The organism is Wolbachia endosymbiont (group A) of Machimus atricapillus (assembly GCF_964027095.1).
Classification (GTDB): Bacteria; Pseudomonadota; Alphaproteobacteria; order Rickettsiales; family Anaplasmataceae; genus Wolbachia.
Genome location: NZ_OZ034727.1, coordinates 1 through 57671, shown reverse-complemented (window position 1 = coordinate 57671; position 57671 = coordinate 1). Strand labels below are relative to the sequence as shown.

Sequence of the window (57671 nt, the reverse complement as noted above, 5' to 3'; positions counted from 1 at the left end):
AGCACAATTGAGTGTATTGAAAATATGCCACTATTGCAAAATATCGGCCAAGGTGTAGAAAATATAGATTTGGAAGGAATGATTTATCTTCATAATCTTAACGGGCTAAACCAATTAAAGAATATGAAAGAAGCTGAAAAACCACATGTTTTAGTAGATAGTTTAGGTAATATTTTAGGACAATTCGTAATTACCAAGTTAGAAGAAAAGCAGATGTATTTTTTACCTAATGGACTACCGAGAAAAGTTGAATTTAGTTTGAGTTTGAAAAGCTATAGATGACTATATATTACTTAACTAAAGAAGGAGAAATGCTAGATCTGATTTGCTGGAAACATTACGGGTTTACGGATGGAGTAGTGGAATTAGTACTAGCAGAGAACTTAGGTTTGGCAGAATACGGAAGCTTTTTGCCTGCTGGATTAAAGATAAAACTTCCTACTATTAAGAAAACAGTACAAAAGTCAAAATTAAAGGTCTGGGAATAAATGCAGCCAGATTTTATAATAGATAAATGTGAATCAATTAAAGATAGAGTTATCTCATTGCGCCTTACAGATGAATCTGGGACAATAGACGATGTAGTTGAAGTGTGTGTTGATTACAGAGATGAAAACATAGATGTTCCGAATGAATTAAGTATCGCTCTAGGTTACAAGGAAACTGGAGTAGTACCTATGGGTATATATACGGTTAATGAAATTACAGTGCAGAGTCCACCTAAAACCTTACTAATAAAGGCTCATGCAACAAATTTAAGACTCTCATTAAAAGAGAAAGTATCTAAAGAATGGCATCAAATTACTTTAGGTAACTTGGTTAAGGAAATAGCAGAAAAACACGGATATGGGTGCAGAGTTGCAGAAGAATTTGAAAATGTGTTGATTCCACATATTAACCAAACAGAAGAAAGTGATATAAGTTTACTAACAAAAATAGCAATAGAACGCGAGGCAATGGCAAAGTTAGCTGGCGGATATATACTCTTTATTCCAAAAGGCAAAGCAAAGTCGGCAACTGGAAAAGCTTTAGGAACAACAGCGATTAGACCTAAAGACGCGATAAATTGGAAAGCGCACTTTACCGTGAGCAGGTACAACTCAGTGATTGCAAAATGGCATAGTTATGAAAGAGGTGAAACTATATCAGAAACAGTTGGCTCTGGTAGTCCAAGTTATATCATACAAACAATTTACTCGAATGCAGAGTTAGCATTAAGTTCGGCAAATGCTAAATTAAAACAACTAAAACGAAATAATGCAGTGTTGGATATCACTATGCCTGGTAATCCAGAGCTATTTGCAGAGGCAAAACTTAGCCTGTTAGGGTTTCATCAAGATATAGACGGTGAATGGATAATTGACAGAGCAGAACATGTGTTAGATAGTTCAGGTTATCGCACTGCATTGTCAGCATCTATCAGTAAACGTTAAAGGAAAATCAGTAAAACCAATGTTTAATGTTGAAAAAGTATTGAATATGAATAGAGACTCAAGAAATAAGCTACATTTTTGGTGGTGCATAACAATGATAATATGTGTTGTTATTACCTATTGCTATATGAAAGCAAAAGCTACAGATAATTATAAAACAATATTACGCGTTGCTTCTCAAAATTGTAACTTAGAAGTTGTAAAATTTTCAGCAAATAATCTATTAGATATTAATACACAGATTCCCGAATTAACAGCATTACATTATGCATCTGGTGCAGGATGTTTGGAGATTGTTAAATTTTTAATAGAAAAAGGAGTTGATATAAACACAGAAAAATATGAAAGATGGACAGCATTACATGCAGCTTCATACAAAGGTAACCTAGAGATAATTAAATTTTTGTTAGAAAAAGGCGCAAACCCTAACATTAGAGACACAGATGGAAAAAACCCAAGAGATGTAGCTGTACTAAGATCGCGGCATAATAAAGATAAACCATACGATGAAATTATACACTTGCTCTATAATGCTGAAAAGAAACACGAGTCTGATCGGTAATATTTCGTAACTGGAAACGAGAAGTAGTTGAAAGTTTTTTATTACACAGTTAGGAGAAACATGCAGAATCAAAAGATTCCAATCACAGTAATAGTAACGATGGTAATACAGACCATAGCAACAATTTGGTGGCTTGCCAAGCTGGATTTACGGGTTCACATTCATGATAAATTTATAGAGCAGAACAACGGATTGACCGTTACGGTATATCGTCTGGAAGAACGGGTAAAAAATCTTTCTGAGGAACTTGATGAGTTTAAATTACAAGTCTTAAGCGGGAAAATTAAATATTAACATCTTTATCTAAATTTTCATTTCACAATGACTAAATATATTTTATCCGTTGACGGCGGAGGCATAAGAGGAATAATACCAGCCATAATACTAGCAGAAATAGAAAAAAGATCAAGAAAAAAGGTAGCAGAAATCTTTGATCTTATGGCAGGGACCTCAACCGGTGGAATTGTTGTAGCAGGATTATGTAAAAAAGATAAACAAGGAAACCCTCAATATTCAGCCAATGATTTAGTTGAGCTTTACCAAAAGTATGGACCATATATTTTCAAGTCTTCATTTTTTAGGCGATCAATATTATCTTGGTTTAACTGTGCACAATACCCATATAAAAATATTGAATTTGTATTGGACAAATATTTTGGTGATGATACTCTACAAAACACTTTAAATAATGTACTGCTTACCAGTTACGACATTCAGAATAATTGCCCATTTTTCTTTAAAAGCTGGAAAGAAGGTACTATTAAGCTGAAAGATGCACTCAGAGCTGCAACGGCTGCACCTACTTATTTCATACCAAAACATCTAAAAATTGACCAGATAGATAGAGTATTAGTGGATGGCGGGGTGTTTGCCAATAATCCTGCGGCTTGTGCATATGCAAGTGGTAAGAAATTGTTTCCAAATGATGAGATTATACTGTTATCACTAGGTACTGGTAGAACAGATAGAAGCATAGCTAATTCAAGGAGATTTGGAAAAATAGGATGGATCAAGCCACTACTGAATGTGATGTTTTCTTCAAGTTTAGATGCAGTAAACTATCAACTTAATCAAGTTATAGCTGATAAATATATACGCATACAATCGCAACTAAAAATAGCATCACCTGACATGGATAATATTACATCAAAAAATATCAAATCTCTTCAGCAGGAGGCAAATGCAATGATAGAAGGTAATCAAAAAGTAATCGATAAATTTTGCGATATCGTATCTTAATTTACATAAAAATGCCAAGCAAACTAAAAAAATTATACCACAAAGCAAAGAAAGGTTTAAAAAACATAGTTTCGTCCGAAAAACATACTAAGGGCCAAGAAGCTAAAACTTCAAACGATAAGCCAAAACCGCTACATGAGCAACCTCTAAAGTTGATGGAGAAGACCTCTAAAGTAAAAAAAGATAAAAAAGGAATAAAAGAAAAAATAAAAAGCTTTAAAATAAAACCCGTAGAAAAAGAGCTGAAAAAGGGTAACATATTCAAAAAAGGCTTCAAAAAGCTAAAAGGGAAAATAAAAAGCCTAAACCCCATAAAGTCCAAGAAAAACAAGATAATCGGGAGCAAAAGACTAGCATTTTTACTAACATCTGCTACAATCGTGGCAATTTTACCAACATTCAGTTTAGCTCCCTTGCCAGCATTAGCGGTAACTTCTGCATGTGTTTTCAGTATTAATTTTATAGCTGTGAAGACGTTAAAGAAAGTTATCAAACAACGCAAATTAGCAGTAAGATCCGAAGATGAGCCAGAAAAACTAGAAGAGGTATCTGTTGAACAAGCGAAATCTAAGCAAATTTTCAGAGATGGTAAATAGATTTATTAAATAAACAATTACTTTTGCTTATATCTTAATATATTATTTCTGAGTACCTCTGTTTTTAATCCAGAATTCAAGTTGTTACTTCATCACTCACTCAACTCATCAACAGTTAGACCACTTGCTCGCACAATAATCTCAATCGCAATACCTGCCTTAACTAGATCTTTTGCAATCTTGATTTTCTCTGCTTTTTTAACTTTTTCCTTGCCGCTTTTCATATCTTCAGATAGAGATTTGACTAATGCATCTAATGATTCTTGTTCTCTGTACTCATCCATTAAACTCAATAGCTTTTTGCTTTCTCTTGTTTTAGGCAGTAGAACTTTAATATTCACTGATAATGCTCTTGCTATTTCATATAATTTATCAAATGAGATGGCAGTATATCCTTTTTCATATTCGTGTATTTCCTTGAGCGTTAAATCAATTTTATCCGCCAAATCTTTTTGAGTATATCTTCTTATCAATCTCCATTCTCTTATTCTTTGCCCTATTCTGTAATATATAGAATCAGTGTAAATTTCTTGTTCTGTATCATTATACTCGTAAATAGATAAGCCGGTTGCTTGGGAAATTATGTCAACTGAAACTCCTTCTTTTACTAGATTTTTTGCTATTTCCAACTTTGCTTCTTCTTGATTAATTTTTTCGCTAATATGAACAAACCTGACTAATGAAGGTACTATTTTGCCTAACTTTTGACTCTCGTATATTTTTGTTAGATAGAGTATTTCTTCGTCTTCATCTTCATGCTCTCTTACTGTTATTGGTTTAGGTAATAGATCTACAGCATCAACTGATAATACTCTTGCTATTATATATAGTACTTCAATTGGAATAACGATATATCCCTGTTCATAGCTGTTTACTTCTTGATATGCTAGCCCGATCTTACTTGCCAACTCTGCTTGAGTACACCTTTGCATTAATCTATACTCTTCTATTTTTTGCCCTATTTTGTAGCTTATAGGACTAACATTACTTGCAGAAATAAACATATATACCTCCATTTAAGAAAAAACTTTATTGCTATAATTTTTTTACGAGCTATCCATCTAAAACCATATCAATAGATAAACCTACCGCTTGCAAAATAATATCAATAGAAATTCCCCCTTTTACTAGATCCTTTGCAACTTTAATCCTTTCTATCTCTCTCACTTTCTCCTCACAAATACGTATTCCCTCAAACAGAGATTTTATTAGTGCATTACGTAGTTCTTGGCTCTCAATTTCTTTGTATTCTTTAATCAAATCAAGCAGCTCATTTTCCACTGTACTACCTTCATCTTTCTCTATTAGTAGATCTGTAATATTAATCGATAACGCTTCTGCCATTTCATATAATTTATCAAGTGGAACAGCAGTCCTTCCTTGTTCATAGTTGCTTATTTCATGACGTGTTGTATTCATTTTCTCTGCTAAATCTTTTTGAGTATACTCTCTCACTAGCCTCCATTCTTTTATCTTCTTTCCTATTTTGTAGTAGATAGAACCTGTTTTTTCTTCAATACATTCATCAGCAGAGAGGCCAATTGCTTGTGAAACAATATCAACAGAAATTCCTGCTTTAACCAGACCATTTGCAATTTTTATTTTTTCCGATTTTCTACTACTTTTCTCACTAACTTGAACAAATTTGGTTAATAAACAAAACATCCTACGTAACTCTTGGTCATTAATTTTTTTATATTCTCTTACTAGATTTAATATTTCTTCTCCCTCATCTTCAAGACAACTTTTTGATACAGGAATAAGATCCGTAATACTGATTGATAGTGCCTCAGCTATAGCATATAACCTTTCAATTGAAATTCTACGGTTCCCTTTCTCATATTGCAGTATTACCCAGTATTTTACACCAATTTTCCTCGCTAAATCCTTCTGAGTATACCCTCGCTCTAACCTCCAATTTTTTACTTTTTTCCCTACTTCATAGTCTAGACTTTTTTCCACGCAAAGAACCATACATATAATATTTTCTACTATAGCTCAAAGGCTCCAGTAAACTCTGGAACCTCAAAGTTAGCCATAATTAAAGTTTCCTACAAGTTTCTTTACTATTTTCACGTACTTTATCTACCCATGAAGACAGCTTTTCACCTGGGCTATCAACCTCCTTCATAAGCTGCTTGCTATTCCATATGCCACATCTCATAAAACTTCCCTTTTCTACTGCTTCTTTAAGTTTTACTCCAGCAAAAAGACAATTTTTTCCAATTTCTTCTCCTCTTTTTTGTAATTCAGCCCACATTTCCTTATCCGCTACTTTTACTTGTACCTGACTGCAGTTTTTTACGTCCTGGTACAATACAATATTTAGCTTACCAATGCTCGTAGGAAATTCTAATACAATAGAGCTTCCATCTGACATATCAGTATAGTTTCTTATACCTCCCTTCTCACTTTTAACCTCAACTGCATCATTACCAATTTTTAAAATATTACTTCCTAACTTTCTGTTTGCTTCCAGTATTTTGGCAACCTCTACTTTACTGTCCTCAGAAAATTCTATATATAATGTTGCATTGTCTATCTCGATATCTATTAATTCTCCTTCTTGAACAGCACTTTCGCCAGCCTTCTCTAGTTCTTCTAGCTGCCTATCTATCTGTGGCTGAACTTCTGGCTGTAGCTCATTATAGATTTCACCTATCAGTTTATTCTGCAATAAAGTATCATGAAACTCTGCACCGCTTAGCATTAATTTACGTATTAGCTTTTTTCTATCACTTTTTTCTAATCTGTGAAAATGTGTACCTAATACTACATATTCTGCAAAGCTCCATTCTCCATCATTACATGCATTTATTCTTGCTCCAGAGGCTAGTACTTGGTCTATAGTTTTGTGCAATTCATTTACGTTTTTTACCTCTACTACCGCACTCTTAAACCAGCTCAACTTTTCACTTTCGCTTGCACTTGGCTTTATTTTTTGCAAAGCTGAAGTAAATGGATTAAAATCTTCTGCTTGATCATTTAAAGGTTTTGTGCCATATATGTAGTCAAGTCCTTTCCCATAGTTGATTTGGTTTTCGCGAACTTCTCTACCAGGGAAAGGTGCTATTTCTTCAGGCTTTTTAGCCTTATTAATTTTGCTTACAAAAGTAGATTGCTTTATATCAATGCCTTTAAGAGCATCAAATATTTTCTTGTGATTAACATTAGTCTTTTTATCCCGATCTTTACTAGTCATATAACCCCCATATTAAAAATACTTTTTAAGTATACAAACCTTGGTTTATATATTCTATTACTTATTATAAATTAATGTGAGTAGATTTGCAAATACTTTCTGCTATAACAATCCGTTTTCTCGAAAGCTGAAATAGCCTCCACTTGTGATGATAATATGATCAAATAATCTAACGCTTACAGTACTACACGCTGCTGCTAAGCTCTTCGTTACTGCTTGATCTTCTTCTGATGGTTCTAAGCGTCCCCCAGGATGGTTATGTGACATTATTACTAATGTTGCATTCTTTATTAATGCTTTTCTTATAATTTCCTTTATATATACCGGTGCTTTTTCCATTTCACCAATATAGGATTCTTCTCCGATTAGTTGGCGCCTTTTATTCAAGTACAGTATTTTTATACACTCCCTTTCTGAGTGGCCTATACTTACGTTCAAATATTCTACTAGCCCTTGTAAGTCCATTATTGGTTCACTCTTAAGCTTTTCTCTCAGTACCCTTTCTAGCGTTTCCTTAACACACATAATCATTGCTACTGCAGAATCAGTCACTCCTTCTATAACTTTCAGGTCATCCATTTCTCTACCTAAAATCCTTCCTACTCCTGTATAAGTATTCACCAGATTTTTAGCAATTTCTTGAGCTTGCGGCCTTTCATGTACTGCACTTAGAAACGTTTCCATTATTTCACGATCAAGTAGTGCTTTTCCTTTGCTTTCTAATATTCTGAATTCGATTTCTTCTTTACTTTTATTCATATAATTTACCTTTCACTAACAACAAACTTTTTTTAGATATTTACTGCTGTTTTTTTATCAGCATTGGCATAAAGCCATAGCTTTCGAGTGAAGTCAAATCAATTTCTCAATCTTTTTTACTTATTTTTTCATCAAAAAGTGAAGATATTAATATATGATGATTTTTTTATTTTAAACTTGTTGAATTTCGTCTAAAGAGATGCCTATCGTTTGCAAAATAATGTTGATTGGAATTCCTCCTTTCACTAAATCCTTTGCAATTTTCATCTTTTCTGCTCTTTTCACTTTCTCTTCGCAAATTTGTATGCTTTCAAACAGAGATTTTATTAGCGCATAGCGTAATTCTTGACTCTCAATTTTTTTGTATTCTTTTATTAAATCAGGTAATTCATTTTCCACTTTATCATCTGCATCTTCTGTTAGCTCAAGTAGGTCCATAATATTAATCGACAATGCCTTTGCTATCTCATATAATTTATCAAGTGGAACAGCAACCCTTCCTTGCTCATAGTTACTTATTTCGTCACGTGTTGTAACCATTTTCTCAGCCAAATCCTTTTGAGTGTACTCTCTCACTAGCCTCCACTCTTTTATCTTTTTGCCTATTTGATAGTAGATAGAACCAACCTTTTCTTCAACACATTCATCAGCAGAGAGGCCAATTGCTTGTGAAACAATATCAACAGAAACTCCTGCTTTAACCAGACCTTTTGCAATTTTCACTTTCTCTGCTTTTTTACTACTTTTCTCACTAACTTGAACAAATTTGGTTAATAAACAAAACATCCTACGTAACTCTTGATCATTAATCTTTTTATATTTCCTTACTAAATCTAATATTTCCTCTCCCTCATCTTCAAAACAGATTTTTTCATTTGATACAGGAATTAGGTCTACAATACCAATCGACAATATCTCTGCTATAGCATACAACTTTTCAATCGAAATTTTACGTGTTCCTTTTTCATATTGTAGTACTACTTGATACGTTACACTGACTTTCTTCGCTAAATCTTTTTGAGTATATCCTCGCTTTAACCTCCAGTTCCTTACTTTTTGTGCTATCTGATACCTTATTGAGATGTTTGCCATAAATATTATACATGTTAATACTACCAAACAAAGATATACAAAAACTTCTATGTTTGCATTTTAGTTGAATATTTCTTCACAATTGTGTATAATTATTAATGCTTTTTAAGTCGATTCCCTATGGCTCTTTCAAAATTTTTAGATCCTAAGCTTGATTTAACATTTAAGAAAATATTCGGTACTGAAAAAAATAAGAATATCCTTATTCACTTTTTGAATGATATTTTGGGGTTTACTGAAATAAATACTATACAAGAAGTTGAATTCCTTAGCACCATTATGGACCCTGAAATTGCCTCTGATAAGCAGAGTATTGTTGATGTTCTGTGCAGAGATTCCACTGGGGCCAGATACGTGATTGAGATGCAACTCGCTCGTGATAAAGGCTTCGAAAAACGGGCTCAATTATATGCTGCTAAGGCTTACTCAAGGCAGGCTGATAAAGGTGGTAAGTACATTGATTTAAAGAAGGTTTTCTTTATTGCTATCTCTAATTGTAATTTATTTCCTGATAAGCTTGATTATATATCTAGCCATACCATAAGAGATGAAAAAACTAATGAGCATGACTTAAAAGATTTTCAATTTATCTTCATTGAGTTACCAAAGTTTCCCAAAAGTAGAGAAGAGCAGCTAGAAAATGTAGTAGATCGTTGGCTATTTTTCTTTAAATATGCAGAAGAAACAACTGATGAAGATTTAAGAAAAATAGCAGAAAAATCACCAATAATAAAGCTAGCATATGATGAATTAGATAAGTTACATTGGAATGAGAAGGACCTATTAGCTTATGAAGAAAGGGTAATGGATTTACAGAAAGAAGCTGCTATCTTGGAACAAAAACTTGATGATGCTACTCAAAAAGGTAGACTAGAAGGTATCCAAATTGGCCATGAAAAAGGTAAAGTGGAAGGCAGAAAAGAAAGGGATATTGAAGTAGCAAAAAACTCACTCAAGGCCGGTGTCTCTATAGATGTTATAGCTCAAATTACCGGTCTCTCTCATTCTGAAATTTTACAACTCAAGGAAAAAACATAATATTCCTACTTATTCACTTCAACATTTATGAAAACCTTCTCTAAGTTAGACATATCCCCTAATTAAGAATATAGTGAACTGTCTAAAATGGCTATAAAGATTGCACATAGAATTATATAAATTACTATCATAACGTTACCCAAAGTTCTATATCAAAGCTACGCGCTGTAAGTTCAATATGGAAAACACATTAACCACTTAGCATTTGATGTCTACTTCATCCATTTTAGTATTAGGACCATCAAACTTGGTCTGGTATCCCTAATTATTTTGGCTAATTTTGCTACCTTCACTTTAAATTTTCCACTACTTGGCATATTATAGCTCCACCTCTTATATTATAACCTACCTATTGAGATTATTTCCAAGCTTGGTTAATCCTACATCAGAAAGACAAGTTGATACTTTTGAATGGCTGTGAACTGAAGCATTACTTAAATAACTTTGAGGCTCTAAACTCATTTGCTTTGCATCATCAACTTCTAATCTACCATCTCTGTTGTGTAATATCTGCTCTATTGATTGATTTAGCAGACCCTTATTAAATTGAGCTATAAACTTTTCAAATTTCTTCGGACTTAATTTACCAGCTTCTTCACCAGGACATGCTTTCTCTACATACGATTTTAAAATCCCTGAAATTTCATTAAATTTACCACTCATGACTTTTCTAGTAATCTCTTTCTGCATTCCCATATAATCAGTATTTAATCGATGCATTGATAAACCACTTTTTAATCCAGCTTGCTCTACTACTTTCTCAAATCCCTTTGTAATATTGAGTGCATAGCCCTGTGCTTCTAGTGGAGATATAGATTGACCTACTGTAGAAATATACTTTTGACCTGTAACCTTTCTAACGAGCACGTCAATGAACATTATTGTACCATTTACATCGATTGGTGCACTAATTTGTGAGATTGAACTTTGAGTGAATGTTTTCTCAGGTAAAGCAGCTCTAGAACCTAATAACCCACCTATAGAGCTCTTTACCCAACCAAACAAATCATTTATCCATGAAGATGGTCTTGTACTACCACTTACTGCTATCTCAGGTTGATTACTTGAATCTATAGCAAGAAGTTTTCTTGACATATGATGACGAGCATAATCTCCATGGTGATGACGGCGTTTGCGTTGTCTTACACTATCATCAGCTGGGATAACATGATAAATCAACGCTGAAGATGGAATTGCAGACTTGCTCCTTAAATATTCCTTAATTTCTCTATAATTCTGATTGATAGCCAAATCATAGGGTGTTCTACCGTCAGCAGTTAAGGCATTAACATCAGCACCTCTTTCAACAAGACGCTTAACGACGTCTAATGAACCCAACTGCACAGCCCAATGAATAGGTGTCCAACCTTCATCATCTTTGACCTTAATATCAGCATTGTTATCTAAAAGAAGTTCAACTATATTAAAATTGTTCTTTTGAATGGCCCAGAACACAGGAGTCCAACCCTGCCTACCCTGAACATTAACGTTAGCACCTTGTCTGATACCGTCTCTAACTTTTTCAAGATCTCCTTTTTCTGTAGAAATTAATAATTCTTTATCTAGATCCAATTGTTTTTGTTTCAAAACTTCTACTATATCTTCGTAACCCTTTTGAATAGCTAGGTCTAAAGATGTCTTGCCGTACATGTCTGTAGCCTTTAAATTAGCACCCCTGTCAAGAAGTAGATTTACTACATTCAACCTGTTTGCGTCAACAGCAATATGCAAAGGTTTCCTATTGTATGCATCTTGAGCCTCAATATTAGCACCTTTATCAAGAAGAAATTGAACCATATTTGAATTACCTTCTTGAGCCGCAAAGTGCAAGGGTGTTCCTTGATATGTGATCTCATTATTAAACTTGGCACCCTGAGCTATAAGGAACTTGACCGCATCCCATTTACTTCCCTGAGCGGCATAGATTATAGGTGTCCAACCATTATTACTATCTTGAGTATCTAAGCTAGCACCTCGAACTACAAAATCCTTAACTTCATTAAGATTACCACCTTGTACTGCAGTTAACAACTGCCTATCTAGATCTAATTGTGTTTGTTGTAAGTATTCTACAACATTATTATGTCCTTTATCTCTAGCAAGATTTAGCGGTGTTTTACCATTCCTATCTTTAGTATTGATATTGGCTCCCTTACCCACGAGGTATTCTATTATATTAAGATGGCCATTCCAAGAAGCCCAGTGCAGAGGCATCCAGCCGTCTTTGTCAACCTCATTAACACTTACTCCTTTATTAAGAAGAAATTCTATAATATTTTTATTATCGTGCTCAGCAGCAATGTGTATAGGCTCTCTGCCATAAACGTTTTGAGGATTAATATTAGCCCCTTTGTCAACGAGAAACTTTGCAACTTCTAAACAGCCTTTCGACGCTGTATAATGTAGCGGTGCCCAACCATAGTTACTGGTATCATCAACGCTTACCCCCTTACCGAGAAGGAACTCTATAATATCTTTGTAATTTTTTTCAGCAGCAATGTGTATAGGTTTCCTACCAAAAATGCCCACATCTATAACATTAACATTAGCACCCTGACCAACAAATTTTTTGACTTCAGAGAGATCTCCATTTTCTGTAGCAGTCAATAATTTTTTGTCTAATTCTGTTTGTTTTAAAAATCCTACTATATCTGTATAATTCCCTTGAATAGCCAAGTCTAAAGGTGTTTTTCCATCGCTAGTTTTAGCTTCAATATTAGCCCCTCGACTTGAAAGTACTCTAACTATATCAAGCCTGTCTTTGAAAATTGCATGATGTAAAGGTGTCCAGTCATTTTTCGTTTTAGCTTCAATATTAACACCTTTATTAAGAAGAAACTCAATTATTTTAGGTGTAGTATTATTATGCTGAATAGCCACATGCAAAGGCGTTAAACCATCATTAGTTTTAGCTTCAAGGCTAGCCCCTTTATCTACAAGAAGCTCAATTATTTTCAATTGACCATAAGCATTTGCTATATGTAAAGGTGTTTCCCCAATGTTAGTTCTAGCCTCAATATCAGCATTTCGATTTAAAATTGCCCTAGATATATCAAGCTTATTATCATTGTCAGCAGCACAGTGCAAAGGCGCCCAACTACGTTTATCTCTAATATTAACATCTGCACCCATACTGAGAAGATTCTCAACTTCACTAAGATTATTTCGTCTCACAGCATCAAACAGTTGCTCTGTCGATAGAATTGCTTTTTCCTTATTAAATTCCACTATAACATCTTCTGAGTTACAAATAGAAGCTATACACTTTGAGTTAGAAACTATTGCATCATTAAAAGCAAACATCATTTCTCTTGCCGGTTGATAAGTATTCCAGTTCTCTACTTTTACAAGAGTGTTATTTTTATGTGATAGCAATAAGGTATCATTTATAACTCTCATATTGAAATCTAATATAGACTTATCTTTCAAATCAACTAAACCAATATCATTCTTGTTAACAGGTTGATTATGATAAATCTGTAACCCTTGCTCATCTGGCTTATAATATCTGAAAGAACTAAATTCATCAGCTCTTTCTCCAAATTCTTCTGGTTCCATAATTTTGTCGCTCAACTCTATGGATAAATCCCAGTTTTTATGAACAGAAGAATAGTAATCCGATATTGATAATGCTCCTCTATCTGATAACAATAGCAAATCATTATTTAGCTTCAAAAAAAGAACTTTTTCTGAGTCAAATGTGAAACAATTATGATGATTTAAAAGGTTAGTACCATTAACACTAAATCTTCCATCTACTTTTAAGCTATGAGAGCAATAATCTCGCTCTAATTCTCCATTCTGAAGTTTGTAATATTCTTCCCCATTAAATGTAACTGTAACATCTTTATAATTTGATAGCAGGGTTATATTTAGGCCATTTTTGTTAATCTTTATTTCTCCTTTATTATCTTCTATAAATGGCATATCATTTAACGTACTATTTAGTAGACTAAAATCTAATATACCATTTGCTTGAGCAATCATAATATTAGCGTTTCTGTTATCGAAAAGATAAAGATGGCTTATATTACTTGGAGCTTTCCAGTAAAAATTATGGTGATCCTCATCAGGGTAAAAAATATGATTACTAGAACTACCTACAACACCATGATAATTGGTGTTTAATAATTGCTTTGTAATATTAAAGTTTGAATTGTCCATTTTTTGCAGATTATCCAACTTATTATCTAATTTTGTTATGTGCACATTTGTTACTTTATCAGTATTAATGTCTACTTTTGTTGGAGTTACAAACAAACCATCTGCTGTTTTTACTGATGTTTGTTTATCTACACTTATAAAAGCTCCACTTTTATTGTAGATATTTGTTATATTATTAGCATGAGTCATACTACCTATATCACTAAAATTTATCGGCAATAATACTAAGCCTTTCCCATAAATAGAATCACCAAAATAACCCTTTATTGCAGTAAAGTTTTTTGCTGTTATTACATCATTGCCACCCTTACCATCAACGTAACCTGCATGAGAAACTTCTATATGATTAGCTTTATCACTGCCAATAATAGAATGTATATTCTCTGAATCTGTAAAATTACCTTGCGTTACAACTATGTTCTTTTGTCCTTCTATTCCTAAATTACATACAAAATTATCCTTTGCTATGTAGAAGAAATTTGTTCCTTGTTTATGAATATCACAATTACTTAACTGATTTGTAAAATAATACCTATTCTGTACACTAGACCCTTGATTATTGATTCCATAACTATTAAGTAATATATTTTTACCATTGAAAATCACATCAACGGTATAATTAGAAGTCACATTTATAAAAGCATTGTTATTAGACATATAAAATAACATCTTTACAGACCCAGAAGGATTATTTCTGTTATATGAAACTGCATTATAGCAATCGGTCATATGTTCTTGTAGAAACCACCTTTCTACTGTTCTACTTAATTTCATATTATTGTACTTCGATGCACTACTGCATGATGCGCCACTTGGTAGACTCGCCAAGGTTTCTTTGCTTACAATTTGTACTGCAATATTGTCGTCATGTGGTCCACAAACAACATTATAGTTTCCAACAGCACTAGGAATTATTCTAGAATTGTGAGCAATGCTACTAGTATAAAATGGGTGTGTAATATTTGTTCTTGATTCAAAATCAAATGTATCATCAACTATCCTTGTTTTAGCACGGCACTCATTCGATACACCATGCAAAGCTTGACCAAATGCTAGACCGTATCCTTCCCATTGTCTTTTATCTCGAGAACGAGCGCTAGTAGCATATTCTTCTTTTGTAACCAGTATAGAAGGCAGTGAAATAGCTATTGTATCATAGTTATTCTTAAATTGATCTAAGATCTTTGATATATACTGTTTATATATTTCTTCTGCTTCCATATCATGTTCTATATAATCTGGTACTTTTTTACCAAGAAAGAAATCCCAATAAAGATCATGTTTTTCCTGATCTGTAAGGTTCATTTGTTCTTCTAATTTTTCTACCTCAAGCCCTGCTTCTACAAACTGTGATATGACAATAACAGCAACTGAGACAGCAGCACCAACTGGACCAGCAAATTCTCCTACTACTCCAGTTTCTAAGCCTGCTACTGACATTGTTTCAGTAACAACCGCAGGGACATCTGCGGCGATAAAGATAGAATTAGTTGCGATGTTTAGGTCAGCAATCTTTATATCTGCAGGATCTGTCGCACTTTGCCTTGCTTTTATTGACTCCGCTAACCCTAAAAATGCCGCAAAATTACCTATAGCACGTCCCATAACTGGAGCAAATCCCTTTAGCATCTGAGAATCAAGCTTTGTTCCTAACTCTAACATTTTTCCAGAGATTTTTTCACCAATCTTTGGCATTACCCAAAGATTTAATGCATCATAACCTAGCCCTTCTACATCTCCATTTGCTATATGTTTACCAACTAAAAATACCGTAAAGGCAAGACCTGCACCTTCTGCTACTTTCCCTATTTTTTCTGCTACTCCAGACCTTCTCAGGATATTTTTCATTTCTTCTTTATTTTCTATGTTGTCCTTCATCTCCTTCACAATATCCCTAATCTCTGGATCTATTGAACTTAGATCTATATTTTTAACTTTTGCGATAAATGCTTCTTCAACATTTTGGTCTATAGTTTCACCTCTAGATATTCGCTCAGAAACCTTGAAAAGCTGATCATAAAACTCAATATTCTTTACTCTTTCTGCTACCTTGTCAGCATTAAACAACTCTTTGATACGTTGTTCTTTTTCCTCTTCTGTAATCTCTTCTTCATCAAACGAATCCTTGCAGGCCATATTTACACTTCTTTCTCTTCTTGGTTTTTTACTTGGTGGATACTCTGGTGATGAAGGTTCTCTTTTTTCTCCTTTAGAACACTGCCCTACAGTAGGTAACATATGAACTGAACTATGAACTACACCAACAGGAATAAATCCTTCCTTAGCTGTCCTACTTGTTAAAATAAGTTTATTTGGATTATTAGATCCTTTATCGAAAACAACACCGATAAATTTCACCTCATCACCATCTGTGAGTGTTTTATAGGTAACGCCCTCTTTATACTCTTCATTTATTTGATCATTTGCTTCCCTCAATAAAGCTTTAGCTCCTTTGCCCTGCCTTGATGTCTTAAGTTCTAATCCTATTGGAGTGTACTCCTCAGCATTTCCACCTTGAGCTACAAACTTAATACCATGAACTAGCATATCAATGCGTTCCCCTCTACCAGTTTGAAACTCAGTTAAAACTAATGCTCTAGTTTCTGGTGATTCTTGTAATTTTAGGTCGCTATAATAACTAAATACTCCATTCAATATTCCCTGGAAATGAGCTTCTTTATTAACGAGACTCTTAAAAGGGAATATTCCTTCTCCAATTTTTTCTAATAATCCACTATATCCTTTTATTGATAAGGATTGGATATCTAGTGCTTTATCAAATGTTTCTTTTAACTCATTAGGATAAGGAACTTCTTTGAAAGTACCTTGAAATCTCTCAGCTCCGTTGTTGTACTCTTGTAAAGAATTATATTTTTCAGTCCAAATAGTAAGATATCTTCTAAAATCTGACTTGTATCTAGTATCAAAATTAAGATTTAATTCGACTATTTCCCTATTCCCTATTTCTCTATTTAATCTATCAAGAGGGAGTACTTCATTTAGCATGTTCAGAACATCTTTTCTGTTAGCTTCAATAATATTTATCACATAAACCAATTTCTCTGTATTTTCTGGAATAAGCACCATTGTTACAACTGCATGGCTTGCATCAAGATTAGCCGATAGTCTTTCTCTGGCTCTTTCAGCTGCTGGACGTCTAAGCCTACGAAGATTAGGATGCACTTCAGTAGGTATATTGCCTCCATAGATAAAAATGTATTTTTTTAAACTTGTTCCTGAATCTTCACTTAATAATAACAATTGCCCTAGTAAAAACCTACTAAAATAATGATTATCTCCCTTTTCCGGTGTACCAGGAAACGTGTGATAGATACGTTCCATATTATTTTTTATTCGTTTTTTTAGCTCATTTGTGTAGATTTCTTGCGTATCCCAATCATCAGCAGACTTTAATATATCTTGAAAAAGAGGAATTACTCTCCCCTCACGGCTCGACCCTCCGATATTAGAAATAGGAGATGAACTATCAAGATTGACACCAACACATAAAATTTCGTCCGCAGTGGTTAAAACCCGCATAACATTTGGTTGGAAGCCTTGTGCATACCTCTCTGCTTGTTGCAAAGCCTTATCTGGAGTGGCATTAGGACCTGCCCCTGCTTTTAATTCAATAATAATGGGAATAGAGTTTAATGCACGATCAGGACCACGAGCTAGCAGGATAATATCTGCATAACCCCTTCCTGCAAATTGCTCTGGATAAACTCTAAGATTATACCTATAGTGGAAATTCATGAAAACGCCTACCATAAATCCATGATGTGCTGCTTCACGTGCTCTGCTAGCATAGATTAGTGAGTCTGCATATTCGGAGTGAATTGTGTAAATCTTATCAAGAATTCTCCTTAAAGATGCTTTAACTGTTCGCTGATTGGAAATAGCTAGCTTCGCTATATCGACTTCGGGATCCCTCCATAACCCTTTTCTCACTTTTTTAAATTGAACTTCAGAATTATGTTCTATGTCTACTCCTTTATCTTTCACATCAACAACTATTTCTCCCTGATGACCGGCATCTTTAATGATTTTTATTGATTTAACTTTAATTTTATCTAGGTTATTTTCAATAAGAGAGTAAAGCTTGCCTAATACCTCCTTCAATTCACCTTGATCAAACTCTTGAGTGTAAGAATGAGAACCACTTTCTGATATAACAAATAATTTTACTTTATCGATCACATCTTTTTGACTCTTCATTTCACCATTTTTTATAATAGCTACCTTCAAAGTCTTTGCACCGTCAAAGCTAAAATAAATCTCCTTGATGTCTAGCTTTTTTGCCATCTCTGTATCCAACAAAGTAGAAAAACTACCTAGGAAGAAGTGTGTAAAAAACCCTGCTTTTTCTACAGAGTGTAAATAAGATGGAATCTGATCCACAAATGACTGAAATCTCGGTTCAAAAGATTTAAAATCCTCATCTTGCCGGCTTATACCAACTTCTTTATCTGCTTCCTCTATCAATAACTGTATTAACTCAAAGTCTTGTGGTCTTACTTTACCCATGACTCTTTTTAAGCCTTTTGCAAGCTCTTTATCATTATCAATAATATTCCTTTCAAGACCAAAATTATAATGGTTTCGTTTACCTGGTGCACCAACATGAAATAATTGTATTTGAATATCCCCATTACCATATTGAGTCTCAACTTCACCAGAAACACTAATCGTTGCGCTAAGCATTCCACTCATTGCTCTTATTTCAGGTTCACCTCCCCAAGTATCAGGGTTCCTCATGTTTTCCAAGTAACGCTCAAAATCACCTTCAACAAAATCTCTGAACTCATTTCTATAAGAACTTATGTGATCAACTACTCGATTACGAAATAAGTTTCTTACTAAATTTGCAAATGTATCATCATAATTCGCAGCACCTAAATTCCGAACCAAACCTCTAATATGATCTAAATTTTGGGTTACAGTTCCATCATTTCCAAATAGTACTTCATACCTTTGTCGAAATAAAGCATCGTCGTTTCTGACGGGTATTAAGTAAGCCATAGTAACAGACCAAAACAAGCAACTACCGTCTCCTGGAACATCGATTCTCTTAATCTGACTTCCACTTTCGGAATCAACATCAGATCTCCGATAACGCTTAAGTTGAGAAAATTCTCTAGCTTGCTCTATATATTGCACTAACATAAACCCCCTTCATTATATTATACTAAACCCACTATACCAAGCTTATTGTATAACCATCAGAGATATCAATAATAAAAGCTATTTTTGCCTACATGCTGACTTGTGTATATAACATTTGTATTACAATGCAACATCTTTTTGACAGAAGCTAAAGTAGTAACAAGAAACCACCACCTACTTTATAGAATTGCCTTATAATACCTTAATTGCCTAACCCTAATTGCTCACATGCTTTGCTTAATTCAACTTCAGTTAAGCTAGTGAACTCTTCATCTGTAGACTTTCTATATGCTAGAAACTTATTCAATGAATCAGCATCTCTTTTTTCCAATATAGATCGTATGTAGCCTGCCTGTTTAGAACACATAAACTCTTTAATCTGATCAGAATTAGCTTTATTTAATAACGCCCATACTGGTTCCATACAGCCCTTTTCTACTAAAGGTGTTAATAAAACTGTACAGAAAAGAGGTGATTTATCCTCTAGTTCCTCTCTTATCACTAAAGCACGATGGCTATCAAATCCTTCCTTCATCCACATATGCATAAAAAGCTTTACACTTTCACTTACATAAGGCTCTGAATGTTTTTTGATTTCCATGTCTAACCAGATATTATAATCATCTTCTGGAACATCATTTGGCTTTAAACAATCAAATAATTCCTGAAATTTATCAAAGCGAAGTGCACCCTGTAGTGTATTCAAACTACCATAATAACCATTTTCAGCTAAGTCTCTTTTTAGAAGTTCTGGATATTTATCAGGACTTATTTGACTAAAACAAAACTCGAATATTTCAGGATAACTATTACAACGACTACCTGCTGCATACACTGCTGTCTTCATGAAGATCTCATCCTTTTTCTGTGAGCCCATTTCATCTTCAGGTAATGACTTTATTTTATTCCAGAAGAATTCTACTGCTTCCGCTTGTTTCAAATCTATAGCACATTTAAGTCCATATTCATATGGATGACGACCATCTAGATTTAGTTTAGAGATGTAACCGCTAACAAAATGTGACCAAAAACCTGTTAAAAGGTCGCTTGTTAAAGATTTAACTAAGTGACCATACTCCAACAGACTACTTTTACCTTGAGCTGATAATCTTTTTTTTCTTTCCTCAAATAAAGCAATAATATCTTCCTCTAAGCAGCACCTACAGGCAATTTCATAGCTAGAGTTACTAAAGGGACTTCCTGGCATTATCAGCTTTTTACCTATCACCTGCCTATCAAGTTTAACTTTATGTAAATTGTCTACTTTCTTCCAACAATCCTCATTAGATAGCACTTGTGAAAGAAAATTGTGCCTCTTTTTACCACCCCTTTTGTGCAAGTCCCAATTTGCATAACACCAGCGCTCAATTTGAAAAAGCTTAGATGCTCTATAAGGATCATCTTCTTTAATACAAGAAAATAAAACTTTTGGAATATCTGAACGTAACATAACCACCTCTTTTGGAAGATATAGTAAAACTACTTATTCAATTAATAATCTTTTAAGTATAGTATTCCTTCTTTAAAACTTGTCAACTACTAATCGAAAAATTTTCTTAGCTTGAAGTAATTTTTGACAAACGCCTCTTAACAGGGTCAACATAGGATCTATTGTTACTTTTAAGTTCTTTTTTTACTGTAAATTTACCTTAACTCTTCCGCAAGCAAATTAATATTAATTTAGCAAAACATATTATTAAGATCTCAAGTAAAATAACCATTTCCAGCACCCAAAATCAGCAACCGTGAGAAGAAGTTTTCTTGGAATCGATTGATCTACCAAACAATACGTTCGAACTTTTCTATATAATAATTCCACTATACCGCAAAACCAGCCACATTAGCCTACTTTTGCCACATTTAGGTACGAACTGATTTGCCTAACTTTGTTGCAGCAATTTTGCGTTTTTATTTTCGCAACGCCGCTTTTGTTTAAATTGTTCTCACAAAGGTACGTACTATTTTTATATTTTTTGAAGAAAGTAAATAATAAAATTTTTGGTGACGCTATAGAAAGCAGCATTTTCATAAACTTTTACGTAATTTTTTAACATAGTTGAAAGTTACTGAAATATCTGATATCATGTTTGCATGATAGCATTAAACAGCAGAGTAAAATGAGTTTTGATCGATACGTTAAAGATGATTCTTTAATAATAAAGGACGCTACTGCGGTAGACATAGGGAGATTGCTAAGCTTTTTACAAAGTAATACGCACATTATAAGGCTTTCTTTAAAGAATTGCAATGTTGGTAGTGAAGTTGTAGAAGAATTAACTGAGCCTACAACGCTTAATTTATTGTGCAATAAGATTGATGATGGAGTTACAAGAGGATTAGCTAAACTTGAGCTTTATACACCATCATCTCTAATGTCTGGATATGTTGATAACAGATATACTGTTAGTACCAAGGCTGTAAAAAAACTAGCTCAACTTAAAAATCTTACTTCACTTGATTTATCTAGTAACAAGATTGATTATGAAGGTGTAAAAGAATTAGCTCAACTTAAAAATCTTACTTCACTTAACTTATCGGGTAACAGGATTGATGATAAAGGTGTAAAAGAATTAACTAAACTTGCAAATCTTACTTCACTTTCTCTAGTGGATTGCGGTATTGGTTATAAAGATATAGGAGAATTAGCTCAACTTAAAAATCTTACTTCACTTAATTTATCAAGTGACAAGGTTAGTGATAAAGGTGTAAAAGAATTAGCTAAACTTGCAAATCTTACTTCACTTTCTCTAATATCTTGCCTTATTAGTGTTAGGGGTGTAAAAGAATTAGCTAAATTTACAAATCTTACTTCACTTAATTTATCGGGTAACAGGATTGATGATAAAGGTTTAAAAGAATTAACTAAACTTAAAAAGCTTACTTCACTTAATTTATCGGGTAACGAGATTGGTAGTGAAGGTGTAAAAGAATTAGCTAAATTTACAAATCTTACTTCACTTAATTTATCGGGTAACAGGATTGATGATAAAGGTTTAAAGGCTTTAACTAAGTCTTCATGCCTGAAGAACCTTAAAAAACTTCGCCTTGGTGAAATTGAAATTGGTATTGAAGGTATAGAAAGTCTAGCTGAAATTAAAAATTCCGGAGTTAAATTAATTCATTCTTTGAAAGAAATATCACATAGAATCTTTTGTGATTTCCTGTTGAAACCACGTCCTCACAATCAAGTTACATATAAAAAGGGCGTAAAAAAGATGATTTTTAATGTAGCCCAACATGATAATAGTGGCAAGATAGTTAAGCATATCCTCACACAACCTAACAAATACCATTTTTTGATCAACTCACAAGATGAACAAGGGCATACATTATCTCATTTCTATACCCACTCTCCTGAAATGCAAGAATTTTTATTTAAACATGGTTTAATTCCTGAAAAAGAACCAGAACTAGAAAGGGATGCTGAGTTACAGGGTATTTTACGAAATAGACAGTCTGTCCATGCAAGAGCAGCAAATAAGGAAACGTGTTTTTTCACTGCAAAGTTAGTAAAATCTATAAATGCTAATGAGAATGAATTAAAACAAGCTGCAACTTCTTATATGGAAAACGTGCCTAAACTACTTAAGCAATATCAAAACGACCAGATGAAAGTAAAGTTACTTGGCCTGACCAAAGATGGAAAAAGACTTGTAATGGAACAAGTATTACGTAAAAATGCAGCTGTACCAGATGATAAAGAATTTATTGAAATAACCTTTAAAAAAGTCGAGGAAGTGTTGAAGCAAAAATACTTAAGCAAAGATCAAGAAGGTGAATATATTGAAGAAATGTCTAGGGGAAAACTACAATATGATTACACGAGGGATAATGCAAAAGTTACCATACCTGAATCTATAGGTTATATTAAATTGCTAATTGATAGATTCACTATTCCATTGATGGCAAGAAAAGAATTGCTCGTTACTCTTGTGAACCAGAATCCAGAGCTGGTGCAACAAAAGTTATCTAGAATAAAATCAGAGCTTGGGAATGATAATGTTTCTCAAAAGCAAATAACTAATAGAGCAGAGTTTCATAAGTTATTAAATGATGTGGATGCTGATAAAGTAAACAAACTGTTTGAGGAAATTAGTGGCTTTAACATAGAAGAAACGTGGAAAGAGCAGAAAGAATTTGTTCTTCTACAAGAAATATATGAGGCGGCAACAACATATATTAGTAGAAACACTGGTGAAAACATTAATGCCTGTATTCAAGGTACATGGAGTCACATTATTAACAGTGTAAGTCAAATTGATTTAAACTTAAGGGAGCAGTGCGATCAATATTTAGAAAAGGAGAGAAAACTGGAAAAGCAACAAAACTCTATCACTGAGGAGAATATTACACCATTTGTAGAAAATTTAGCTGGCAAATTAATTCAATATGCTAAAGACAATCCAGAATTTGGAGAAAATTTGGTAGACGATTTTATGATGAGTGGAGTACATTACGAAGAACCTAAGAAAATTTCACTTGGACAGCAAAAGGTTTTAGCAAAAATCAATCAAGAATTTACTGCAAGTATCCAGGAATTCCTGCCCAATTATGATAGAAGTATACCAAAAGTGGACGAGTATGTAATTATCATCAATGAGTTATGTAAAGTTAAGGCAATGCAAGATTTTGTACAAGGTAAAAGTGTAGACAATGACCAGGTTACAGAGCAATCGAATAAAACAACAAGCATACAAATAGAAGAAGAAAGTAACGATCGATCACAACCATTAACACAAAGCTCTATTGCTTCTTCAGATGATATTAGAAATCAAATACAAGAGAAAAATGATGAACAACGAATAGGAGTACAATCTGTATGTAATGGTTTAAGTGGTAGTACACAAACAAAATTCAAATCAACAAGCAGTAAAGCCTATGCTATAGGAATAGGGTGTGGTATGATTATTGGAGTAGCTATAGCATACCTTGCAGGAGCTGCTGCTTTAACCTCTGTTGCTACTGTTATTGCAGTGTTGCTTGTAGCTGCAGTGATTGGCGCACTGGTGGGTTATGGTATTAGCAAGTTTTGTGAAAAAGTTAGTGAAGAGAAACGAGAGAATTCTGATATAAGTACATGTGCTGCTGTTAAGAGTGTGCTTTTTGGTGCATTTGCTACTGGGTATTCTAAAACGTTGCAGTTTTAGTTCAAAATTAGCCTATTTTCACAACGCCGCTTTTATTTGAATTGTTCTCACAAATATACGTACCTTTTCGTGTTTTTGGGGAAAGTAAATAAACAAATTTGTTATGACACTAATTGACATGGTATCTTTGTTAAAATATTTTGTGAAAAAGTGGTTGACTTATAGTTTGGATATCTTAACGATAGCGTTAGTATAGGTATATTTGTTATGTATGCTTGTATGTTACATGATAGCATTAATATAGAGGGTAAAATGAACTTTTCTCAATATGTCAAAGATGACGCTTTAGTATCATATAACGCCACAATAAATATAAGCGAATTGGTAGGCTTTTTACAAAGTAAAATACACATTACAAAACTTTTTTTACCGTTTTGCGATATTGATGAAAAAGGTGCAGAGGTCTTAGCTAATGGGAATCTTTCACATCTTACTTCACTTAATTTATGGGGTAATAGTATAGGTGAAAAAGGTGCAGAGTTCTTAGCTAAAGGTAAGCTTTCAAATCTTACTTCACTTAACTTACAGTCTAACAATATTGGTGAAAAAGGTGTAGAGGCCTTAGCTAAAGGTAAGCTTTCAAATCTTACTTCACTTAACTTACAGTCTAACAATATTGGTGAAAAAGGTGCAAAGGCCTTAGCTAAAGGTAAGCTTTCAAATCTTACTTCACTTGGTTTAAGGGGTAATAGTATAGGTGAAAAAGGTGCAGAGACCTTAGCTAAAGGTAATCTTGCAAATCTTACTTCACTTAACTTACAGTCTAACAATATTGGTAAAAAAGGTGCAAAGGCCTTAGCTAACGGTAATCTTACAAATCTTACTAAACTTAATTTATATAATAACAGTATTGGTGATGATGGTGCAGGAGCATTAGCTAAACTGAAAGAAAGACGTGAAGCTGAAACAACAAGATTAAGAGAAATGGAAGAAAGTCAAAATAGGGTGAGAGAATTAGAAGAGAGATATCAAATTGAAATAACAGCATATAGATTAAGAGAAATGGAAGAGATGCACCAAACCGAAATAACGAGATTGAGAAAAGAAAGACAAGATATGGCAAGAGAAATAGAAAAGTTAAAAGAAGAAAGGCAAAACACGGCAAGAGAAATAGAAGAAATAAGAGCTCAGCTTATGGAATTTAGAGCTGCAAGAGATTCACAGCAAGCAACTACTAGCCCTGCAAATCAAACTAATGATCAGCCAGATCTAAGTAGCAGGTTAAGTGAAGCGCAATCAGTGCCGGCATGTTCAGTTACTAAGCTCGTTGCATTCTGACGATAGTGATATTGAAGTAATCAGCAGACCGTAATGTCGTTAATCTGGCAGGCATAGCTAATTAACAAGCAGAAGCATAGCAGGATCAGAGGTGTGCACATCAATGTCAGTGAAGTTTGTGGAAGTCAAGAATACTAAAGTTAGAAAAATTATTCTTGCATTAGCTTTTATCCGTGCTATGTATATTATACATAATATCTTTATCGAGGGGGTGTATGACTGAAGGTATTTTTGAACCTGAGCAGGTTTCTAATGCAAAAATAAATCTCAAAATAAGTGAGACAGAAGAATCACCTAGTGGGTCAGTTACTGAAGAACTGTATGCAGAACATTTTGATCGGCAAACTCTTGAAAGTGGTACAGTATCGTCAAGTCAAGAACAAAGTGATGATTCTGATTACTGGGATGAGTCCGGTATTGCAGATAAAAATACTGTTGTTGAAAATTCTCTTATTTCAGCAAACTCAGTTTTAATGGGGTTAGGAAAGCTGTTAACTGAAAGCGAAAAAGTTTTGATTGATGAATTTTATAGAAAGATGGAAAATATAGTAAGAGCAAAGGTAGAAATGCCTCGCCAAGGTGAACACAGAAATTCTACAAAGGTTACCCTGGAGAATATGGAACATTTAATAGATGAATATTTGAAAAAGAAAATAAAGCTAAATTTACGCTGTGATGGCTATGAGTACACTGTAGCGAACTTTGTGTTCAAAAAAATAATTGATATTGCTAATGCTGATAGTGTTATGCGTATAACGCCTACTACTAGATCACGGTATAAAGATTATAAGGAAGAGGAAGAGGCAATAGATGAGTGGACAGAGGGTGAAGAACCTTTATTCAATATTGTCAATAAGATATTATCAGCAGGTGCAAAAATAGAGTCTGATTTTTATGATCATAGTATGGTAAGTGAAGTTATGTGGGGAAATGATGAACCTATTTTTGCAGAATGCGGAAAAATTGAGAAAGAACTAAAAAGTATAGCATATAAAGGTTTAGTAAACAAGAATGAACAAGCTCAAGATGATGATCTAACAGTAGAAACGGATAACAATCTTGTTTTTTTTAGGTGGCCACAAAACAGTATTGTTGAAGTTGCAAAGGTTATAAATAGTAAGGTGAATGAAAATTTCAATATAGAAAGTGGCATTTTACAGATTGGAGAAAGTATAATAAGAGTTGAAAATGTAGGAGGAAAAAGAAATTACACAGATGTCTTAGAAGGCAGCGTCGAGATGTCTTTTACTACTGAGGTAGGAAAGATTAGTATTTATCTAAGTTCTAGGGATGAAGGTAGTAATAGAATAAAAGTAGAGCTCGATGAAAAGAGCCAGGGAAAGTTTGATAAATTAAAAGATCAATTAAGTTTAGGAGAAAGCTGCTTTTTAGGAGGGAAAAGTGTTCTACAAGCTGTAAAAGATGGAGGTTTTGAAAGAAACGGTGGTATACCTATAGAGTTAGCTGAAACTATTAAACAATCAGATTGTGTAGTGAAAGAATCAGGCGTTCCGTCTACTCTTGTGAGTCCGATTGGTAGTTTAGACTCGCCGAAAAAGAAGGAAGCTTCAAGTCAAACAGTAGGCCATTTATAGGGTGGAGATCCCTATGGTGATATTAAATTAATAGCTTAGGAGTTTTTCTAAAGAAATTATCTTGTTTGAAAAATTACTTGATATTTATGGTCTTTCAATCATACCACTAGCTTTAAGATTCTGTAGATCCAGTTGTTCTATGTCTTCCACTTTTTCTAGCTTTGTGCCAGGCTTTAGAGCATTATACACAACGCAAAACCCATACAAACCAACCCAACAATCCCTCCAACTACCGCTATAACGTGTACTTTGGAATATTCAATCAGTAGATAAGATGCAACACAACTTACCAATAACACCGCACCAACAACACCAGCCAGGATTGCTTGCCTTTGTTGCGTTAACGGTTTGTTTTTTTCGTCTACAGAATTGCTAAATCTACTATCAAAACATGGTTCGGAAGTTGGCTCTACAGTAGTTTCTATTTGCGCTTTTTCGCTGCTTTCACTTATAGGTTGAAGATCTTCACTATTTATATTACATAATTTTGTGTCAGTTTCTGTAGCTTTATCAATTACGTGAGTAGTATCTTTATTTGTTACACCATATTTACATACTTCACGCACTTCCTTACTATTTTCATCTTTAGCTGTAGTAGTTTTGGTTGTAGGTGTGGTTTGCTGTTCTATGGTCGTTTTTATGCTAGGAATATCTTCTAAAATTTTTTGCCTTCTTCTCTTTTCTGTGCTGCTAGAAACACTTGGCTCTTGTTCTTTTGCGGCAGCGCTATTTTTGAATTTTTTAGCAATACTTTTCCATATTTTTTTCGGTGTTCTCATAATGTTTTTCTCCTATTGTTTTTATAAATTAAGATCATAAAACTTCTCCAGATACTGTCTTTCATGTCAATAGTAATTTTAAAAAACTTTTTAAACCGAATTTAAATTCCATTGATTAGTGTAGCTGTGCTTTAAGTTTGTGCGGACGCACAGCTACACTAATTTAGGGAAGCTGACCTATTTGTTACATTTCTCAGTAAAAACTCTACTATCTCTGGTCAAAGAGTTAGAAAAGGTAAGCAACTTTCTCATGTCAATGAGTCACTTAACTAAACCACCATTGAATGGTTGATTGTTTTTAAGAATACCAAAAAATACATGCATTAGTTTTCTCATCAGCGCAACAATTATAACCATTGGGCATTTTCCTCTACTTTCTAAACGTTGGCAAAACTTTTGAAAGTGAGAATTATGATTCTTGGCTACTATAGCTGGCATATAAAGAGCTTTGCGAATACGCTCAGATCCTATTTTACATATTCGACTTTTTTTACTTAGGGAGTGTTAAATAAACTGTGTCAAACCGAAAAAAAAGTAATAAATTGATATAAAAAAATGGAGGTTTGACAATGAGTCAGAAAGTAGTAAACAGAACTACCGGTTTGGTAGATTATAAAGAATTAGAAACAAATATCCTGTCGTCTATACGAGAAGGAAGACCGTTGACAGGAAGAGATGGAGCATTAACACCGTTTATAAAAAAGTTGCTGGAGGTAAGCCTGGAAGGTGAAATAGAAAACCACTTGTCGGCTGAAAGCGAAGAGAATAATCGAAGAAATGGGAGGAATGCAAAGACTTTACGTACAAGCGCAGGGTCATTTGAACTTTTGACGCCAAGAGATAGGGAAGGAAGTTTCGAACCACAAATAGTCAAAAAAAGGCAAACAAACTTACATCCAGAGCTTGAAACGAAGATTTTGAGCACATTTGCCAGTGGTATGGGCTATAGAGATATAGTGTCACATGTTGAGGAAATTTATGATCACAAAATATCGGTGGCAGAGATATCAAGTATTACTGACAAATTGCTACCAGTAATCAACGAATGGCGTAGTCGCCCGCTGCAGTCTGTATATCCGATAGTTTTCATGGTTTTTTAAAGTCAAAGAGGACGGGCATTGCGTAAGTAAATGCATGTATAACATATTAGGCATAGATCAAAATGGCAAAAAAGAAGTATTAGGTTTTTATTTGGCTGAAAGTGAAGGAGCTAACTTCTGGTTGGGAGTGCTAAATGACCTCAAAGAAAGAGGAGTAGAAGATATCCTTATTGCCTGCGTTGATGGGCTGAAAAGCTTTCCTGCAGCTATAAACAGTGTCTTTCCTAATGCGGAAGTGCAGATGTGTATAGTGCATCAGATACGCAACTCACTGAAGTATGTGGCCAGTAAAGATGCGAAGAGTTTTTTGAGCGATTTAAAGAAGGTATATCAAGCTTCAAGCAAGGAAATTGCCGAGAATTATCTGTTGGAATTGGATGAAAAATGGGGCACAAAGTACCCTATGGTTATAAAATCTTGGCAGAATAATTGGGAAAACTTGTCTGGTTATTTTAAGTATTCTGGTCCAGTTAGGAGGATAATCTACACCACCAATCCCATAGAGGGGCTACATAGGCAAATTAGGAAATTCACTAAGACCAAAGGCTCATTTACCAGCATAAATGCCTTGCATAAGCAGGTATATTGTGCTATAAAGAAGGCAGAGGAAAAGTGGACGATGCCTGTACATGATTGGGCATTAACTATCTCTCAACTTGATGTTTTCTTTCCTGGCAGATTGAAAATTGAGTTGAACTAAAAATGCGGTTTGACACAGTTTATTTAACACTCCCGTCTAAGGTGTCTGGGCACTGGGATGACATCATAGGGGCGCTGGGATGACACCCTGACAATCGTCATCCCGCTACTTGTTAGCGGAATGAAAATGTTGTACCAAGACCACGGTAGCTATAAAATTATCAAGGGAAGTACCACACACTTCCCTTCTTTTTCAAAATAAGTTTACCTACAGGTCTGATTGTATTAAGATTACTTAATACAATCAGGTCTATTATATGCGTTTATCCAAATATTACCTACCAACTCTAAAGGAAAAGCCTACCCATGCTAAAATTATCTCCCATCAATATTCTTTACGTGCAGGTTTAATAAAGCAGATAGCATCTGGCATCTATACGTGGTTGCCGCTTGGTCTGCGCGTGCTTAAGAATATTGAAGATATTATCAGAGATGAAATGGATAAATCTGGTGCAATTGAAGCATTAATGCCTTGTGTGCAACCAGCAAATCTTTGGCGAGAATCGGGACGTTACGATGATTACGGTAAGGAAATGCTACGTATAAGGGATAGGCATGAGGAAGATATGCTTTTCGGTCCAACGCATGAGGAGGTAGCAACTGATCTAATTAGAGATGTGGTAAAAAGTTACAAAGATTTGCCACTTTGTTTGTATCATATCCAGTGGAAATTCCGTGATGAGGTAAGACCACGTTATGGTGTTATGAGGGGTAGGGAATTTCTGATGAAGGATGCATACAGTTTTGATGTAGATTACGAAGGTGCACTGAATTCATATAATTTGATGTACAAAACTTACATAAAAATCTTCAAACGCATGGGACTTACTCCAATTGGAGTGAGAGCGGACACTGGGCCAATTGGAGGAAATTTGAGCCACGAGTTTCATATATTGGCAAACACTGGTGAGAGCACTTTATATTATGACAATAAATTTTCTGAACTACTGGAAAGTGAAGATGTTGAAAGTTTGAAGAATATATATGCAGTTGCAGATGATATGCACGACCCTAAAACTTGCCTTGTGCCGCAAGAGCAGTTAAATGTTAGTAAAGGTATTGAAATAGGGCATATTTTTTATTTTGGCGACAAATACTCAAAGCCTATGAAGGCAAGTGTTACTTCTCAAGATGGAAAAAATGTCAACATGCATATGGGTTCGTATGGCATTGGGGTTTCAAGGCTTGTCGGTGCAATAATAGAAGCTTTTCATGATGATAAGGGAATTATCTGGCCAGAAGCGGTAGCTCCTTTCAGAATTGGTTTAATCAATTTACAAACGAAAGTAACGGAGGCTGCAGATAAAATATACAAAGCTTTGAAAAGTGATGAAGTGCTTTACGATGATACGGAAAGAAGTATAGGAGTAAAATTTTCTAGAATGGATCTGATAGGCTTGCCGTGGCAAATAATTGTTGGAAAAAAGGCAATAGATGAAAATATAGTTGAAGTAAAAAATAGAGCAACTGGAGAGGTAAAAGAAATGCAGATTGAGGAAGCAATAAATCGCTTTAGCACAAAATGATACGCGGTATCGGCACTGACATAGTATATATACCAAGAGTATTGAGAATATTACAAAAATACGGGGAAAAATTTCTCAATAGAATCTACACTGAAAAAGAAATAGAGCTAAGTAGAAAGTATAATAGTCAAGAAATGCGAGCAAGGTATTTTGCCAAACGCTTTGCAGCAAAAGAAGCTTTTGTTAAAGCACGAGGTACTGGATTTAGCCAGGGCATTATAATGAAAGATATAGAAATATACAGCGATGTAAGAGGAAAACCATATATTGCTGTCAGAAAGGATTTCATCTCAAAGGACTACAAGATTCATCTTTCTCTGAGTGACGATGGAGATTACGCTACTGCATTTGTTATAATTTGCGTCTAGCAGATATTGTTTCAATTTATGCAGTTGACTTTATGCTATCTATATAGCTAAACTGACTTAGGTTTACCGACAATTTGAAAAACCGTCATTCCGCTACTAGTTAGCGCCGCGGCGGTATGACGGTTCGCGGTGGCATGACGATAAGCTTGTCATCCCGCTACGTGTTAGCGGATGAGATGCCGCGAATGAATCGCGGTATGACGTAACGACAAGTTCGTCATACCGCTACGTGTTAGCGGGATCTATGCTAAGAGATACCGTGAATAAATCACGGTATGACGGTTCGCAGCGGTATGACGATAACCTCATATCCCGCTACTAGTTAGCGGATGAGATACCGCGAATGAATCGCGGGATGACGTAACGACAAATTCGTCATCCCGCTACGTGTTAGCGGGATCTAGAGATACCGCGGCGGTATAGCTATAGCATACACAAACAACTAGTTTGCCAAAAAAACATGGCGGTTTTTCTATGATTTGAGTATAATTCTAGCTTTACCTAAACAGAAAATTTAATGGACTATATCTTAATGTATCTTTCCTTACCATTTTCAATTACTGAGAATTACTTATTAATTACTGCGTTGATTCCGCTTTTAAGTGCTTTTGTTATCTTTTTTACTGGTAAATGGCCCGGAGTGAACAATAGTATTACTGTCATTTCTTCTGTACTTCTGTTTACGTATACGTGTCTGTGCACTTTATATTGGGTATATGGTGATCATTCTCAATTTATTCTTATGGATTTTGGTAATAATTTGCACATTAGTTTAAAGCTAGAGTCTACCGGAGTAATATTCAGTTTATTAATATCGTTTTTATGGATACTAACCAGTATATATGCAATATGTTATATGCAGAATAACTATGCTGATGGCAATCACTCAAGTTTTCTATGCTTTTTTTCAATATCGATTAGCTGTGCAATGTTTATTGCTTTTTCTGGAGATTTGCTCACTACATTTGTTTTTTATGAGCTTCTAACTATTAGTACATACCCTCTGGTTACTTACAACTCAACAAATGAATCAATGATTGCAGGGCGCTATTACTTTGGCGTGCTATTTTTCTCTTCTTTAGTATTATTTTTTCCTGCAATAGGCCTTTTATATAATGAATTTCATACTTTAGACTTTGTAAGTGGTGGAATATTCAAATTTGATACTTCACTCATCACTTTCATTGCAGTGTGTTTTGCTATGCTGATTTATGGAATAGGAAAAGCTGCATTAATGCCAATGCATTTTTGGTTACCAAAAGCAATGGTTGCACCAACTCCTGTGAGTGCACTATTACATGCTGTTGCTGTTGTGAAATCCGGAGTTTTCATCATCATAAAAGTTATATTATACACTTTCGGCGTCGATAACATACAACGTTTTGTGCAGCAAAATTGGTTTGCTGGAGGGTGGCTTCCGTACGCTGCTGGATTTACTATTATTACTGCATCATTGATTGCATTAAAGCAAAAAGAATTAAAGAAATTGCTTGCTTACTCTACCATCTCTCAATTGTCGTATATTATATTATTTGCTTCAATTTTTAGTGAGCTCAGCATGAGGGTTGCAATTTTTCAATTAGTTTGCCACGCATTTGCAAAAATCACTTTGTTTTTCATTGCCGGAGCAATAATAACGAAAACAGGTGAGAAATATATAGATAAGATTCACGGTATAGGACGCAGTATGCCAATTAACATGACAGCATTTGCTATAGGTGCATTGTCTATGATAGGGGTGCCACCTGCTCCGACTTTTTGGGGTAAATTTCTCATTTTTCAAGCTGTTTTCAACTCTGGCAATGTAATACTTTCTGTGTTTGTAACTCTAGTGTTAATTGTTAGTACTATACTTAACGCTCTGTACTTTTTACCGATAATTTACAATGCCTTTTTCTTAAAACCTTCTCAGAATTACTTTATTAAAAAAACGCCAATTCTTCTAGTTTTACCTCCAGTTATTACTGCTACATGCACTTTAGTTATTTTTTTTAGCTACCAAGTAATATTTTAAAATCTGTATTTATAACCATTAACAATAAATTTAAATGGTATTATACCAGCCAGAGTTGCTTTTATACTCGACAAAGTGAAGCTAATCTCCACAGTATGATCTTTCACCTCCTTATTTTGCTCGGTTGTAAAAACTACAGTAGCATTTCCAGCAAATGTAACTAAGTCCTTGGTCGATCGATCAATAGATAATGTTATTACATTTATGTTGGCAGTTTTTCTTTTGGATGAAGGTGAACTAACAGCTTCATTGTTCGTTTTTTCCTGAAAGCCTTGATAGATTTTATGTATAGAATTGTTTCTTATAAAATTTTCTTGGTACTTCGGTTCAACGATCTTAATGGACTCGTATATTTCAATGTATTTACTTATTAAGTACCTCGCTGTGGAAGTGTATTCATCTTCCTTTTTACTGAAACTAAGCTTATGCATTGCAGAGAACTCATCTTCTGTGTGGTTCATGTACTTCACAAAATTTAAATCTTTTTTAACAGGAAATAACAGGTATATGTTTAATATTAATAAACATAAGCATACTAGGAGAAGCGATACTATTAATGCCATCCAAGATCTTTCTGCTACACAAAACAGATACCTATGGCAGTACCATTCGACTGCTTTACTGAAATAACTTTTGTTTTTTACTGATTCAAGCAATTTATCTTCCATAACACAATGCTACCAAACCCAATTATAATAACAATAAGATTAGATACTCTAAAAAACTTTAAAATATGTCTAAATTTTCCAAAATAGGATGAATGATTATATCACCTTGTTCCGCAATAAGGTAGAATTTATCGATTTTGCTCACATCTACATTGATCATTTTTACACTGAAATTTTCAGGATTGTAAATATTACTTTCAGCACTTTTGTGATAATTATAATAATGTAATTTATTTTGATCATCAAAATAACCAAATTCATCAGCGAGGGTTCCCACTTTGCTACCTTTACCACTTTTGACTAGCTCAAATAGATCAATTGCATGGTTTTGAGATCCAGGCTCAATAGGCCCTTCTGCAGCAAAAAACTTAGGTGCATGACCAACGTATTCCTTAAATTTTATATTATGAGTCTTTTTTACACTACCAAAATCCACAAACTTATATTCATCTGAAACGCCAGAATATTGTGGATCATACTTTTTATATTCAAAGAACTCATTACCTAAAAAATTACAAAACGTTAATTTATAATCATCATGATCGGATTTAACGACTTTAAGGTAATGAAAATCTCTAGGAATCTTTACTTCCTCTTCCGTGATATGATTACGTACAACAAGCTCACCATTTAGCATATGATAGCCAATTTTTGGCAAAGTAGCTATATTGATTGCCTTGTTTAGCTTAAAATTTGCTTCATAAATGCCGCTTAACAACTCCTTTCCTTTTTCTAAGGTGACGTCCTGGTCTAAAGCTATATTCTTGATTGAACTTAATTCTTTCTGCATGTTTAGTATGGCTTTCGTCAAAACTTCTATTGATTGCCATACAGTTAATTTATTATCAGTCAAATTATATACTTCGAGTATTAAATTAACAGAATTTTATCATGAATTTATGTTAAAAGTATTATACTTTGTAAACTTATGTCATGATATTAACTACATTAGCTAAAACATGCTTTTTATCTAAGTGAAGTTGCTTAGCAACAACGAAAAGTTCATCTATTTTTTTCCACTGACCTAGTAAAATTTCAACACCATTTACCTCTCTCTTTATGCTTTCTAAAATGAAGGCCTGAATTATATATGATGCTAGTTCTAGTTCGATTTCGCTATTAATTACTTTATTAATCATATTGGGATTCTTTAAATCATGAAGAAATTTATAAAAGCATTTGTATGCTTCATAAGCATCACTACTTATTGCATTTATTATCATTCCTGGCATTCCAGGAAATAAAGTAATCATTTCGTCAAACGTTTGATCATCAAATTTACATTGAGATGAAGCAACTTGCTTTGTTTCGTCATAAGTTAATGGAAGTAAATTTAGCTGAAAGCACCTACACTGGATAGTAGTTTGTATATCATATGGCTTATGGCTAATTATAAATATCTTAGAATTTTTTGGCGGCTCTTCTAATATTTTCAATATTGCGTTTTTAGCGTTATTAGTCATTGCCTCTAAGCTATCTATTATAGCTATTTTGTGTTCTGATTGAATGGGACTTAAGTGTAGAAAGTTTTTCATTTCTCTGACTTTTTCTATTCCGATAGTATCACCTTCAACAATGTGTAAGTCCAATGCTACTTCATTATAGCTTTTTATGAGTAACCAATTGGAGAAGGATTTTGCAAGTGTTGCTTTTCCTATACCTTTTTTACCACAGATCAGCCAAGACTGAACAGATAAGTTGTTCATTAATTTTTTTTTGGCCTGGTTGTGACCTATTACTTTTTTCATTCTTTCTCCTATAGATCTTAGTTTGAAAATGCATTGGTTACTGTTTGTAATAAAATTGCACCTTCCCTTAAAACCTTAATCTTATCTTCGGTTAAGTCAATAATAGTAGATTCTATACCAGAAACTAATTCATCATCTTCAATCACTGCAGATAAATGTTGCTTAATGGATTGTGGTATATCGTCTGCCTTACATACACTTTTTTCTCCTGAAATATTTATACTAGTTGCAACTATTGGAACTTTCAGTTTGTTTAGTATTGAAATTGCAATAGGATGCTCAGGGATTCTGATGCCTATACTATCTTTAAAGAATTCGTTTGGCAATATATTATTGTTTTTAAGTGGTAAAATATAGGTAATCGGTCCAGGAGAAAAGTGATTTACTAAACCAATATACTTTTTCTCTAGCTTTGCTATTCTCATCAAGCTGCAAATATCACTAACAAATATAGACAGTGGTTTATTTTGAGAGCGTTTCTTTATCTGATATATTTTTCCTATAGATTCATTATTTAATGCATTACAAGCAAGAGCATACACTGTTTCTGTTGGAAAACACACTAACAAGTTGTTCTGTATTGCATTTATTATTTTAGATACCATATAGCTAAAAACTTATTCATAACAACTAGATCAGTTTTGTTGCATTGTATCTTATATAGTAACTGCTAGTTTTTGTGAACGCAATGCAACGCAGCTTACCATTTGTTATGCAGACTTGCTACAACCCAAACTCTTCATTGACTTTATCAACTATTGCCTGTGGTGGATCCTCTCCCCATCCTGAATACAAAATCTCTCCATAGTCTGCAACATCTATAGAGCCAGTTCTGCTTTTTGCTAGAAACATTTCTCTTTTCTCTTTATCAACTAATACATAATGCCACGCTGATTTTCCACGATCTTTACCACGGACTAAATATATAAGATCTGACCTACTTCTTTTTGTTGCATCAGCAAAAGATCTTTCATTGACAGTTCTGCTTTTACTTTTTATGCCGCCACTTTCAGAAAAAGCTTCCTTGGATTCGGTTTTTTTGTTTGCTAATTCAGAAATTCCCCCTTTTTCCCCTAATGCCCGTTCTTTGGTGTTTTGAGACGAATACTTACTGGAAAAACCTTCCCCTGTACCGCCAGGAGTCCTGTTTGTGAAACGCTTAATAAATGAATTATTGTCGTTGTTTTCTGCCATAAAAATCTCCAAACTTTAGATTGTAGGACCCAAATTTTTACTACACTCTATCATATGTTAATTAAATTAATATAAATGAAAAATAATATAGTAATTATTACAGGAATTACAGCTTCAGGTAAATCAGAATTGTGTGATAACCTGATAAAAAAATATAATAATATCAGCATAATAAATTGTGATTCAAAGCAGGTATATGAAGAAATTCCCATAATTACTGCTCAACCACTAAAGCAAGAAGAATTTTATAAATTATATGGTTATGTTTCAGCAAAAGAAAATTATTCCGTGGGTCTATGGTTAGAGGATTTAGAAAAAGAAGTTAATCACGCATTAGAAAATGCTCAAATACCTATCATCACTGGAGGAAGCGGGCTTTACATCAGCAGTTTAATCAAAGGCTTATCATCAATGCCACAAATAAGTCAGAAAGTAAGGAAAAATGTAAGCGAATTAAGGAAAAATTTAAGTAAAGAGGAGTTTTACAAATTAGTGCTAAGCAAAGATCCAAGGATTCAAGGTAAAGTATTCATGAATGACTCGCACCGCCTTTCAAGGGCACTTGAAGTTATCACTGAAACTGGTAAGACAATCTTTGTATGGCAAGAAAATAGACAGCCTCCTTTATTCGATAATTTTAAGATATATACAATTTTGCCTAAACGTGAGGATGTATACCAAAAAATAAATTCTCGTTTTATCAAAATGATCGAAAATGGAGCAATTGATGAAGTAAAAAAGCTACTTAGTATGAACTTAGCTCCACATTTGCCAGCTATGAAAGCACATGGAGTGCCAGAAATTGTAAAGTATTTGAAAGGTGAGATTACTTTAGACGAAGCGATACAGATTGCTCAAACAAACACAAGACACTACGCAAAACGCCAGTACACTTGGTTTAAAAACCAGTTCCCAAGTTCTGAAGTAATTGATTGTGCAAATGAGCTAACAGCGCTTGAAATATTTTAATTGTTAGTTTCCAGGTGTATTTCCATGCTCATTGCTATGAATGGGCGGTTCCATATTTTCCAGATGGCTGTTTACTTCTAGTGGATTACCTAAACTATGTTCTATCTCTGCTTCAAACTTAAATCCTAACTTCTCGCAAAATTTCTGGAAATACTCTTTAATAATATCAAATAAATTTTTGCCATCAATTTTGTAATTTTTCAGTTCTCGAGGAGCAGTAAGTAACAATTTACCATCTTTATATGTTACATCATTTTTCTCATCTTGGAATGCAAGTGTAAACTCTAATGAGCTATTTATCTGACAAACTTCTTCTTCTGGATTATCAGATTTTACCGTAGGCACTGCCATCTCAGATTTGACTTTTACATGATTTGGATCAGTGCAATCAATAACTATTGTTTTTTGAGGACTTAGTAGCGTAAATTCGGACTGGCGAAATGCTTGAAAGAGAACATCAGTGAATAAAGTGCCTTCATACCCTGCTTGATTACAATTAGTAATTAGCTCTTCTAGAATAGAATCACTTGGAACTTTTGCTTCAGCATATTTAAACATTTCCTTAAAAACTTCTTTTGCAAACGGGCGATAATTTCTGGCTTCTTCCTTTGGTAATAGGTGAGCATACTCCTTGCCTAAATTGTAAAATCTCTCAAATTCCTTTTCATACTGGTCAGTTTTTTTATGATCAGGAGTATTGTCATTTTCACAATATTCGCTCCAAATTTTATCGAATTCACGTTGCTTAGCTCCTTCCATCAACGCACTAGTTAAAGTTTGGTCTATACTTTTACCATTAATAACAAAATCCATTCTATTGATGTCTTTATACATCTGTTCACCAGAGTTTGCTTCAGCATTATCTTTACCAGCTCTTAATTTGCCAAAATCAAACTCTTCTGCTTGAGCCCTTAATGTAACTACTGGATTGGTACTATTCATTTCTATCATAGACCTATTAACATCATAATTAATTATATCACAAATTATTAATAATTCAATAAAATACCTGCTATAAGCCCTATGATAGCAAATATAGTTAGGGGTAACTTAGGCTTACCGACAACCGTCATCCCGCTGCTTGTTAGCACCGCGGTGGTATGATGTTAGAGAGCTGTGCTAGCTATAGTGCATACCTGACCATAAGGTGACAAGATTTTAAAAAGGCTCTATTATTGATAAACAGTTTTTACACATGTATGAATCTCAATGAGCAATTAGATGTGCTGGCTTTTCTAAATGGCAAGCTGGAAAATATGCTTAAGTTCCATTCCGCAATATTACCTAAACTCTGTGGTGGGAACAAAGTGGTGGACCTGCTGTTTTATAGGCCGCTTGGTTATATAGATAGAAGTAAGTCACTACTTGATACTCAAGTTGGAGAATTTACAACTTTCATGGCAAAAGTTTATGAGCATCAGTCGCCCACTTTTAGAGGTAGACCATATAAAATAGTCGTTGAAAGTGAGAGTCAGTATATATTCATAGTCTTTTTTAATCACTCAGTTAAGTATTTATATAAACTATTTCCAGTTGGAGCCTATGTAATCATCAGTGGCAAACTCGAAAAATTTGCTGAGCATTGGCAGATTACTCATCCAGATTACGTGTCGCTTGACATCAACCAATTTAAAGAAATAGCTCGCATAGAGCCAGTCTACCAATTATGCCGTGGCATTACCAATAAGAGCATTGGGAACATAATAAGCTCTAACCTGAAAGAATTGCCTGATTTGCCAGAGTGGATAGATGATACATTAATCAAGCAAAAAAAATGGCTAAGTTGGAGGGAAAGCATCATAAAGTTGCACAGACCAAGCTCATTGGCGGAAGCCGAGGTTTGTAGAAAAAGGCTTGCTTATGATGAATTGTTTGCGTATCAGCTAGCACTGAAACTTGCAAGAGAAAATCATGTAAAAAAAAGGGGAAGAGAATTTATAGTATTGAATAAATATAAAGAGCAAGTTTTAAATGAATTATCGTTTCAATTAACAAACGATCAAATTCGTGCAATAGATGAAATTTCAGAGAGGCAAAAATCCAAGTATCGCATGATGAGCTTGCTGCAAGGTGATGTTGGTAGTGGCAAAACCGTAGTTGCACTTTTTGCGATGCTAAATGTGGTAGAAAACAACATGCAGGTAGCTCTAATGGCACCGACTACTATCTTGGCGGAGCAACATTATAATTGGATTGAGGAAGTTTTATCCTGTACCGATATAAAAGTTGCGCTGCTTACTGGTAAAACTTCGCGCAAGGAAAGAAAGATTATCATGAACGAACTTGCAAGTGGTGTTTTAAATATAGTGATTGGCACCCACGCGTTATTTCAAGCTAACGTTACATTTAAAAATTTAGGGCTTGCAGTCATAGACGAGCAACAGCGATTTGGAGTGATGCAGAGAAATCGCTTGGTAGGAAAAGGAGAAAATGCCGATATACTTTTCGTTACTGCAACTCCCATTCCAAGAACCTTGCAGCAAGCTATGTATGGTGACGTTGAATGTTCAATTTTGAGAGAAAAACCAAAATCCAGATTGCCAATAAAAACTGTAACTATGAACATTAGTAGGGTGCCAGATGTTATTGAAAAGCTAAAAGGTGCTATAAACAGGGGCGAAAAAGCATATTGGATTTGTCCATATATAGAAGAAAACGAAGAGACCAATATTGCTGCAACAGAGATGCGTTTTCAGGAATTACAAAAAACATTTTTTGATAGAGTCGGGATAATACACGGAAAATTGACTCAGGAGCAGAAAGATCAAGTTATGTTTTCCTTCAAAAGAAATGAATTTTCTTTGCTTGTTGCAACCACTGTGATAGAAGTTGGTATAGATGTGCCAGATGCAACCATTATGATTATAGAAAATGCAGAGCAATTTGGGTTATCGCAATTACATCAGTTAAGAGGCAGAGTAGGGCGAGGAAACAAGCCATCTTTTTGTGTATTATTATACGATAATTTAAGTAAAAGCTCATCTTCAAAGTTAAAGATCATGTGTGAGTCACAGGACGGATTTTACATTGCTGAAAGGGATATGATGCTAAGAGGCAGTGGAGATATTTTAGGCACAAAACAATCAGGATGTATGGAATTTAAATTTGCTGATTTATATCAGGACAAAGAGCTGCTCAATCTCGCGTATAATAACGCAAAAGGCGCAATGGCTAATTTTGAATTACTGCTTGATATATTTGAATATAGAAGTAGATTACATTTTTCAAAATTTCAGTAGGAAAACCAGGTAGCTCGCAGAAACGAATTAAATGCAAAAATTCCTTGACAAACTCCGCCAGCCCCCTTATCATGATAGTGAAGGTATTCAGTTATCTTCATCTGTGCAGATTAAACAGCAAGAAAACAACGTAGTTGGCGTCTTATTTTTAATTTTTTGCACTATGTGCACCTTATGTCTTCACAACATTTCTGGGTTTTTACCTATATAAGCTGAAACGCGCTTATAAGTCGTTTAAGACAGTATAGTACGCCAATTTGCAGGATTAGAGAGTGACAACTAGCTAACACGGGATTTCTTTTGCCTTTTTTTCTGCTTAGTAAATTTCTTAAACATTTAAACTAAGGTTAGTTGCATTAAAAAGCAGCTGAGTCGCGGTTATTAGACGTTTAAAACATAAAAAAACGCCAATACTGAAAATAGACAATGACTAGGGCTTCTTTTGCCTTTTTTTTCGTTTGGTAAATTTCTTAAATATTTATAGCTAACATGAACTGGGCAGTGCGTCACGCGCTGACCATTTACTGTGCAAATCACCTTCAAAAACAAACGTTCGTACACATATATTCTAGTTATATGATAAAATAAATGAAAAACATCAATTATCTAAATGAAATTCACATCTTAAAAGGATCATATACATCGATTTCCTTAGAATTACTCTTTTTCAATTTTTCACTTAATAATCTTAAAATAGGCTGTAAATCACCATTAATTGATAAGCACAGCACTTCTTTATTGAGATAATTAGCTAGGTGATTCTTCTTTTCCAGAATTTCTGCTTCCCTCAATAAGTCGCATTTGTTTAATACTACAATCTCTTCTTTTTCAACAAGATCACTATTGTAAAGTTCCAACTCATTATGGATACAACTATAAGCCGAAACAACGTCATCGTGAGTTACATCGATTAAATGAAGTAAAATTTGACACCTTTCTATGTGCTTTAAAAATTTATGCCCGAGCCCAACTCCAAGGTGAGCATCAGTAATTATTCCAGGAATATCTGCTATTACAACTTCGCTATCATCCACTTTTGTCACACCTAAGTGGGGTCTTACGGTGGTAAATGGATAATCGCCTACTTTTGTATCGGAATTTGAGCAGCGAGTCAAAAATTTTGATTTACCTGCGTTTGGCATGCCAATAATTCCAACATCTGATAAAACTTTTAGTTTTAATAATACATGTTTTTCTTCGCCAGGCTGACCGTAAGTAAAATGTCTTGGTGCCTTATTAGTAGAAGATTTAAAATTAGTATTTCCAAGTCCACCTTTTCCACCCTGTGCTACTTGAAATTCCATACCAGGCTTGTCAAGATCTACTATTATCTCTTCACTTTCTTCATCAATTATTTGTGCACCGACTGGAACTCGAAGTATAACGTCTTTCCCTGCTGTGCCAGATCTATCCCTGCCTGCACCATTTTTCCCATTATCTGCTTTAATGTGTCTTCTATAACGAAAATGAAGCAAAGTGTTGAGATTAGCGTCGCTGATGAAAACTATGTTTCCACCCTTTCCTCCATTACCACCATTTGGACCACCAAATTCAACGAACTTTTCTCGACGAAAACTTGCACAACCGTCACCACCATCACCGGCTTTTAAGTACAATTTTACTTCGTCTATAAAACCCATGCTAACCCATGATAATATTTAGCATCTTTTCCTAATGTGCCTTCTATTCTCATTAGCTCGTTATACTTCGCGAGCCTATCAGAACGCGACAGCGACCCGGTTTTTATTTGCCCGCAATTTGATGCAACTGCTATATGAGATATTGTTGTGTCTTCTGTTTCACCTGAGCGGTGAGAAATAACAGCTTTGTAGTTGTTTGATTTTGCCATTTCAATAGCAGCAAAAGTTTCTGTTAACGTCCCTATTTGATTTGGCTTGATCAGTACAGCATTTGCCATTTTTTCTTCTATTCCTTTGCCTATTAGTTCACAATTTGTAACAAATAAATCATCCCCAACCAATTGAATTTTACTCCCCAATTTTGCAGTAAGTAATTTCCAACCTTCGTAATCGTCTTCACTCATTGCATCTTCTATAGAAATTATTGGATATCTTTCCACAAGACTACAATAATATTCAGTCAATTCTTTTGAAGTAAGCTCTTTATTTTCAAATTTGTAAATTCCATCTTCATAAAAAGTAGATGAAGCAACATCAAGGCCTAGTGCAAAATCACTTTGCGCTGAATAACCTGCTGATTCTATAGCGTATATGATCAAGTCAAGTGCTTCTTCAGTACTTTCAATATTTGGTGCAAAACCGCCTTCATCTCCTACGTTTGTGCTATAACCCTTTTTCTTAAGAATGCTACGTAAGTTGTGGAACACCTCCGCAGATATTCTGATTGCTTCACTGAAAGTCTCAGCACCGACCGGAAGAATCATGAATTCTTGGAAATCGAGCTTATTGTCTGCATGTACTCCACCATTAATTATGTTAATGAGTGGAACCGGCATCTGCTCTCCTCCCAAATATCTATACAACGGTATTTTGAAACTGTTTGCTGCTGCTTTTGCAACCGCAAGAGACACACCCAAAGTTGCATTTGCTCCAAGTTTAGATTTATTTTTTGTTCCATCTAGTTCAATTAATGCTTTATCAATTGCACTTTGGTTTGTTGCATCCATGCCAATGATTTCATTTGCTATCACTCCATTTACAGCTTGAACAGCTTTCAGCACTCCTTTACCACAATACCTTTTCTCATCTTGGTCTCTGAGTTCCAAGGCTTCTAATTTACCAGTTGAAGCTCCAGAAGGTACAGAGGCCCTACCTATTGCTCCATCACAGAGTTCAATTTCCACCTCAACAGTGGGGTAACCCCTGCTATCTAAAATTTCTCTTGCAAATACGTTGTTGATTATCTTATTCATCGCATTAAACCTTAACTTCCGCAATAAGTGCTGCAGTTTCCTTTGCCAATTTAGCTATATTACTACCAGCACCAATAAATAATACTATATCACCTGGACTTGTCGAATCACTAATAAAATGTGAAATGAGTAGAGCATCATTCATAATCTTTACATCATTAAACCCATTACTGATTAAAGCTTTTTGTATATCATCAATCCCACAACCAGGAATAGGCTTGTCTTCTGGGGGATGAATAGGAGTAAGGATTACATAGTCAAACATCATAAAGATCCTTATGAATTCACCAAAAAAATTACGAACGCGAGCAAAACGAAGTGGTTCGATAATTCCTATTACTTTTCCTTTAGTAATCGAACGTGCAGCCGTTAAAGTTGCATATATTTCATTTGGATGATGGGCATAATCCTCAATTAACTTAACACCTTTAATATTGGCAATCAAAGAGAATCTTCTTGCTACTCCTTGAAATTCCAAAAGGCCTTTTTTAATCTCTGCATTGCTAATCCCGAGCTTTATCGCAACTGATATTGCAGCCAAGGCGTTACTCATTTTGTGAATACCTATTGCGTTTGATAGTACTATGTTTTTTAAAGGGCTGGATCCCAGTGTCACGCACTGGGATGACAGAGGGTGATGGGATGACAGAAGGTGATGGGATGACACCTGCTTTTTTGTCATGCAAGTAGCTGATGCTGGAATCCAGTTGTTCAACACGTCAAATTCTATGCTGTTAGCATGCTGTTTAATGTTGCTGGCTCTTATGCTACCATTCTCAAACCCAAACGTTATAGAATTACTCGCATCATAATTAATGCCTACAGAATCAGGCAAAACTGCAAAACCTGCTTTGCTTATAAACTGAGAAAACGCATTTTTAATATCGTCGAATGTACCATAATGATCCATATGATCGTCGTTAATACTCGTTATGACAGCAATATTTGCAGGAATTTTTAGCATGGTTCCATCAGACTCATCAGCTTCGATTAAAAAAATGTCACTCTTTCCAAGTCTTGAATTACTCTGATACGAATTTAGTATTCCTCCTACAATTACAGTCGCATCAATGCCAGAATGATCAAAAATAGAAGCAATCATAGCCGTTGTTGTCGTCTTTCCACTTGAACCTGAAACTGCTATCACATATTTATCTTTCATAATTTCAGCAAGTATGTCTGATCTATGCAAAATGGTTTTATTGTTATTTCTCGCTGTTACTAACTCCACATTATCAGATTCTATCGCAGAAGAATGTACAACTATTTGAGCTTGGCTTATATTATTAGCATTGTGACCAATAAAAACCTCTATGCCCAGCCTTTGTAATCTATCTACATTGTTGTTTGATTGTGCATCACTGCCTTGAACTTTGTAATTGGAATTGTGAAGAATTTCAGCAATGGCACTCATTCCGATTCCACCTATACCAATTATATGTATTATTCTTTTTTGAGTTTTGTTAATATTTAGCAGTAGATGTTTACTCATTACTAAATTTATTATAGTATAATTTAAAATCCTCATAGTATCGAACCCTCTTACCGAATACAATGATAAAAAACCTAGCCTTCCTATGTCTAATATTTGTTTTGATAAGTAGTTGCAGTTTTAGCAACAGGTTTAATTGCACTGCAGGTCATTATAAAATTGGCTGCAGCTACACAATAAATGGTATAACTTATTATCCAAAAAACTGTAAACACTATGAAGAGATAGGGATAGCGTCGTGGTATGGAATAGAAGATCATGGCACGCTTACAGCAAATGGTGAAGTGTTTAACCGTCACTTGATCTCTGCAGCGCATAAGACTTTGCCCCTACCCTGCTTTGCTCTTGTCACTAATTTAGAAAATGGAAGAAAGCTTGTTGTAAGGATTAACGATAGAGGGCCTTTTATTGAAGGCAGAATAATAGACTTATCAGAAAAAGCAGCTCAAGTCTTAGGATTTCATAAAGTAGGGCTTGCAAAGGTAAAAGTCCAATACCTAAGAAAGATGTCAGAACAATTGATACAAAATACTCCTCATTACAGAAAGCAATATGAAAAAGAAATGCAGAAACGTCACCCGAAACAAGACAGTGCAGAAAGTAAGGGATATGTTGCATTTTTTAAAAGTGCTCAGGCTGCTAAATCAGCTGCATCAAAGCTTCGCAATCAAGGAATAAAAAATGTTAGATTGCTTTTTAAGAACGATCAATATTGCGTGAAAGTGAGTTATAGGTAGTGGTGAGTGCAGAATTCGAAAGATTTGGTTAATGTAAGAAACGCTGGCTAACTATTGTAAGTTAAAAATGTGATATAAAAAAGATATCAACAATTTATAGCTATACCGCCGCGGCGCTAACACGTAGCGGAATGACGAGTTACTATACCACCGCGAACCGTCATACCGCCGCGAACCGTCATACCGCGATTCATTCGCGGTATCCCAGCATAGATTCCGCTAACACGTAGCGGAATGACAGTTTTTCAAATTGTCGTAAGTCAGTTTAGCTATAGCACTATAGAGACAAAGATCGAAATTTACTTATTTACGTCTCCAATTTCATTGTGTATAATGGAGACAAAGATTTATATTTTGTATTTTATGTCTCCATCATTTATTGGTAGGCAAACCGAGTTGAAGCAACTGCTGGAGCTTACGGAAAAAAACACTGCATCTTTTGTAGTAGTCAAAGGAAGGCGTCGTATAGGAAAAAGTCGTTTAATTCAAGAGTTTGGTAAACATTTCGAACAACATTACTCATTTGCAGGTTTGCCACCAGAAAAGCATACTACAACATCCCACCAACTTAATGAATTTTCTAGACAAGTTGCTAGACAATTTAATACATCTTTTGCTAGATATGACGACTGGAGTGACTTACTATGGGCAGTTGGTGAACGTTTACTATCTGGCAAAATATTATTGCTCCTTGATGAAATTTCTTGGATGGGCTCAAAAGATCCAACTTTTTTAGGCAAAATAAAGAATTTTTGGGATACACAGCTAAAAAATAATAACAAGCTAATTTTTGTTGTCTGTGGATCAGCTTCATCCTGGATTGAAAAAAATATACTTAGTAGTACTGGTTTTGTAGGAAGAATATCGTTGACTTTAACACTCGGGGAGTTATCACTTTCTGATTGCAATGAATTTTGGCCAAAAAATATTTCAGCATACGAAAAGTTTAAGGTGCTTGCAGTAACCGGTGGAATTCCAAAATATTTAGAAGAGGTAAATTTTAAACATGGTACTGAAGAAAATATTAAAAAGCTTTGTTTTACAAAAGGTGGGTTTTTAGTTGAGGAGTTTGACCAAATATTTTCAGATCTATTCATGCGAAAAACAGCTTTTTATAAGCAAGTAGTGAGAGCTCTTTCTACTGGAGCTAAAGAACAGGAAGAAATTTGTACTGCTTTAAACATTGCAAGACACGGACGCATTTCTGAGTATCTATATGAGCTCGAGCTTGCCGGTTTTATTGCAAAGGATCACACTTGGGATATAAAAACGGGTACTGATTCACGACTCAGGAAGTACAGACTTCAAGATAATTATTTAAGGTTTTATCTAAAATATATTGAAAAAAATCTAGGAAAAATTAATCGCGACACCTACTCTATAGGGTTACTTACATCTCTACCAGAGTGGCATACAATTATTGGACTTCAGTTTGAAAATTTGGTGCTTAACAATAGAAAGAGCATACATAATATCTTGAGAATTGATGGAATAGTAAGCGAAAATCCATTTTTTCAGAGGAAGACAGGTGCTGGTTGTCAAATTGATTACATGATTCAAACAAGGTTTAACACTCTCTACATTTGCGAAATCAAATTTTCAAAAAATAAAATCGGTCATTCAATAATACAAGAAGTACAAAAGAAAATAGATACACTAAAGCGTCCAAAAGGCTTTTCATGTCGTCCAGTCCTTATTCACGTTAACGGTGTGAGTGATGACGTTATAGATAGTGATTACTTTTCAAACATAATTGATTTTGGAGAATTATTGAATTGTAAGTAATTCTTGCTCTACTTTTTCAACTTTGTGTTGTTTAACATTGGAACAAGATTCCAGATGACATCTTTCATGAACTCTTATTATAACAATGTTCGTACAGATGTGTGCCACGCGCTGGAATGACATGGTGAGGTGTCATCCTGCTGCTCCTTTCTTGTCATCCCGCGCGGAATAATTAACGCCGCGGTATCTCACATAGATCCCGCTAACAAGCAGCGGGATGACGATTGTCAGGGTGTCATCCAAGTAGCCCCTTTTTTTGTCATCCCAGTGCCCAGACTACTTGGATCCAGGAAAAAGAATGGTGTCATCCCAGTGCCCCGACACTGGGATCCAGAAAAGTTTGCTTGCTTACAAGCAAACTAGCATAGAAAGTGGTTACAACATTTTCGATGAGATTATATGGAAAACTGGATCCCAGTGTCGGGGCACTGGGATGACAGCAGTCCTACGTCATACCGCGATTCATTCGCGGTATCTCTTAACATAGATCCCGCTAACAAGCAGCGGGATGACACCTCTCTTGGGCTCTTTTAGCTATAAACATTAAGAAATTTACCAAATGAAAAAAAAGGCAAAGAACTCCCGTGGTGCGAGTTTTGACTCTATATTACTGTAAGTGGCGCTGTAATAATGTGCTAACGCTTAAAATAAGCGCGGTTTGGCTGAATGTAGAAAAAATTTAAAAGACATGCAGCCGCTATAATTTTATGTAATCCGCCAAAAAATACCCTGAGTTTTTTACTGAATTTTGTCATTGAGCCTGCAGGTCAAAAACAAGTTTTGAGTCATAAATACCCTTATCGTCATAATAAGGGGGCTGGCGGAGTTTGTCAAGTAAGTTTTTTCGTTTCTACCAGCTACTTGGATGACACCACATAAATTAATAAATAGGAAAATTACTACAAATCTTTTCAACTTTAGTTTTTACTGCTTTTTCGACACTTGAGCTATTTCCGCTGATTAATCCCTGAACCACTTCATTTACTAGGCTGGCTATCTCTTTAAAATTTTCTGCCTCAAGTCCGCGTGTTGTCTCAGCAGCGGTGCCAAAACGGAGCCCTGAAGTGATGGTTGGCTTTTCTGTATCAAATGGTACAGAGTTTTTATTGCAGGTAATGCCAGCCCTCTCAAGGCTATCTACAACGTCTTTTCCAGTTAATTTCTGCGATCTTAAGTCAACTAGCACTATATGAGAGTCAGTGCCACCGGTTATAATGTCGAGTCCATGCTTTTGCAATTCTTGAGCTAGTACTTTCGCATTTTCCACGATTTTCTTGCTATAAGTCTTAAACTCTGGCGCTAATGCTTCTTTAAATGCAACAGCTTTTGCAGCTATTACATGCATAAGTGGCCCGCCCTGCAATCCTGGAAAAACTGCAGATTGAATTTTTTTGTGTAATATTTCATCATTGGTCATCACTATTCCACCACGAGGACCACGCAAAGTTTTGTGAGTCGTGGAAGTCATAACATGTGCATATTCAGCAGGAGATGGATATTCGCCCGCTGCAATAAGCCCTGCATAGTGAGCAATGTCTGCAAGCAAATAAGCACCAACTTTATCTGCAATTTCGCGAAAGCGTTTGAAGTCCATTTTTCTCGGATAAGCAGAAGCACCAGCTATGATCAATTTTGGTTTATGCTCCAGCGCCAGCTTTTCTATCTCATCCATATTGAGCAGATAAGTGTCTTTGTTAACTGTATACTGAATTGACTTAAACCATTTACCAGAAAAGCTTGGTGCCGCACCATGAGTTAGATGTCCACCGCAACTCAGTGATAATCCAAGTATTGTATCGCCTGGAGTAAGCAGTGAAGCAAATACCGCCTGATTTGCCTGAGAACCAGAGTGAGGTTGAACGTTTGCAAATTTAACACCGAACAGCTTACAAAGTCTTTCTATAGCTAGACTTTCAACTTTGTCCACATGCTCACAACCACAGTAATACCTTTTGCCTGGATAGCCTTCTGCATATTTATTAGTCAGAAAAGAGCCTTGTGCTTCCATTACTGCTTTACTTGCAAAATTCTCTGATGCAATTAATTGCAATTGTGACTTTTGACGTTGTAACTCTTTTTCTATAAACTGATAAACCTCGTTATCAAAAGACTTTAAACTATTTTTAGAGCCACAGATTTTTTTTAAAACACTCATCATAGATCAAACCTCGCTTTAATTTTAAGATGCACAAGCAATTTTAAGACTACTTATCCTGCTTTTTTAACCATAAGAGCCCAAAAACAGCTATTAGCAAACATACAGGAATAATAGATGTTGCTTTTATCAGCAATTCAGCACTATACACAGGATTTCCTTGTATTACTGTTCTATCCCAACACAAATTTATTATTTTTGCGATTCCAGTGTGAAAAAAATAGCCAAAACCCATGACTATCATGTTTGACACAGCTGTAGCTAAGCCTACTAAGTTATTATTTACATAACTTAGTGCTTTATAAATTGTAACTACTTGATATCCAGATGCAAAGCCGATAATAAAAAGCGTAGGTAATACAACATACAAGCCACCAATCTGAGTAAAAAGTAATAGAAAACCGGCGATCATTGCAAATGAGCATGAAATTATTACTTCATAATGCTTATTTTTATACTTTTCCAATAAATAAGCCAAAGAGAATGATCCTGTTAACATTCCTATCAATATTACGGAAGAGAGAGAAGATGCCAAGCCTTCATTCATTTCATATACTTCAAAAAAGAATGCTTTCGCCCAACCATCAGCAAAACCTTGCATTGGACCGACCATGAGTCCACCAAAAAAGCTAATTAGAATAATATGCTTGTTGAAAAGTATGTTTTTCAAGTCTCTAATGCTAACTTTTTCCTGTTGAGCATTGCTTTCAGGCGTTACTAAGAACAGTAACAGAGCAAGTAAACACCCGAATGCTGAGAAGGTATAGATAACATAATTCCAGCCAAATTTATTGAGTAAGAAGTCTAACGGTAATCCGCCACATATCCCCCCCAAAGTTCCTATAATTATGGATAAACTAGCCATTCTTGCTGATTTTTCTTGCGCAAAATACATGCTTGCAACTTTAAAAAGCCCAATTGCTGAAGCGGACGACCCAATTCCAACGACTATTCTGCCAAGTATTGAATAATACCACTCATCAAAACATATAAGCGGTAATGTTCCGGTAAATGTTAAAACAATACAAGCAGGCAAAACAAATTTTGGCCCAAATCTATCAAGGAAAAGACCAACAGGTATATGAGCTAGCGTATAGCCTACATAGTATAACCCACCAAACTGGCCAACATCTGTAATACTTATGTTAAATTTTGTTATCAATCCAGGCGCAATTATGTTTGGAATTACGCGTAATATATATTGGTACGCATAAAACAGTGACGCCAACAACCAGATTAAAAAATTCCTCTGCAGTACTTTACCCCAAAGCTAGTATTATAGATACTCTGTTTATAGAAAACAATATTTTTATGAATACTTATTTTAATTTACCGGAATTTTATACAGTTGAACTCATAGCCAACATAAGTAGTTTATGCATTAACTAAATTTTCCAGGTTCAAGTTTGGATGATGGAAAAAGTTCACTTTTTCTATTTTTAAAAGAGACCTTTTATTTTACTTATAATTTTTTCTACCATATCTACAACTGGCTCATGAATAAGGTATATGAAAAAAATTACACCACAAATGACAAGTATATTTATGATTTTGCCCTTATTCATCTTTATCTTGAGCTTCACTTTTGTTACAAGATCCATTTTATTTATGTTTTTATTTCATGCTAACAATTATATATTAAATACTATAATTTTCAGTAAAATTTGACTTCAGAAGTACCCTATTAACTCAATATTAACCTTTCTACATGTAAAATAGTTAATATAACATTGAGGTAGGTTGATGAACATAAGCACAATAGACAACACACTGCAAAATTACATAACAAAATACATTGAACAAACATTCGCTACACATGTGTCAGGCAATAGATATGACAAATTGTATAGGGAACTTCTAAGTGGTATAGAAGAGATAATAAAACTCACTATAAACGAAGCAAAACATTATGACAAAAGTTTGGAAAATCTATATAACGATTCAAGATTTAATAAGAAATTTATTCAAGCTGTTGCTAAACATCAGGTGTCGGAATTTTTAAATACTCACCCGAAAAGAAAAGAAATTGTTGCAGAATTTTACAATGAACATCACATTAACGAAAGTGATTTAAAGACTCTGGAGAAAGGGAAAGATTTAGTAAATAAAATAAATAACATTAACTTACTGCAACGAAATGAAAAAAATGAGGAATTCAATATTAGAAAGACACTTGCTCACTCAATAAAAATGCCTTCCATAGAAAAATACAAGTTAGAACATTCAAGATAACCTTAGTGAAGGGAGTGTTAAATAAACTGTGTCAAACCGAAAAAAAAGTAATAAATTGATATAAAAAAATGGAGGTTTGACAATGAGTCAGAAAGTAGTAAACAGAACTACCGGTTTGGTAGATTATAAAGAATTAGAAACAAATATCCTGTCGTCTATACGAGAAGGAAGACCGTTGACAGGAAGAGATGGAGCATTAACACCGTTTATAAAAAAGTTGCTGGAGGTAAGCCTGGAAGGTGAAATAGAAAACCACTTGTCGGCTGAAAGCGAAGAGAATAATCGAAGAAATGGGAGGAATGCAAAGACTTTACGTACAAGCGCAGGGTCATTTGAGCTTTTGACGCCAAGAGATAGGGAAGGAAGTTTCGAACCACAAATAGTCAAAAAAAGGCAAACAAACTTACATCCAGAGCTTGAAACGAAGATTTTGAGCACATTTGCCAGTGGTATGGGCTATAGAGATATAGTGTCACATGTTGAGGAAATTTATGATCACAAAATATCGGTGGCAGAGATATCAAGTATTACTGACAAATTGCTACCAGTAATCAACGAATGGCGTAGTCGCCCGCTGCAGTCTGTATATCCGATAGTTTTCATGGTTTTTTAAAGTCAAAGAGGACGGGCATTGCGTAAGTAAATGCATGTATAACATATTAGGCATAGATCAAAATGGCAAAAAAGAAGTATTAGGTTTTTATTTGGCTGAAAGTGAAGGAGCTAACTTCTGGTTGGGAGTGCTAAATGACCTCAAAGAAAGAGGAGATACCGTCTTGTTAGTCAACAAAAAAATTATAAAAATTTCCCAAGTTGCATCATAAAATCAAAAAATACTTCCAATTGTGTAACAGTACACAGATTATAGTTAGTGGATATGTTGATAAGTAAATTAGTTTTATACGCACAAAACAGATGAAGTTTACTTATCAACATATCCACTAACTATAATCTGTGTACTGTTACACAATTGGAAGTATTTTTTGATTTTATGATGCAACTTGGGAAATTTTTATAATTTTTTTGTTGACTAACAAGACGGTATCTCCTATGCCTGGAATAGTCAATAGAAGTTGAAAATTTTCCAACAATTCTTTGTGTTGATTTAATAGTTCACGTACGGAGTTTTTTATTGTTTCTATTTTTTGAGCTATATTCATTGCAAGGTCTTCCCAAGCATTTGCAACTTCTTTAGGCAGTCTCTCTTTTTTTTCTAAGTGGTTATTTACTAATGTTAACTCATCTTTTAACGCAACTGAGCAACGATAAAGATGTTTTAATTTTTTCATTTCAGGAGAAGGTGGTGTCCAACTAGAAGGTTCCTGTCTTTGGCAATAACCAGCAATAACTTCTGCATCGGTCTGATCATTCTTTTGTCGTATCAGCTTACTCCTTGCATAAGATTTTATGCAATAAGGATTTACAACACTTACAAAATGTCCAGCATTGTGTAGAAATTCAGCCAGTGCTTCGCTATAACAACCAGTAGATTCCATGCAGGTTTTTACTTTTTCTACATTATGTTTGTGTAGAAAATTCAGTAGACTTTGAAACCATCGTTCTTAAAGCTTCTTTTTCTAGTTTCACGCTTTCCTTTTTTGCTTATAAATGAGAGAAAAACATCAAAGCGATCTTTTGATATATCTATGCCCAAAAAGTTGTTGATCATATATAACCCCATACGTTACCATTAAAAATGAAAAGTAAGGCTAACCTTGTGAATACAGAATTAGAACCATTCAGGTCTTTCTACGATACCGTCCAGCCTATACTTTTGAGAAGGGAATTCTTATCTCCTCTACAGATTTTATATCTAAGAAGAAGCACAGAGTTCCTCCCTTCTCCACCTAATGCTTAAGCTTAAAACATTAGATGCTTTTGACAAGATACAAGTAGAAGATATCCTTATTGCCTGCGTTGATGGGCTGAAAAGCTTTCCTGCAGCTATAAACAGTGTCTTTCCTAATGCGGAAGTGCAGATGTGTATAGTGCATCAGATACGCAACTCACTGAAGTATGTGGCCAGTAAAGATGCGAAGAGTTTTTTGAGCGATTTAAAGAAGGTATATCAAGCTTCAAGCAAGGAAATTGCCGAGAATTATCTGTTGGAATTGGATGAAAAATGGGGCACAAAGTACCCTATGGTTATAAAATCTTGGCAGAATAATTGGGAAAACTTGTCTGGTTATTTTAAGTATTCTGGTCCAGTTAGGAGGATAATCTACACCACCAATCCCATAGAGGGGCTACATAGGCAAATTAGGAAATTCACTAAGACCAAAGGCTCATTTACCAGCATAAATGCCTTGCATAAGCAGGTATATTGTGCTATAAAGAAGGCAGAGGAAAAGTGGACGATGCCTGTACATGATTGGGCATTAACTATCTCTCAACTTGATGTTTTCTTTCCTGGCAGATTGAAAATTGAGTTGAACTAAAAATGCGGTTTGACACAGTTTATTTAACACTCCCTTAGTGAATATTTTTGACGCGGTGAAATGGGTAATTTATGGATAGTCTATTTCATTTTAACTCCTGGCACGCTTTAGTAATACTATCACATCCAATTTCTAATTGTTCCTGAGAGGTTGCATAAGAAATTCTGATAAAATTTTCTAGACCAAACGCAATTCCTGGAACCACAGCAACTAAATGATCCTCTAGCAGGTATTCAGTGAAATCAAGATCATTATTTATTACTTTACCACTTTTTGTACTCTTACTGAGCAATCCTTCACACGAGACAAATAAATAAAATGCGCCTTGCGGAATGGATGCTGATAATCCCGGAGCAGAATTTAGCTTTTTCACCATAAAATCTCTACGACTCTTAAAAATCCTTGTTCTTTCTTTCAAAAAACTATGGTCACCGTTTAATGCTGCTGCTGCTGCTGCTTGTGCTATCGAATTTGGGTTAGAAGTGCTCTGAGACTGCAGCGTAGAGATAGCTTTTACTACATCACTTCTACCTGCAATATACCCTATTCTCCAGCCTGTCATTGCATAGGCTTTTGACACTCCATTGACTACAAAAACTCTGTTGTAAAGCTTTGGCTCAACCTGAGTGATAGTAAAAAACTTTTCGTCGTATATTATATGCTCATAAATATCATCTGTAACGACATTCACATGTGGATATTCAAGCAATATTTGTGCTATGTCTTTCAATTCATCATATGTGTACACAACTCCTGCAGGATTGTTCGGTGAGTTAAGAATTAACCATTTAGTTTTTTTAGTTATCCTGCTTTTCAATAATTCCGCTGTCAGTTTAAAATTTTGTTTGCATTCCACTACAACTGGTAAGCCCCCAAAAAGATTTACCATATCAACATATGAAACCCAATAAGGAGCTGGAATAATAACTTCATCTCCAGAGTTAATTGTTGCCATAAACAAATTGAATAACACCTGCTTAGCGCCAGTACCAACACAGATTTGGTTAAACGTGTACTCGAGGTTATTATCCCTTCTTAACTTATTAATTATTGCTTCTTTCAGCTCACGCGTTCCATCAACAGCAGTATACTTAGTTTTACCTTCACTTATTGCTTGAATAGCTGCTTTTTTTATATGATCTGGAGTATCAAAATCCGGTTCTCCTGCAGCTAAAACACAGATCTTTTTTCCTTTATTTTTCAACTTATTTGCCTTATCAGTTACAGCAATCGTAGGTGATGGTTTTATTAGGGACATTCTTTTTGCAAGGTCTGACATATCTTACTGAAGCTAAATTCAAATGATAAACCCTGTACAGCAAAAAAGCTAGGAATTTTGTGTATTGTATTAGTAGCTTTTTACCAAATTCACCAACGCAGTGATATTTTCAACTGGAGTATCAGGGAGTACTCCATGTCCGAGATTAAATATGAAGGGTGAATCTCTAAAGCAATCTATTATACGTTTTGCTTCTTTTATTGCTTCCGTTTTATTATAGGCTAAAAGATTAGGATCAAGATTTCCTTGTAGAGGGATTTTTAGATTCGCTTTCGCCCATTCTATTGGGACATTATAATCTATACTTACTGCAGATACACCTGTTTGTTCGCAGTAATCCTTATAAAGATTTCCAGCAGACCTTGGAAATCCTATTATTGGAAAATCAGAAAATCTATCCTTTATTGCCAAGGTAATTCTCTTTGTTGGTTCGATAACATATTCTTTAAACAATGGTTCCGATAATGCACCAGCATTACTGTCAAATAGCTGAATAACATCTGCTCCAAATTCTATCTGTTTAATTAGATAAATAATCGTTGCTTCCGTTATTCGTTCAATTATTTCCTTCAAATACGAAGGGTAAAAATTTAATACTTTGGAAAAAGTTTTGCTGCTTCCACCTTCTATGATATATGAAGCTACTGTCCATGGGCCACCAGCAAATCCTATAAGAGACTTTTTTTTTGATAGCTGACTTCTGACTTTCTTTATAGCGTTTAGAATTGGTAAAATTTTAGCTTCAATGTCTTGTGGACTTTTCAATTCTTTAGGATTCTTTATAGGTTTTATTCTCGGGCCCACATTGCGCAGGAAATTCACGTCACAACCCAAAACATCAGCTATTATTAAAATGTCTGAAAAAATTATCGCCGCATCCACGTCAAATCTTGTCACTGGCTGTAACGTCAATTCTGTCACTAAATCTGTGTTGTAGCATATCTCCATAAAATTATTCATATTTTCCACTGCTTTGCGGTACTCAGGAAGAGACCTGCCAGCCTGACGCATTAGCCAAATAGGCACTCTTTCACCTGGCTCATTTTGTTTGATAACTTCTACTATTGTTGTTTTGCTGCTTTCCA

The 57671-nt window shown here is 34.7% G+C and carries 42 protein-coding genes and 4 pseudogenes (1 of these 46 running past the window's edge); 23 read left to right on the top strand and 23 right to left on the bottom strand.

Annotated elements, in window-relative coordinates:
* The 7 genes in view from AAGD68_RS00230 to AAGD68_RS00200 are tightly spaced (at most 60 nt apart) and all read left to right on the top strand, a layout consistent with a single transcriptional unit that may run on beyond the window.
* On the top strand, positions 1 to 282 hold the 3' portion of the coding sequence (locus AAGD68_RS00230) for a phage tail protein (RefSeq protein ID WP_341814233.1). Its footprint begins 66 nt before the window's first position; the window shows 282 of its 348 coding nt (coding positions 67-348); the start codon falls outside the window, past its left edge; it ends in the stop codon at positions 280 to 282.
* A complete protein-coding gene (locus AAGD68_RS00225; RefSeq protein WP_341814232.1) occupies positions 279 to 488 on the top strand; it encodes a tail protein X in 210 nt (69 codons plus the stop codon). The genes AAGD68_RS00230 and AAGD68_RS00225 overlap by 4 nt, the downstream gene beginning before the upstream one ends.
* Complete coding sequence (locus AAGD68_RS00220) at positions 489 to 1433, top strand: phage tail protein (protein WP_341814231.1); 945 nt, start codon at positions 489 to 491, stop codon at positions 1431 to 1433.
* A 19-nt stretch (positions 1434 to 1452) separates the two neighbouring features.
* Positions 1453 to 1995: an ankyrin repeat domain-containing protein gene (locus AAGD68_RS00215; protein ID WP_341814230.1), complete on the top strand. Its 543-nt coding sequence runs from the start codon at positions 1453 to 1455 to the stop codon at positions 1993 to 1995.
* Between the two features lie 60 nt (positions 1996 to 2055).
* On the top strand, positions 2056 to 2289 hold the full coding sequence (locus AAGD68_RS00210; protein ID WP_341814229.1) for a hypothetical protein: 234 nt from the start codon (positions 2056 to 2058) through the stop codon (positions 2287 to 2289).
* Between the two features lie 27 nt (positions 2290 to 2316).
* Positions 2317 to 3234, top strand: a complete 918-nt coding sequence (locus tag AAGD68_RS00205) for a patatin-like phospholipase family protein (RefSeq protein WP_065095425.1) — start codon at positions 2317 to 2319, stop codon at positions 3232 to 3234.
* A gap of 11 nt (positions 3235 to 3245) precedes the next feature.
* Positions 3246 to 3830, top strand: coding sequence for a hypothetical protein (locus tag AAGD68_RS00200; RefSeq protein ID WP_065095426.1), 585 nt, complete (start codon positions 3246 to 3248; stop codon positions 3828 to 3830).
* 92 nt (positions 3831 to 3922) lie between these two features.
* Here the strand turns inward: AAGD68_RS00200 and AAGD68_RS00195 are convergent, their stop codons facing one another.
* The 5 genes from AAGD68_RS00195 to AAGD68_RS00175 form a co-directional block, all read right to left on the bottom strand.
* The gene (locus AAGD68_RS00195) at positions 3923 to 4834 is read right to left on the bottom strand and encodes a helix-turn-helix domain-containing protein (protein ID WP_341814228.1); all 912 of its coding nucleotides are present in this window, start codon (positions 4832 to 4834) and stop codon (positions 3923 to 3925) included.
* Between the two features lie 49 nt (positions 4835 to 4883).
* On the bottom strand, positions 4884 to 5804 hold the full coding sequence (locus tag AAGD68_RS00190; RefSeq protein ID WP_265027465.1) for a helix-turn-helix domain-containing protein: 921 nt from the start codon (positions 5802 to 5804) through the stop codon (positions 4884 to 4886).
* 67 nt (positions 5805 to 5871) lie between these two features.
* On the bottom strand, positions 5872 to 7032 hold the full coding sequence (locus AAGD68_RS00185) for a hypothetical protein (RefSeq protein WP_341814227.1): 1161 nt from the start codon (positions 7030 to 7032) through the stop codon (positions 5872 to 5874).
* Between the two features lie 102 nt (positions 7033 to 7134).
* Positions 7135 to 7791, bottom strand: a complete 657-nt coding sequence (locus tag AAGD68_RS00180) for a RadC family protein (protein ID WP_265027463.1) — start codon at positions 7789 to 7791, stop codon at positions 7135 to 7137.
* Positions 7792 to 7962: 171 nt separating this feature from the next.
* Positions 7963 to 8883, bottom strand: a complete 921-nt coding sequence (locus tag AAGD68_RS00175) for a helix-turn-helix domain-containing protein (RefSeq protein WP_341814226.1) — start codon at positions 8881 to 8883, stop codon at positions 7963 to 7965.
* A gap of 120 nt (positions 8884 to 9003) precedes the next feature.
* On the opposite strand from AAGD68_RS00175, the gene AAGD68_RS00170 reads away from it, so the two are divergent.
* A complete protein-coding gene (locus AAGD68_RS00170; protein WP_341814225.1) occupies positions 9004 to 9921 on the top strand; it encodes an Rpn family recombination-promoting nuclease/putative transposase in 918 nt (305 codons plus the stop codon).
* A 345-nt stretch (positions 9922 to 10266) separates the two neighbouring features.
* Here the strand turns inward: AAGD68_RS00170 and AAGD68_RS00165 are convergent, their stop codons facing one another.
* Complete coding sequence (locus AAGD68_RS00165) at positions 10267 to 19251, bottom strand: ankyrin repeat domain-containing protein (protein WP_341814224.1); 8985 nt, start codon at positions 19249 to 19251, stop codon at positions 10267 to 10269.
* Between the two features lie 202 nt (positions 19252 to 19453).
* Positions 19454 to 20701 carry a hypothetical protein gene (locus tag AAGD68_RS00160; protein ID WP_341814223.1) on the bottom strand — a complete coding sequence of 416 codons (1248 nt, stop codon included), beginning with the start codon at positions 20699 to 20701 and terminating at the stop codon, positions 19454 to 19456.
* Positions 20702 to 21368: 667 nt separating this feature from the next.
* Here AAGD68_RS00160 and AAGD68_RS00155 point away from each other — a divergent pair.
* The 3 genes from AAGD68_RS00155 (at position 21369) to AAGD68_RS00145 (ending at position 27271) form a co-directional block, all read left to right on the top strand.
* Positions 21369 to 24398, top strand: coding sequence for a leucine-rich repeat domain-containing protein (locus AAGD68_RS00155; RefSeq protein WP_265045187.1), 3030 nt, complete (start codon positions 21369 to 21371; stop codon positions 24396 to 24398).
* A gap of 252 nt (positions 24399 to 24650) precedes the next feature.
* Complete coding sequence (locus AAGD68_RS00150; protein WP_341814222.1) at positions 24651 to 25676, top strand: hypothetical protein; 1026 nt, start codon at positions 24651 to 24653, stop codon at positions 25674 to 25676.
* Between the two features lie 215 nt (positions 25677 to 25891).
* Entirely contained in the window at positions 25892 to 27271 is a 1380-nt protein-coding gene (locus AAGD68_RS00145) for a hypothetical protein (RefSeq protein ID WP_265016564.1), read from the top strand.
* 173 nt (positions 27272 to 27444) lie between these two features.
* On the opposite strand, the gene AAGD68_RS00140 is transcribed toward AAGD68_RS00145, so the two are convergent.
* Together AAGD68_RS00140 and AAGD68_RS00135 are read right to left on the bottom strand one after the other, a co-directional pair.
* Entirely contained in the window at positions 27445 to 28050 is a 606-nt protein-coding gene (locus tag AAGD68_RS00140) for a hypothetical protein (RefSeq protein ID WP_264688155.1), read from the bottom strand.
* A 261-nt stretch (positions 28051 to 28311) separates the two neighbouring features.
* Positions 28312 to 28506 (bottom strand): hypothetical protein, encoded by a 195-nt coding sequence (locus AAGD68_RS00135; protein ID WP_353281564.1) that lies wholly within the window; start codon positions 28504 to 28506, stop codon positions 28312 to 28314.
* Between the two features lie 113 nt (positions 28507 to 28619).
* On the opposite strand from AAGD68_RS00135, the pseudogene AAGD68_RS00130 reads away from it, so the two are divergent.
* The 4 genes and pseudogenes from AAGD68_RS00130 (at position 28620) to AAGD68_RS00115 (ending at position 33757) form a co-directional block, all read left to right on the top strand.
* Positions 28620 to 29850 (top strand): annotated as a pseudogene (locus tag AAGD68_RS00130) (IS256-like element ISWpi15 family transposase).
* Between the two features lie 256 nt (positions 29851 to 30106).
* Positions 30107 to 31375 (top strand): proline--tRNA ligase, encoded by a 1269-nt coding sequence (proS, locus tag AAGD68_RS00125; protein WP_264688213.1) that lies wholly within the window; start codon positions 30107 to 30109, stop codon positions 31373 to 31375.
* Positions 31372 to 31743 (top strand): holo-[acyl-carrier-protein] synthase, encoded by a 372-nt coding sequence (locus AAGD68_RS00120; protein WP_253309486.1) that lies wholly within the window; start codon positions 31372 to 31374, stop codon positions 31741 to 31743. Before proS ends, AAGD68_RS00120 begins: the two co-directional genes overlap by 4 nt.
* 517 nt (positions 31744 to 32260) lie before the next feature.
* The gene (locus AAGD68_RS00115) at positions 32261 to 33757 is read left to right on the top strand and encodes a proton-conducting transporter membrane subunit (protein WP_253309487.1); all 1497 of its coding nucleotides are present in this window, start codon (positions 32261 to 32263) and stop codon (positions 33755 to 33757) included.
* On the opposite strand, the gene AAGD68_RS00110 is transcribed toward AAGD68_RS00115, so the two are convergent.
* From AAGD68_RS00110 to AAGD68_RS00090, 5 genes are all read right to left on the bottom strand, one after another.
* A complete protein-coding gene (locus AAGD68_RS00110) occupies positions 33754 to 34425 on the bottom strand; it encodes a VirB8/TrbF family protein (protein WP_253309488.1) in 672 nt (223 codons plus the stop codon). The two genes, AAGD68_RS00115 and AAGD68_RS00110, sit on opposite strands and share 4 nt — an antisense overlap.
* Before the next feature lie 58 nt (positions 34426 to 34483).
* The gene (locus AAGD68_RS00105) at positions 34484 to 35278 is read right to left on the bottom strand and encodes a hypothetical protein (RefSeq protein ID WP_341814221.1); all 795 of its coding nucleotides are present in this window, start codon (positions 35276 to 35278) and stop codon (positions 34484 to 34486) included.
* Positions 35279 to 35351: 73 nt separating this feature from the next.
* Positions 35352 to 36173 (bottom strand): DNA polymerase III subunit delta', encoded by an 822-nt coding sequence (locus AAGD68_RS00100; protein WP_253309490.1) that lies wholly within the window; start codon positions 36171 to 36173, stop codon positions 35352 to 35354.
* Positions 36174 to 36190: 17 nt separating this feature from the next.
* Positions 36191 to 36778 (bottom strand): L-threonylcarbamoyladenylate synthase, encoded by a 588-nt coding sequence (locus AAGD68_RS00095; RefSeq protein ID WP_253309491.1) that lies wholly within the window; start codon positions 36776 to 36778, stop codon positions 36191 to 36193.
* 118 nt (positions 36779 to 36896) lie between these two features.
* Complete coding sequence (locus AAGD68_RS00090; RefSeq protein ID WP_264688217.1) at positions 36897 to 37367, bottom strand: hypothetical protein; 471 nt, start codon at positions 37365 to 37367, stop codon at positions 36897 to 36899.
* Positions 37368 to 37442: 75 nt separating this feature from the next.
* Between AAGD68_RS00090 and miaA the strand changes: the two genes are divergently transcribed.
* Positions 37443 to 38336 carry a tRNA (adenosine(37)-N6)-dimethylallyltransferase MiaA gene (gene miaA / locus AAGD68_RS00085; protein ID WP_253309493.1) on the top strand — a complete coding sequence of 298 codons (894 nt, stop codon included), beginning with the start codon at positions 37443 to 37445 and terminating at the stop codon, positions 38334 to 38336.
* Between the two features lie 3 nt (positions 38337 to 38339).
* Here miaA and AAGD68_RS00080 read toward each other — a convergent pair whose 3' ends face one another.
* Positions 38340 to 39278: a hypothetical protein gene (locus tag AAGD68_RS00080; RefSeq protein ID WP_264688491.1), complete on the bottom strand. Its 939-nt coding sequence runs from the start codon at positions 39276 to 39278 to the stop codon at positions 38340 to 38342.
* 257 nt (positions 39279 to 39535) lie between these two features.
* On the opposite strand from AAGD68_RS00080, the gene recG reads away from it, so the two are divergent.
* On the top strand, positions 39536 to 41575 hold the full coding sequence (gene recG / locus AAGD68_RS00075) for an ATP-dependent DNA helicase RecG (RefSeq protein WP_341814220.1): 2040 nt from the start codon (positions 39536 to 39538) through the stop codon (positions 41573 to 41575).
* Between the two features lie 617 nt (positions 41576 to 42192).
* Here the strand turns inward: recG and cgtA are convergent.
* From cgtA to murC, 3 genes are read right to left on the bottom strand one after another with little or no spacing between them, the layout of a single operon-like run.
* Positions 42193 to 43215: an Obg family GTPase CgtA gene (cgtA, locus tag AAGD68_RS00070; RefSeq protein ID WP_264688220.1), complete on the bottom strand. Its 1023-nt coding sequence runs from the start codon at positions 43213 to 43215 to the stop codon at positions 42193 to 42195.
* Positions 43203 to 44468, bottom strand: coding sequence for a phosphopyruvate hydratase (eno, locus tag AAGD68_RS00065; protein WP_253309496.1), 1266 nt, complete (start codon positions 44466 to 44468; stop codon positions 43203 to 43205). Before eno ends, cgtA begins: the two co-directional genes overlap by 13 nt.
* 4 nt (positions 44469 to 44472) lie before the next feature.
* Positions 44473 to 45996: a UDP-N-acetylmuramate--L-alanine ligase gene (gene murC / locus AAGD68_RS00060; protein ID WP_265016471.1), complete on the bottom strand. Its 1524-nt coding sequence runs from the start codon at positions 45994 to 45996 to the stop codon at positions 44473 to 44475.
* Between the two features lie 26 nt (positions 45997 to 46022).
* Between murC and AAGD68_RS00055 the strand changes: the two genes are divergently transcribed.
* The 3 genes from AAGD68_RS00055 (at position 46023) to AAGD68_RS00045 (ending at position 48969) form a co-directional block, all read left to right on the top strand.
* Positions 46023 to 46697: a septal ring lytic transglycosylase RlpA family protein gene (locus tag AAGD68_RS00055; protein ID WP_253309498.1), complete on the top strand. Its 675-nt coding sequence runs from the start codon at positions 46023 to 46025 to the stop codon at positions 46695 to 46697.
* A 363-nt stretch (positions 46698 to 47060) separates the two neighbouring features.
* Positions 47061 to 48482 (top strand): AAA family ATPase, encoded by a 1422-nt coding sequence (locus AAGD68_RS00050; protein ID WP_253309500.1) that lies wholly within the window; start codon positions 47061 to 47063, stop codon positions 48480 to 48482.
* A gap of 256 nt (positions 48483 to 48738) precedes the next feature.
* Positions 48739 to 48969 (top strand): hypothetical protein, encoded by a 231-nt coding sequence (locus AAGD68_RS00045; protein WP_341814218.1) that lies wholly within the window; start codon positions 48739 to 48741, stop codon positions 48967 to 48969.
* A 393-nt stretch (positions 48970 to 49362) separates the two neighbouring features.
* On the opposite strand, the gene glyA is transcribed toward AAGD68_RS00045, so the two are convergent.
* Positions 49363 to 50640, bottom strand: a complete 1278-nt coding sequence (gene glyA / locus AAGD68_RS00040) for a serine hydroxymethyltransferase (RefSeq protein WP_264688225.1) — start codon at positions 50638 to 50640, stop codon at positions 49363 to 49365.
* A 46-nt stretch (positions 50641 to 50686) separates the two neighbouring features.
* Complete coding sequence (locus tag AAGD68_RS00035; RefSeq protein WP_253307380.1) at positions 50687 to 51892, bottom strand: MFS transporter; 1206 nt, start codon at positions 51890 to 51892, stop codon at positions 50687 to 50689.
* Positions 51893 to 52380: 488 nt separating this feature from the next.
* On the opposite strand from AAGD68_RS00035, the gene AAGD68_RS00030 reads away from it, so the two are divergent.
* Entirely contained in the window at positions 52381 to 52869 is a 489-nt protein-coding gene (locus AAGD68_RS00030; RefSeq protein WP_253309502.1) for a hypothetical protein, read from the top strand.
* Positions 52870 to 52951: 82 nt separating this feature from the next.
* Positions 52952 to 53654, top strand: a pseudogene (locus tag AAGD68_RS00025) (transposase); the annotation flags it as partial.
* 258 nt (positions 53655 to 53912) lie between these two features.
* Here the strand turns inward: AAGD68_RS00025 and AAGD68_RS00020 are convergent.
* Positions 53913 to 54538: pseudogene (locus tag AAGD68_RS00020) on the bottom strand (IS110 family transposase); the annotation flags it as partial.
* 223 nt (positions 54539 to 54761) lie between these two features.
* Between AAGD68_RS00020 and AAGD68_RS00015 the strand changes: the two are divergent.
* A pseudogene (locus AAGD68_RS00015) lies at positions 54762 to 55307 on the top strand (IS256-like element ISWpi15 family transposase); the annotation flags it as partial.
* Between the two features lie 85 nt (positions 55308 to 55392).
* Here AAGD68_RS00015 and AAGD68_RS00010 read toward each other — a convergent pair.
* Complete coding sequence (locus AAGD68_RS00010) at positions 55393 to 56586, bottom strand: pyridoxal phosphate-dependent aminotransferase (RefSeq protein WP_264687845.1); 1194 nt, start codon at positions 56584 to 56586, stop codon at positions 55393 to 55395.
* A gap of 69 nt (positions 56587 to 56655) precedes the next feature.
* Positions 56656 to 57651, bottom strand: coding sequence for a uroporphyrinogen decarboxylase (hemE, locus tag AAGD68_RS00005; RefSeq protein ID WP_410529956.1), 996 nt, complete (start codon positions 57649 to 57651; stop codon positions 56656 to 56658).
* Positions 57652 to 57671: the final 20 nt, after the last annotated feature.

What these genes read in the sequence shown, in the direction of transcription:
- AAGD68_RS00225 (WP_341814232.1), top strand. Translation starts at nt 279, where the DNA reads ATGACTATATATTACTTAACTAAAGAAGGAGAAATGCTAGATCTGATT.
- AAGD68_RS00220 (WP_341814231.1), top strand. Translation starts at nt 489, where the DNA reads ATGCAGCCAGATTTTATAATAGATAAATGTGAATCAATTAAAGATAGA.
- AAGD68_RS00215 (WP_341814230.1), top strand. Translation starts at nt 1,453, where the DNA reads ATGTTTAATGTTGAAAAAGTATTGAATATGAATAGAGACTCAAGAAAT.
- AAGD68_RS00210 (WP_341814229.1), top strand. Translation starts at nt 2,056, where the DNA reads ATGCAGAATCAAAAGATTCCAATCACAGTAATAGTAACGATGGTAATA.
- AAGD68_RS00205 (WP_065095425.1), top strand. Translation starts at nt 2,317, where the DNA reads ATGACTAAATATATTTTATCCGTTGACGGCGGAGGCATAAGAGGAATA.
- AAGD68_RS00200 (WP_065095426.1), top strand. Translation starts at nt 3,246, where the DNA reads ATGCCAAGCAAACTAAAAAAATTATACCACAAAGCAAAGAAAGGTTTA.
- AAGD68_RS00195 (WP_341814228.1), bottom strand. Translation starts at nt 4,834, where the DNA reads ATGTTTATTTCTGCAAGTAATGTTAGTCCTATAAGCTACAAAATAGGG.
- AAGD68_RS00190 (WP_265027465.1), bottom strand. Translation starts at nt 5,804, where the DNA reads ATGGTTCTTTGCGTGGAAAAAAGTCTAGACTATGAAGTAGGGAAAAAA.
- AAGD68_RS00185 (WP_341814227.1), bottom strand. Translation starts at nt 7,032, where the DNA reads ATGACTAGTAAAGATCGGGATAAAAAGACTAATGTTAATCACAAGAAA.
- AAGD68_RS00180 (WP_265027463.1), bottom strand. Translation starts at nt 7,791, where the DNA reads ATGAATAAAAGTAAAGAAGAAATCGAATTCAGAATATTAGAAAGCAAA.
- AAGD68_RS00175 (WP_341814226.1), bottom strand. Translation starts at nt 8,883, where the DNA reads ATGGCAAACATCTCAATAAGGTATCAGATAGCACAAAAAGTAAGGAAC.
- AAGD68_RS00170 (WP_341814225.1), top strand. Translation starts at nt 9,004, where the DNA reads ATGGCTCTTTCAAAATTTTTAGATCCTAAGCTTGATTTAACATTTAAG.
- AAGD68_RS00165 (WP_341814224.1), bottom strand. Translation starts at nt 19,251, where the DNA reads ATGTTAGTGCAATATATAGAGCAAGCTAGAGAATTTTCTCAACTTAAG.
- AAGD68_RS00160 (WP_341814223.1), bottom strand. Translation starts at nt 20,701, where the DNA reads ATGTTACGTTCAGATATTCCAAAAGTTTTATTTTCTTGTATTAAAGAA.
- AAGD68_RS00155 (WP_265045187.1), top strand. Translation starts at nt 21,369, where the DNA reads ATGAGTTTTGATCGATACGTTAAAGATGATTCTTTAATAATAAAGGAC.
- AAGD68_RS00150 (WP_341814222.1), top strand. Translation starts at nt 24,651, where the DNA reads ATGAACTTTTCTCAATATGTCAAAGATGACGCTTTAGTATCATATAAC.
- AAGD68_RS00145 (WP_265016564.1), top strand. Translation starts at nt 25,892, where the DNA reads ATGACTGAAGGTATTTTTGAACCTGAGCAGGTTTCTAATGCAAAAATA.
- AAGD68_RS00140 (WP_264688155.1), bottom strand. Translation starts at nt 28,050, where the DNA reads ATGAGAACACCGAAAAAAATATGGAAAAGTATTGCTAAAAAATTCAAA.
- proS (WP_264688213.1), top strand. Translation starts at nt 30,107, where the DNA reads ATGCGTTTATCCAAATATTACCTACCAACTCTAAAGGAAAAGCCTACC.
- AAGD68_RS00120 (WP_253309486.1), top strand. Translation starts at nt 31,372, where the DNA reads ATGATACGCGGTATCGGCACTGACATAGTATATATACCAAGAGTATTG.
- AAGD68_RS00115 (WP_253309487.1), top strand. Translation starts at nt 32,261, where the DNA reads ATGGACTATATCTTAATGTATCTTTCCTTACCATTTTCAATTACTGAG.
- AAGD68_RS00110 (WP_253309488.1), bottom strand. Translation starts at nt 34,425, where the DNA reads ATGGAAGATAAATTGCTTGAATCAGTAAAAAACAAAAGTTATTTCAGT.
- AAGD68_RS00100 (WP_253309490.1), bottom strand. Translation starts at nt 36,173, where the DNA reads ATGAAAAAAGTAATAGGTCACAACCAGGCCAAAAAAAAATTAATGAAC.
- AAGD68_RS00095 (WP_253309491.1), bottom strand. Translation starts at nt 36,778, where the DNA reads ATGGTATCTAAAATAATAAATGCAATACAGAACAACTTGTTAGTGTGT.
- AAGD68_RS00090 (WP_264688217.1), bottom strand. Translation starts at nt 37,367, where the DNA reads ATGGCAGAAAACAACGACAATAATTCATTTATTAAGCGTTTCACAAAC.
- miaA (WP_253309493.1), top strand. Translation starts at nt 37,443, where the DNA reads ATGAAAAATAATATAGTAATTATTACAGGAATTACAGCTTCAGGTAAA.
- AAGD68_RS00080 (WP_264688491.1), bottom strand. Translation starts at nt 39,278, where the DNA reads ATGAATAGTACCAATCCAGTAGTTACATTAAGGGCTCAAGCAGAAGAG.
- recG (WP_341814220.1), top strand. Translation starts at nt 39,536, where the DNA reads ATGAATCTCAATGAGCAATTAGATGTGCTGGCTTTTCTAAATGGCAAG.
- cgtA (WP_264688220.1), bottom strand. Translation starts at nt 43,215, where the DNA reads ATGGGTTTTATAGACGAAGTAAAATTGTACTTAAAAGCCGGTGATGGT.
- eno (WP_253309496.1), bottom strand. Translation starts at nt 44,468, where the DNA reads ATGAATAAGATAATCAACAACGTATTTGCAAGAGAAATTTTAGATAGC.
- murC (WP_265016471.1), bottom strand. Translation starts at nt 45,996, where the DNA reads ATGAGGATTTTAAATTATACTATAATAAATTTAGTAATGAGTAAACAT.
- AAGD68_RS00055 (WP_253309498.1), top strand. Translation starts at nt 46,023, where the DNA reads ATGATAAAAAACCTAGCCTTCCTATGTCTAATATTTGTTTTGATAAGT.
- AAGD68_RS00050 (WP_253309500.1), top strand. Translation starts at nt 47,061, where the DNA reads ATGTCTCCATCATTTATTGGTAGGCAAACCGAGTTGAAGCAACTGCTG.
- glyA (WP_264688225.1), bottom strand. Translation starts at nt 50,640, where the DNA reads ATGATGAGTGTTTTAAAAAAAATCTGTGGCTCTAAAAATAGTTTAAAG.
- AAGD68_RS00030 (WP_253309502.1), top strand. Translation starts at nt 52,381, where the DNA reads ATGAACATAAGCACAATAGACAACACACTGCAAAATTACATAACAAAA.
- AAGD68_RS00010 (WP_264687845.1), bottom strand. Translation starts at nt 56,586, where the DNA reads ATGTCAGACCTTGCAAAAAGAATGTCCCTAATAAAACCATCACCTACG.